The organism is Brevibacillus sp. TJ4 (assembly GCF_044627595.2).
In the GTDB taxonomy this organism is placed as follows: Bacteria; Bacillota; Bacilli; order Brevibacillales; family Brevibacillaceae; genus Brevibacillus.
The window spans coordinates 4,112,501-4,167,553 of sequence record NZ_CP185865.1; the positions used below are offsets into that span (position 1 = coordinate 4,112,501).

General features: G+C 51.8%; 71 protein-coding genes and 1 other annotated feature (2 of these 72 only partly in view). Of the genes, 3 read left to right on the top strand and 68 right to left on the bottom strand.

Features of this window, described 5'->3' with window-relative positions:
* On the bottom strand, window positions 1-83 hold the start of the coding sequence (locus ACAF76_RS20175) for a KinB-signaling pathway activation protein (protein WP_400164625.1). It extends 505 nt beyond the left edge of the window; the window shows 83 of its 588 coding nt (coding positions 1-83); its start codon is at window positions 81-83; its stop codon lies beyond the left edge, outside the window.
* A gap of 120 nt (window positions 84-203) precedes the next feature.
* Between ACAF76_RS20175 and gerD the strand changes: the two genes are divergently transcribed.
* Window positions 204-857 carry a spore germination lipoprotein GerD gene (gerD, locus tag ACAF76_RS20180; protein ID WP_400164626.1) on the top strand — a complete coding sequence of 218 codons (654 nt, stop codon included), beginning with the start codon at window positions 204-206 and terminating at the stop codon, window positions 855-857.
* A gap of 56 nt (window positions 858-913) precedes the next feature.
* Here the strand turns inward: gerD and ACAF76_RS20185 are convergent, their stop codons facing one another.
* The 38 genes from ACAF76_RS20185 to rpsJ form a co-directional block, all read right to left on the bottom strand.
* Complete coding sequence (locus ACAF76_RS20185; RefSeq protein WP_400164627.1) at window positions 914-2,014, bottom strand: P-loop NTPase; 1,101 nt, start codon at window positions 2,012-2,014, stop codon at window positions 914-916.
* A gap of 100 nt (window positions 2,015-2,114) precedes the next feature.
* Window positions 2,115-2,831, bottom strand: a complete 717-nt coding sequence (gene cwlD, locus ACAF76_RS20190; protein WP_400164628.1) for an N-acetylmuramoyl-L-alanine amidase CwlD — start codon at window positions 2,829-2,831, stop codon at window positions 2,115-2,117.
* Window positions 2,832-2,956: 125 nt separating this feature from the next.
* Window positions 2,957-3,349 carry a 30S ribosomal protein S9 gene (gene rpsI / locus ACAF76_RS20195; protein ID WP_400164629.1) on the bottom strand — a complete coding sequence of 131 codons (393 nt, stop codon included), beginning with the start codon at window positions 3,347-3,349 and terminating at the stop codon, window positions 2,957-2,959.
* A gap of 20 nt (window positions 3,350-3,369) precedes the next feature.
* Complete coding sequence (gene rplM, locus ACAF76_RS20200) at window positions 3,370-3,807, bottom strand: 50S ribosomal protein L13 (protein ID WP_400164630.1); 438 nt, start codon at window positions 3,805-3,807, stop codon at window positions 3,370-3,372.
* A gap of 245 nt (window positions 3,808-4,052) precedes the next feature.
* Entirely contained in the window at window positions 4,053-4,799 is a 747-nt protein-coding gene (gene truA, locus ACAF76_RS20205) for a tRNA pseudouridine(38-40) synthase TruA (protein WP_400164631.1), read from the bottom strand.
* The gene (locus ACAF76_RS20210) at window positions 4,784-5,581 is read right to left on the bottom strand and encodes an energy-coupling factor transporter transmembrane component T family protein (protein WP_400164632.1); all 798 of its coding nucleotides are present in this window, start codon (window positions 5,579-5,581) and stop codon (window positions 4,784-4,786) included. The genes truA and ACAF76_RS20210 overlap by 16 nt, the downstream gene beginning before the upstream one ends.
* A 2-nt stretch (window positions 5,582-5,583) precedes the next feature.
* Window positions 5,584-6,456, bottom strand: coding sequence for an energy-coupling factor transporter ATPase (locus ACAF76_RS20215; protein WP_400164633.1), 873 nt, complete (start codon window positions 6,454-6,456; stop codon window positions 5,584-5,586).
* The gene (locus tag ACAF76_RS20220) at window positions 6,432-7,283 is read right to left on the bottom strand and encodes an energy-coupling factor transporter ATPase (protein WP_400164634.1); all 852 of its coding nucleotides are present in this window, start codon (window positions 7,281-7,283) and stop codon (window positions 6,432-6,434) included. Before ACAF76_RS20220 ends, ACAF76_RS20215 begins: the two co-directional genes overlap by 25 nt.
* 136 nt (window positions 7,284-7,419) lie before the next feature.
* On the bottom strand, window positions 7,420-7,782 hold the full coding sequence (rplQ, locus tag ACAF76_RS20225; RefSeq protein WP_400164635.1) for a 50S ribosomal protein L17: 363 nt from the start codon (window positions 7,780-7,782) through the stop codon (window positions 7,420-7,422).
* Window positions 7,783-7,899: 117 nt separating this feature from the next.
* Window positions 7,900-8,844: a DNA-directed RNA polymerase subunit alpha gene (locus ACAF76_RS20230; RefSeq protein WP_400164636.1), complete on the bottom strand. Its 945-nt coding sequence runs from the start codon at window positions 8,842-8,844 to the stop codon at window positions 7,900-7,902.
* Between the two features lie 157 nt (window positions 8,845-9,001).
* A complete protein-coding gene (gene rpsK / locus ACAF76_RS20235; RefSeq protein WP_400164637.1) occupies window positions 9,002-9,403 on the bottom strand; it encodes a 30S ribosomal protein S11 in 402 nt (133 codons plus the stop codon).
* Window positions 9,404-9,419: 16 nt separating this feature from the next.
* The gene (gene rpsM, locus ACAF76_RS20240) at window positions 9,420-9,788 is read right to left on the bottom strand and encodes a 30S ribosomal protein S13 (RefSeq protein ID WP_400164638.1); all 369 of its coding nucleotides are present in this window, start codon (window positions 9,786-9,788) and stop codon (window positions 9,420-9,422) included.
* A 21-nt stretch (window positions 9,789-9,809) separates the two neighbouring features.
* Entirely contained in the window at window positions 9,810-9,923 is a 114-nt protein-coding gene (gene rpmJ, locus ACAF76_RS20245) for a 50S ribosomal protein L36 (RefSeq protein ID WP_003333770.1), read from the bottom strand.
* A 36-nt stretch (window positions 9,924-9,959) separates the two neighbouring features.
* Complete coding sequence (gene infA, locus ACAF76_RS20250; RefSeq protein WP_023558720.1) at window positions 9,960-10,178, bottom strand: translation initiation factor IF-1; 219 nt, start codon at window positions 10,176-10,178, stop codon at window positions 9,960-9,962.
* Between the two features lie 118 nt (window positions 10,179-10,296).
* Complete coding sequence (gene map / locus ACAF76_RS20255; RefSeq protein ID WP_400164639.1) at window positions 10,297-11,043, bottom strand: type I methionyl aminopeptidase; 747 nt, start codon at window positions 11,041-11,043, stop codon at window positions 10,297-10,299.
* A 6-nt stretch (window positions 11,044-11,049) separates the two neighbouring features.
* Window positions 11,050-11,694, bottom strand: a complete 645-nt coding sequence (locus ACAF76_RS20260; RefSeq protein WP_400164640.1) for an adenylate kinase — start codon at window positions 11,692-11,694, stop codon at window positions 11,050-11,052.
* A gap of 61 nt (window positions 11,695-11,755) precedes the next feature.
* Entirely contained in the window at window positions 11,756-13,051 is a 1,296-nt protein-coding gene (gene secY / locus ACAF76_RS20265; protein WP_400164641.1) for a preprotein translocase subunit SecY, read from the bottom strand.
* Entirely contained in the window at window positions 13,051-13,491 is a 441-nt protein-coding gene (rplO, locus tag ACAF76_RS20270; protein ID WP_400164642.1) for a 50S ribosomal protein L15, read from the bottom strand. The genes secY and rplO overlap by 1 nt, the downstream gene beginning before the upstream one ends.
* A gap of 29 nt (window positions 13,492-13,520) precedes the next feature.
* Window positions 13,521-13,706 (bottom strand): 50S ribosomal protein L30, encoded by a 186-nt coding sequence (gene rpmD, locus ACAF76_RS20275; RefSeq protein ID WP_400164643.1) that lies wholly within the window; start codon window positions 13,704-13,706, stop codon window positions 13,521-13,523.
* Window positions 13,707-13,722: 16 nt separating this feature from the next.
* Entirely contained in the window at window positions 13,723-14,220 is a 498-nt protein-coding gene (gene rpsE, locus ACAF76_RS20280) for a 30S ribosomal protein S5 (RefSeq protein WP_400164644.1), read from the bottom strand.
* A gap of 18 nt (window positions 14,221-14,238) precedes the next feature.
* Window positions 14,239-14,601, bottom strand: a complete 363-nt coding sequence (rplR, locus tag ACAF76_RS20285) for a 50S ribosomal protein L18 (RefSeq protein WP_400164645.1) — start codon at window positions 14,599-14,601, stop codon at window positions 14,239-14,241.
* A gap of 33 nt (window positions 14,602-14,634) precedes the next feature.
* Window positions 14,635-15,171: a 50S ribosomal protein L6 gene (gene rplF, locus ACAF76_RS20290; protein ID WP_400164646.1), complete on the bottom strand. Its 537-nt coding sequence runs from the start codon at window positions 15,169-15,171 to the stop codon at window positions 14,635-14,637.
* A gap of 30 nt (window positions 15,172-15,201) precedes the next feature.
* The gene (gene rpsH / locus ACAF76_RS20295; protein WP_400164647.1) at window positions 15,202-15,600 is read right to left on the bottom strand and encodes a 30S ribosomal protein S8; all 399 of its coding nucleotides are present in this window, start codon (window positions 15,598-15,600) and stop codon (window positions 15,202-15,204) included.
* Between the two features lie 27 nt (window positions 15,601-15,627).
* The gene (locus ACAF76_RS20300; protein WP_122906764.1) at window positions 15,628-15,813 is read right to left on the bottom strand and encodes a type Z 30S ribosomal protein S14; all 186 of its coding nucleotides are present in this window, start codon (window positions 15,811-15,813) and stop codon (window positions 15,628-15,630) included.
* A gap of 24 nt (window positions 15,814-15,837) precedes the next feature.
* A complete protein-coding gene (gene rplE, locus ACAF76_RS20305; RefSeq protein ID WP_400164648.1) occupies window positions 15,838-16,380 on the bottom strand; it encodes a 50S ribosomal protein L5 in 543 nt (180 codons plus the stop codon).
* A 27-nt stretch (window positions 16,381-16,407) separates the two neighbouring features.
* Window positions 16,408-16,722 carry a 50S ribosomal protein L24 gene (rplX, locus tag ACAF76_RS20310; protein ID WP_400164649.1) on the bottom strand — a complete coding sequence of 105 codons (315 nt, stop codon included), beginning with the start codon at window positions 16,720-16,722 and terminating at the stop codon, window positions 16,408-16,410.
* A gap of 51 nt (window positions 16,723-16,773) precedes the next feature.
* Window positions 16,774-17,142: a 50S ribosomal protein L14 gene (gene rplN / locus ACAF76_RS20315; protein ID WP_023558732.1), complete on the bottom strand. Its 369-nt coding sequence runs from the start codon at window positions 17,140-17,142 to the stop codon at window positions 16,774-16,776.
* Window positions 17,143-17,183: 41 nt separating this feature from the next.
* Complete coding sequence (gene rpsQ, locus ACAF76_RS20320; RefSeq protein ID WP_400164650.1) at window positions 17,184-17,450, bottom strand: 30S ribosomal protein S17; 267 nt, start codon at window positions 17,448-17,450, stop codon at window positions 17,184-17,186.
* A 21-nt stretch (window positions 17,451-17,471) separates the two neighbouring features.
* Entirely contained in the window at window positions 17,472-17,669 is a 198-nt protein-coding gene (rpmC, locus tag ACAF76_RS20325; RefSeq protein WP_400164651.1) for a 50S ribosomal protein L29, read from the bottom strand.
* Complete coding sequence (gene rplP / locus ACAF76_RS20330) at window positions 17,659-18,093, bottom strand: 50S ribosomal protein L16 (RefSeq protein ID WP_400164652.1); 435 nt, start codon at window positions 18,091-18,093, stop codon at window positions 17,659-17,661. The genes rpmC and rplP overlap by 11 nt, the downstream gene beginning before the upstream one ends.
* A gap of 2 nt (window positions 18,094-18,095) precedes the next feature.
* Complete coding sequence (gene rpsC, locus ACAF76_RS20335) at window positions 18,096-18,758, bottom strand: 30S ribosomal protein S3 (protein WP_400164653.1); 663 nt, start codon at window positions 18,756-18,758, stop codon at window positions 18,096-18,098.
* A gap of 13 nt (window positions 18,759-18,771) precedes the next feature.
* The gene (gene rplV / locus ACAF76_RS20340) at window positions 18,772-19,104 is read right to left on the bottom strand and encodes a 50S ribosomal protein L22 (protein ID WP_400164654.1); all 333 of its coding nucleotides are present in this window, start codon (window positions 19,102-19,104) and stop codon (window positions 18,772-18,774) included.
* Window positions 19,105-19,133: 29 nt separating this feature from the next.
* On the bottom strand, window positions 19,134-19,415 hold the full coding sequence (gene rpsS / locus ACAF76_RS20345; protein ID WP_023558736.1) for a 30S ribosomal protein S19: 282 nt from the start codon (window positions 19,413-19,415) through the stop codon (window positions 19,134-19,136).
* Window positions 19,416-19,464: 49 nt separating this feature from the next.
* Complete coding sequence (gene rplB / locus ACAF76_RS20350) at window positions 19,465-20,295, bottom strand: 50S ribosomal protein L2 (RefSeq protein ID WP_400164655.1); 831 nt, start codon at window positions 20,293-20,295, stop codon at window positions 19,465-19,467.
* 32 nt (window positions 20,296-20,327) lie between these two features.
* The gene (gene rplW / locus ACAF76_RS20355) at window positions 20,328-20,618 is read right to left on the bottom strand and encodes a 50S ribosomal protein L23 (protein WP_400164656.1); all 291 of its coding nucleotides are present in this window, start codon (window positions 20,616-20,618) and stop codon (window positions 20,328-20,330) included.
* Window positions 20,618-21,241 carry a 50S ribosomal protein L4 gene (gene rplD, locus ACAF76_RS20360; protein ID WP_400164657.1) on the bottom strand — a complete coding sequence of 208 codons (624 nt, stop codon included), beginning with the start codon at window positions 21,239-21,241 and terminating at the stop codon, window positions 20,618-20,620. Before rplD ends, rplW begins: the two co-directional genes overlap by 1 nt.
* A 20-nt stretch (window positions 21,242-21,261) precedes the next feature.
* A complete protein-coding gene (gene rplC, locus ACAF76_RS20365; RefSeq protein ID WP_400164658.1) occupies window positions 21,262-21,891 on the bottom strand; it encodes a 50S ribosomal protein L3 in 630 nt (209 codons plus the stop codon).
* Between the two features lie 146 nt (window positions 21,892-22,037).
* Window positions 22,038-22,346: a 30S ribosomal protein S10 gene (gene rpsJ / locus ACAF76_RS20370; RefSeq protein ID WP_005828858.1), complete on the bottom strand. Its 309-nt coding sequence runs from the start codon at window positions 22,344-22,346 to the stop codon at window positions 22,038-22,040.
* A 355-nt stretch (window positions 22,347-22,701) separates the two neighbouring features.
* Between rpsJ and ACAF76_RS20375 the strand changes: the two genes are divergently transcribed.
* Together ACAF76_RS20375 and ACAF76_RS20380 are read left to right on the top strand one after the other, a co-directional pair.
* Window positions 22,702-23,106, top strand: coding sequence for a globin (locus ACAF76_RS20375; protein WP_400164659.1), 405 nt, complete (start codon window positions 22,702-22,704; stop codon window positions 23,104-23,106).
* Window positions 23,107-23,140: 34 nt separating this feature from the next.
* Entirely contained in the window at window positions 23,141-23,509 is a 369-nt protein-coding gene (locus tag ACAF76_RS20380) for a DUF3899 domain-containing protein (protein WP_400164660.1), read from the top strand.
* A 12-nt stretch (window positions 23,510-23,521) separates the two neighbouring features.
* On the opposite strand, the gene ACAF76_RS20385 is transcribed toward ACAF76_RS20380, so the two are convergent.
* The 29 genes from ACAF76_RS20385 to cysS all read right to left on the bottom strand — a co-directional run.
* Window positions 23,522-24,469, bottom strand: coding sequence for an ABC transporter ATP-binding protein (locus ACAF76_RS20385; RefSeq protein ID WP_400164661.1), 948 nt, complete (start codon window positions 24,467-24,469; stop codon window positions 23,522-23,524).
* Complete coding sequence (locus tag ACAF76_RS20390) at window positions 24,466-25,485, bottom strand: ABC transporter ATP-binding protein (protein WP_400164663.1); 1,020 nt, start codon at window positions 25,483-25,485, stop codon at window positions 24,466-24,468. Before ACAF76_RS20390 ends, ACAF76_RS20385 begins: the two co-directional genes overlap by 4 nt.
* Before the next feature lie 30 nt (window positions 25,486-25,515).
* Window positions 25,516-26,454 (bottom strand): ABC transporter permease, encoded by a 939-nt coding sequence (locus ACAF76_RS20395; RefSeq protein WP_400164693.1) that lies wholly within the window; start codon window positions 26,452-26,454, stop codon window positions 25,516-25,518.
* Between the two features lie 9 nt (window positions 26,455-26,463).
* Entirely contained in the window at window positions 26,464-27,396 is a 933-nt protein-coding gene (locus tag ACAF76_RS20400) for an ABC transporter permease (protein ID WP_400164664.1), read from the bottom strand.
* 13 nt (window positions 27,397-27,409) lie between these two features.
* Window positions 27,410-28,843: a dipeptidase PepV gene (gene pepV, locus ACAF76_RS20405; RefSeq protein WP_400164665.1), complete on the bottom strand. Its 1,434-nt coding sequence runs from the start codon at window positions 28,841-28,843 to the stop codon at window positions 27,410-27,412.
* A gap of 49 nt (window positions 28,844-28,892) precedes the next feature.
* The gene (locus tag ACAF76_RS20410) at window positions 28,893-30,953 is read right to left on the bottom strand and encodes a sigma 54-interacting transcriptional regulator (RefSeq protein WP_400164666.1); all 2,061 of its coding nucleotides are present in this window, start codon (window positions 30,951-30,953) and stop codon (window positions 28,893-28,895) included.
* A gap of 80 nt (window positions 30,954-31,033) precedes the next feature.
* Entirely contained in the window at window positions 31,034-32,698 is a 1,665-nt protein-coding gene (locus ACAF76_RS20415; RefSeq protein WP_400164667.1) for a peptide ABC transporter substrate-binding protein, read from the bottom strand.
* 151 nt (window positions 32,699-32,849) lie between these two features.
* Entirely contained in the window at window positions 32,850-33,881 is a 1,032-nt protein-coding gene (locus ACAF76_RS20420) for an asparaginase (RefSeq protein ID WP_400164668.1), read from the bottom strand.
* 299 nt (window positions 33,882-34,180) lie between these two features.
* A complete protein-coding gene (locus ACAF76_RS20425) occupies window positions 34,181-35,110 on the bottom strand; it encodes a DMT family transporter (RefSeq protein ID WP_400164669.1) in 930 nt (309 codons plus the stop codon).
* Window positions 35,111-35,261: 151 nt separating this feature from the next.
* Window positions 35,262-36,452 (bottom strand): elongation factor Tu, encoded by a 1,191-nt coding sequence (gene tuf / locus ACAF76_RS20430; protein ID WP_400164670.1) that lies wholly within the window; start codon window positions 36,450-36,452, stop codon window positions 35,262-35,264.
* Between the two features lie 123 nt (window positions 36,453-36,575).
* Window positions 36,576-38,654, bottom strand: coding sequence for an elongation factor G (fusA, locus tag ACAF76_RS20435; protein WP_400164671.1), 2,079 nt, complete (start codon window positions 38,652-38,654; stop codon window positions 36,576-36,578).
* A gap of 69 nt (window positions 38,655-38,723) precedes the next feature.
* Window positions 38,724-39,194, bottom strand: coding sequence for a 30S ribosomal protein S7 (rpsG, locus tag ACAF76_RS20440; RefSeq protein WP_400164672.1), 471 nt, complete (start codon window positions 39,192-39,194; stop codon window positions 38,724-38,726).
* 54 nt (window positions 39,195-39,248) lie between these two features.
* Entirely contained in the window at window positions 39,249-39,686 is a 438-nt protein-coding gene (rpsL, locus tag ACAF76_RS20445) for a 30S ribosomal protein S12 (RefSeq protein ID WP_400164673.1), read from the bottom strand.
* 120 nt (window positions 39,687-39,806) lie between these two features.
* Complete coding sequence (locus ACAF76_RS20450) at window positions 39,807-40,061, bottom strand: 50S ribosomal protein L7ae-like protein (RefSeq protein ID WP_400164674.1); 255 nt, start codon at window positions 40,059-40,061, stop codon at window positions 39,807-39,809.
* Between the two features lie 139 nt (window positions 40,062-40,200).
* Entirely contained in the window at window positions 40,201-43,824 is a 3,624-nt protein-coding gene (gene rpoC, locus ACAF76_RS20455) for a DNA-directed RNA polymerase subunit beta' (RefSeq protein ID WP_400164675.1), read from the bottom strand.
* Between the two features lie 29 nt (window positions 43,825-43,853).
* Window positions 43,854-47,393: a DNA-directed RNA polymerase subunit beta gene (rpoB, locus tag ACAF76_RS20460; RefSeq protein ID WP_400164676.1), complete on the bottom strand. Its 3,540-nt coding sequence runs from the start codon at window positions 47,391-47,393 to the stop codon at window positions 43,854-43,856.
* Between the two features lie 324 nt (window positions 47,394-47,717).
* Window positions 47,718-48,314, bottom strand: coding sequence for a class I SAM-dependent methyltransferase (locus tag ACAF76_RS20465; RefSeq protein WP_400164677.1), 597 nt, complete (start codon window positions 48,312-48,314; stop codon window positions 47,718-47,720).
* A 124-nt stretch (window positions 48,315-48,438) separates the two neighbouring features.
* Complete coding sequence (gene rplL, locus ACAF76_RS20470; RefSeq protein ID WP_400164678.1) at window positions 48,439-48,804, bottom strand: 50S ribosomal protein L7/L12; 366 nt, start codon at window positions 48,802-48,804, stop codon at window positions 48,439-48,441.
* 56 nt (window positions 48,805-48,860) lie between these two features.
* Complete coding sequence (rplJ, locus tag ACAF76_RS20475; RefSeq protein ID WP_400164679.1) at window positions 48,861-49,376, bottom strand: 50S ribosomal protein L10; 516 nt, start codon at window positions 49,374-49,376, stop codon at window positions 48,861-48,863.
* Window positions 49,377-49,400: 24 nt separating this feature from the next.
* Window positions 49,401-49,563: a sequence feature (ribosomal protein L10 leader region), on the bottom strand.
* 42 nt (window positions 49,564-49,605) lie between these two features.
* The gene (gene rplA / locus ACAF76_RS20480) at window positions 49,606-50,289 is read right to left on the bottom strand and encodes a 50S ribosomal protein L1 (protein WP_400164680.1); all 684 of its coding nucleotides are present in this window, start codon (window positions 50,287-50,289) and stop codon (window positions 49,606-49,608) included.
* 87 nt (window positions 50,290-50,376) lie between these two features.
* Window positions 50,377-50,802: a 50S ribosomal protein L11 gene (gene rplK / locus ACAF76_RS20485; protein WP_023558754.1), complete on the bottom strand. Its 426-nt coding sequence runs from the start codon at window positions 50,800-50,802 to the stop codon at window positions 50,377-50,379.
* A 182-nt stretch (window positions 50,803-50,984) separates the two neighbouring features.
* Entirely contained in the window at window positions 50,985-51,521 is a 537-nt protein-coding gene (gene nusG / locus ACAF76_RS20490; RefSeq protein ID WP_400164694.1) for a transcription termination/antitermination protein NusG, read from the bottom strand.
* 45 nt (window positions 51,522-51,566) lie between these two features.
* The gene (gene secE, locus ACAF76_RS20495) at window positions 51,567-51,782 is read right to left on the bottom strand and encodes a preprotein translocase subunit SecE (protein WP_400164681.1); all 216 of its coding nucleotides are present in this window, start codon (window positions 51,780-51,782) and stop codon (window positions 51,567-51,569) included.
* Between the two features lie 31 nt (window positions 51,783-51,813).
* Window positions 51,814-51,963 carry a 50S ribosomal protein L33 gene (gene rpmG / locus ACAF76_RS20500; protein ID WP_003392018.1) on the bottom strand — a complete coding sequence of 50 codons (150 nt, stop codon included), beginning with the start codon at window positions 51,961-51,963 and terminating at the stop codon, window positions 51,814-51,816.
* 280 nt (window positions 51,964-52,243) lie between these two features.
* Window positions 52,244-52,894, bottom strand: a complete 651-nt coding sequence (gene sigH, locus ACAF76_RS20505) for an RNA polymerase sporulation sigma factor SigH (RefSeq protein WP_400164682.1) — start codon at window positions 52,892-52,894, stop codon at window positions 52,244-52,246.
* Window positions 52,895-52,975: 81 nt separating this feature from the next.
* Entirely contained in the window at window positions 52,976-53,500 is a 525-nt protein-coding gene (locus tag ACAF76_RS20510; protein WP_400164683.1) for an NYN domain-containing protein, read from the bottom strand.
* A 1-nt stretch (window position 53,501) separates the two neighbouring features.
* Window positions 53,502-54,257, bottom strand: a complete 756-nt coding sequence (gene rlmB, locus ACAF76_RS20515; RefSeq protein WP_400164684.1) for a 23S rRNA (guanosine(2251)-2'-O)-methyltransferase RlmB — start codon at window positions 54,255-54,257, stop codon at window positions 53,502-53,504.
* Window positions 54,254-54,664, bottom strand: a complete 411-nt coding sequence (locus ACAF76_RS20520; protein ID WP_400164685.1) for a Mini-ribonuclease 3 — start codon at window positions 54,662-54,664, stop codon at window positions 54,254-54,256. Before ACAF76_RS20520 ends, rlmB begins: the two co-directional genes overlap by 4 nt.
* Window positions 54,665-54,679: 15 nt before the next feature.
* Window positions 54,680-55,053, bottom strand: the 3' end of a protein-coding gene (gene cysS / locus ACAF76_RS20525; protein WP_400164686.1) for a cysteine--tRNA ligase. It continues 1,033 nt past the right edge of the window; 374 of the gene's 1,407 nt are visible here — the last part of the coding sequence; its start codon lies off the right edge, out of view — the gene reads right to left on this strand; the stop codon is at window positions 54,680-54,682.

Here is a 55,053-nt window from a genome sequence, read left to right on the forward strand (position 1 = left end):
AACACCAAGCCAACCAGGATTCCACCCAATCCCCCCAGCAGCAAGGTCGTGAGAAAAAGCCAGCCATATTTACGTAAAGTCACCTAGGATTCCCTCCTGTCCAAAAATGATTGTACCAATGGATGAAAGAAAATACTAGCGTAAGAACAAAACAAAATGAGCAGGTTAGAGATAGCAAGGTAATTGAGGGAGGTGTCCGAGCCATGAAAAGAAAGGCAATTTCCGCATGTGTTACCCTGCTGGCTTGCCTGGTTCTGGCCAGTTGTGGAACTGGAGGCCAAACACAAAGTTCTCAAATTGATTATAAAAGCATGAAAGATATGGTGCTGGACATCATGCAGACGGACGAAGCCAAGCAAGCGGTGGAAAAAATGATGCAGGATGAATCGTTCCAGCAACACATCATGCTGGACAAGGAAACCGTTCATACCACACTGATTCAAAGCATGACCAACCCGAACAGCACCCACATCAAGGAAGCGTTCCAAGACCCGAAATTCGCCAGCACCTTGGCGAAGTCGCTGCAAAAAGAACAGAAGACCCTGATGAAGGATTTGATGAAGGACCCCGAGTTTCAAAAACAACTGGTCGGCGTCCTCAAAGACCCCGAATTTGAACGAAATATGCTGGAGCTGATGAAAAGCCAGGCGTACCGGCGACAAACGATGCAGGTTATGAAGGAGTCGCTGCAAAGTCCGTTTTTCCAGGAAGAGATGGTCAAGCTGATGACCAAGGCTAGTGAAGAGATGGCCAAGCCCAAAACACTGCAATCGCAAGGCGGCGGCGGTGGTGGCGGCGAGAGTAGTGAAGGCGGAGAAGGCGGCGGCGGTATGGGCGGCGGCGGTGGCGGAAGCTAACCAGACGCCATGCAAAAGGTGAGGCTGATGTCAGCCCCACCTTTTTTGTTTCTCCGTTATGCGGTCGGCGTTTCGCACTTCTTTGCCACTTGCTTGGCCATATCCATGTAGATTTGGCCGATCTGGCTTTCCTGCTTGTAGATCGAAGGGGTGTAATCCGCTTCCGACGGGTGATTTTCCGGTTGTCCGAGCGGGATTTGCGCCAACAGTTCGCTGGCCAGAATTTCTGCCAGCTTGGCTCCGCCGCCACGTCCAAACACGTATTCCTTCGAACCGTCTTTCGCTTCGTACCAAGCCATGTTTTCCACGACACCGAGAATCTCATGTCCGGTGCGCTTCGCCATCGCACCTGCCCGGGCAGCGACGAAGGAAGCCGTCGGATGCGGTGTCGTAACGATAATTTCTTTGCTCTGCGGGATCATCGTGTGCACGTCAAGTGCCATGTCACCCGTGCCTGGAGGCAAGTCCAGCAGCAAGAAGTCCAGCTCCTCGCCCCAGTGAACTTCCGTAAAGAAGTTGCGCAACATTTTGCCCAGCATTGGTCCTCTCCAGATGACCGGAGAGTTGTCCTCTACAAAAAAGCCCATCGACATGACTTTTACTTTGTGACGCTCCACAGGCAAAATCGTCTGTCCGATTACGGTAGGACGCTGATCGATATTCATCATGTCGGGTACACTAAATCCGTAGATGTCGGCGTCGATGATTCCTACACTGTAGCCCAGACGAGCCAGGGAAACAGCCAGGTTGACCGTAACCGTCGATTTTCCGACGCCGCCTTTTCCGGACGTAATGGCGATAAAGCTGGTGTGGGAATCCTCACCCAAAATCGGATTCAGCGGTGCTGCTTGTCCCGGTGCGGCATTTTGCGCCTGGCCTCCACGCAACTGCGCACTCAGCGCGGCACGCTCCTCGTCTGTCATCGCTCCAAACTGCAGACGCACTTCTTCCGCACCCAGCTCGCGAAGAGCGGCGATGACATCATCCTCGATTTTGGCCTTCAGCGGACAGCCGGAAATCGTCAACACTACGGTCAGGCTGACAGTCGTTCCTTCGATGTGAATGTCGCGGATCATGTTCAGCTCGACCAGGCTGCGGTTGATCTCCGGATCTTTCACATCGCGCAGTGCTGCTAGTACGTTTTCTTTGGTTAACATGATGGTCCCCCTATCTATTCGTTCAGTGACGTTCACTCATCAGTATATTCGAGAAAAGCATCCCGAAACATTATAGCATAATCAAACGACGATGACCTGTTTACGGTGCAGTTGGAACCTTTTCACCAGCGTAGTGGCGCAGGATGCCCTGGTAAATGGCATTCGCCATCGCCTTCTGGTACTCGACGCTCTGGAGCCTCTCTGCTTCCTCAGGGTTGCTCACAAAGCCCACCTCGACGAGTACAGCCGGGCTGGTCACTTCCCGAATCAAAAACACGCTTTCTGTCTTGCCGGGAACACGGTCCGTATGGCCGATCACCCGTTTGATCTCATCCTGGATCAGGTAGGCCATTTCCTCGCTTTTTTTGAAGGCCGGCGCATAAAAGGTTTGCGCACCCGACCAGCGTGGAGATGGAATGGAATTTACGTGAATGCTGACCAGAAAATCCGGTTCGTTTTCATTGATGAGCTTCACCCGGTTGCGGATGTCCTCCGACTTGCGCTTGCGATTCTGGTCTGCCTCCGGGGAAGCCAAATCTGTATCTGTTTCCCTCGTCATCAAGACAAAGGCACCCGACTGCTGCAGAAAATCACGCAAGTACAAGCTGATAGCCAAAGTCACCTCTTTTTCCACCACGTCCCCGTCCGCTGACGTCGCACCGCCGTCCTTGCCGCCATGACCGGGATCGATCGCGATGACCGTTCCGGCGAGCGGCAGCGACCAGGCCGTCCAAGACGAACGATCCGGCGCTTCATACGTGAACAATACCATGAGCAAGGCAAAAGCCAGTATCCAGCCAATTGCTTTTCGTGTCACTCTCACCCGTCCCCTTTGTCCCATTCTCGTTCCATCATATGGACAAAGGTGGACAAATATGCCGATTTGGACAAAGCAAAAACCCCTTGCCTGTGTACAGACAAGGGGTTGTAAGCAACAGCCGATTAGCGCTTGGAGAACTGAGGCGCGCGACGAGCTGCTTTGAGACCGTATTTTTTACGCTCTTTCATACGAGGGTCACGCGTCAGGAAGCCAGCGCGTTTCAGAGCGCCGCGCAGTTCCGGATCTGCTTTCAGCAGAGCGCGTGCTACGCCGTGACGGATCGCACCAGCTTGACCAGTGGTTCCGCCTCCGTTTACGTTTACCAATACATCGTAGCGACCCAGTGTTTCAGTCAAAACGAGTGGTTGTTTTACGATCAGTTTCAGTGTTTCCAATCCAAAGTAAGTGTCCATGTCACGCTTGTTGATCATAATGCGACCTTCACCTGGAACCAGGCGAACGCGTGCTACGGAGTGCTTACGACGACCTGTACCGTAGTATTGTACTTGTGCCACGTATATTTCCTCCCTTTACCTTACCCGCGAATTTGCCAAACTTCTGGTTTTTGTGCAGCGTGTGGGTGCTCAGCACCTGCGTATACTTTCAGCTTGGTGAAGATTTGACGACCCAAGCTGTTTTTCGGCAGCATGCCTTTTACAGCCAGTTCAAACATACGCTCTGGTCTTTTGTTCAACATGTCACCAGCAGTTGTCTTTTTCAAACCACCTGGATACAGGGAGTGCGTGTAGTAGATTTTGTCTTGCAGCTTGTTACCGGACAATTTGATCTTGTCAGCGTTGATCACAACTACGAAATCGCCAGTGTCAACGTGAGGAGTGAATTCCGGTTTCAGTTTGCCGCGCAGGATCGAAGCTACTTCGCTAGCCAGACGGCCCAGCGTTTGGCCTTCCGCGTCAACGATGTACCATTTACGCTCCACTTCGAGCGGTTTTGCCATATATGTGGTACGCATGTTTGTCCCTCCTAATATCTTGCCTTGCACTCAAAATAATTGATTTCCATCCTTTGAAAAGAAGGGAATTGCTGCTGTAACGGGTGAGCAACTCCTCCAAGTGTTCCATAAACATTCGAACAAATGATTTTAAATCCCGGGGCTAGAGTGGGGCTAGCGGGGTTAAAATACCAAGAAATATCGTACTACATTTTCAGGGCGAGAGTCAAGGGTTCACAGCAGAGGAAACCTTGGAAATTTCGCCGCTAGTAGACGACCTCCCACATCGTCAAGCCTTTTGCCGGAGCAGTCTTCCCCGCCCGCTCGCGATCCCGCATAAGCAGGATCGTCCGCAGCTCATCCGGGTGGCGCTTGCCTTGCCCGACTTCCACCAGCGTCCCGACGATAATGCGTACCATGTTGTACAAAAAGCCGTTGCCGCGGCATGTCACCCATACCTCGTCACCGAGGCGCTCCACTTTGACTTCGTACACAGTCCGGACCTTGTCCTCGACAAACGTCTTCGCCGAACAAAAGGAGGTAAAATCATGCTCTCCCTCCAGATGACGCGCCGCTCGCTGCATCGCCTCCACATCGAGCGGAAAGCGGATGTGATCGGCATAGCGGTGGCGAAACACGTTGGCGACCGGGCTGTTGTCGATGCAATAGCGGTATTCCTTGCATTTCACGTCAAAGCGCGCGTGAAACGAAGCGTCTACCTCTTCTACCGAGCGGATGACGATCGCGTCCGGCAACTGGTTGTTCAAGACAAAGCTCCACTTCTCCAGCGGGATATTGCTCGCTGTATCGAAGTGAATCACCTGCCCGCGCGCATGCACTCCGGCATCGGTCCGTCCCGAGCCGTACACCTGGATCGACTCTCCGGTAATACGTGCGAGCGCCGCTTCGAGCTCTCCCTGGATCGTGGTCTGCTCCGGCTGTACCTGAAAGCCGCTGTAATCGGTCCCGTCATAGGCTACAACGCATTTCAACCGCCTCACGCACGCCACCATCCTATCGCCAGTATCAGAAAAACCGCCACACCCGCGATACAGCCGTCCCGCCAGGAGAACCGCAGCTTGTTCAAGCGCGTACGCCCGACGCCACCGCGGTAGCCGCGCGCCTCCATCGCCAACGCCAGGTCCTCTGCACGCCGAAACGCACTGACGAACAGCGGGATGGCTATGGGAAGCAGGCTTTTCGCTCTGCGGATCAGGCTGCCGCTCGTAAAATTGGCTCCCCGCGCAGTCTGCGCCTTGATGATCTTGTCCGTCTCTTCCATCAGCGTCGGGATAAAGCGGATGGCGATCGACATCATCAGGGCAATCTCATGCACTGGTACGCCGATTTTTCCGAATGGCTTCAGCAATCTCTCCAAACCTTCCGTCAAGTCGATCGGGGAAGTCGTCAAGGTCAGCAGCGAGCTGATCAGGATGAGCAAACCAAGCCGCATCGAAATGAAGATCGCCTGCCGGACACCCTCTTCCTCGACGGAAAACCAGCCGTACTGGAAGTAGACGGCGCCCCCCTTGGTAATCAGGATGTGCAGCACGACCGTCAACAGAATCAACAGCCAGACCGGCTTGAGGCTCTTCAGGATGTAGGATAGCGAAAGCCGTGACAGCAGGATCGTATACAGCGTAAAAAGAACGAGAATGGCGTATGTGATCGTATTGTTGGCCAGAAACACCAGTGTTGCAAACAGGACGATGAACAGCAGTTTGCTCCGTGGGTCTGCACGGTGAAGAAACGAATGTCCCGGCACGTATTGGCCGATGGCAATATTCTGCAGCATGCCTAGCACTCCTTTGGCACGGACAGCCGTTTCAGCAAATGAGCGATCAGCTCCTCTTCCCGATACACCGAGGTCGGCAATCTATCCTTGTCCGTCAGCAATTGATTCAAGCGAGAGATAAACGACACAGTCTGCGGCACATCCAGCGACAACTCCCGCAGCTTGTCCGCCTCTGCAAACACGTCCGCAGGCGTTCCTTGCAGCACGACCTGCCCTCCTGCCATGACCAGCAGCAGATCGGCATAACGCGCCGCTTCTTCCATGCTGTGCGTGACCAGCAATGTAGTCAGCCGCTGCTCCTGATGGATGCGGTAAATCCCGTCCAGGATCGCTTTGCGCCCTGCCGGATCGAGACCGGCCGTAGGCTCGTCGAGCACCAGCACCTTGGGCTGCATCGCCAGCACCCCGGCGATGGCGACACGGCGCATCTGCCCGCCGCTCAGCTGGAAAGGAGCCCGGTCCTTGACTGCGTTATAGTCGAGACCGACGATCTCCAACGCTTCACGCGCACGCGCCTCCGCCATCTCCTGCGGCAGTTCAAAGTTCAGCGGTCCAAAGCAGACGTCTTTTGCCACCGTCTCTTCGAACAGTTGGTGTTCGGGATACTGGAAGACGAGCCCGATGTCTTTTCGCCGCTCATGCGGAAACCGCTGGGAAGGGGTAATCACGACATCGCCGATCGTAATGCTGCCTGACGTTGGCATAAGCAAGCCGTTTAGCAATTGAACCAACGTAGACTTACCGGACCCGGTCTGGCCAATGATGCCCACAAACGAGCCTGCGGGAATCTCAAGGGAGACATTCTCCAATGCGAGCCGTTCAAATGGCGTTCCCTTGCCGTACGTATAACTTACCTGGTCGAAAGTAATCTGCATAGGTGCTCCACCAGCTCCTCTTGATGCAGGTAAAAAGGCAGATCATACCCGTTTGCCGCAAGCGCATGGCGTACCCGTACAACGAAAGGCACGTCCAGACCTACACGCTGAAGCCGCTCTACCTGATTGAAGACTTCACTCGGTGTCCCGTCCATCAGCACGTTTCCGCCATCCATGACGATGACGCGATCCGAATCGATCGCCTCTTCCGGAAAATGCGTAATGTTGATGATCGTGATCCCTTCTTCGCGATTCAGCCGATGGGCAAGCTGCATGACTTCCTGTCTGCCCTGCGGGTCAAGCATCGCCGTCGCTTCGTCCAAAATAATAACAGACGGGCGCATCGCCATGATGCCGGCGATCGCGACACGCTGCTTTTGTCCCCCAGACAAGCGATGCGGTTGCGCCAGCAGGTACTCCTCCATGCCCACAGCAGCAAGCACATCGTCGATGCGCGTGCGCATCTCTGCTGGCTCTACACCCATATTTTCGAGGCCGAATGCGACGTCGTCCTCGACAGTGGCCCCGACAATCTGGTTGTCCGGATTTTGGAAGACCATCCCGACATGGCGGCGGATTTCCCACAGCATTTCCTGATCCCGCGTATCCATGCCGCTGACCCAAATCTTGCCGCCTTCGGGAAGCAAAAGTGCATTCAACAGCTTGGCCAAGGTTGACTTGCCCGATCCATTATGGCCAAGTATCGAGACAAACGCCCCTTTGCTGATCCGCAAATCGACTCCCTTGAGCACTTCGACCTGCTGTCCCTCTTCTTCCTGGTAGGAAAAATAGACATCCTGTGCCGTCACGACTTCCGTCTGACCCATGAGCCATTCACATCCTCCCTGGTCTTCACAGGTGATACCCGCTAGAGCAGCAGGCAAAACGTAATGAAAAAAGGGTGAATCAGAGTCCAGCCTATGACCAGATCTGCCTCCACCCTTTTCCTCAACCTACCGTTTCTTATTGTACAAATTCGATGTACGCCATCGGTGCAGCATCTCCACGACGAGGGCCGGCTTTCAGGATACGAGTGTATCCGCCGTTACGCTCCTTGAAACGAGGTGCGATTTCATCGAACAGTTTTTGAACAGCATCGCGGCCTTCTTCGTTTGCTACTTCTTTGCGAACGAAAGCAGCTACTTGACGACGAGCATGCAGATCGCCACGCTTCGCCAGAGTAATCATTTGCTCAGCGATTGGACGCAGTTCCTTTGCTTTCATCTCGGTAGTTTCGATGCGCTCGTGAATGATCAGGTCAGTTACGAGATCGCGGAACAACGCTTTGCGCGCTGCGCTGCGACGACCCAATTTACGGTATGCCATGTTCCTTACCTCCCTTTTCACGCCGGCTTACATGCGCTGCTTCTTGCTGCGGATAAGCCAGATTTCTCAATCCCGTTGGAGGACAGAACGAAGCGTATCCTCAGGGTATCGCTCTCCCTAGTCGTCGCTTCTCAGGGACAAGCCCAATTCAGCCAACTTTTCTTGAACTTCTTCGAGGGATTTGCGACCCAGATTGCGCACTTTCATCATGTCCTCTTCGGTTTTCTGCGTCAGCTCTTGCACGGTATTGATACCAGCACGCTTCAGGCAGTTGTAGGAGCGAACAGAAAGATCCAGCTCTTCGATGGTCATCTCCAGCACTTTCTCTTTCTTGTCCTCTTCTTTTTCAACCATGATTTCCGCATCCTTCGCCTCATCGGTCAGACCGACGAACAGGTTCAGATGCTCCGTCATAATTTTGGCGCCCAGACTAACGGCTTCTTCCGGACTAATGCTGCCGTTGGCCCATACTTCAAGTGTCAGCTTATCGTAGTTGGTCATTTGACCGACACGCGTATTCTCCACTTGATAGTTTACACGTTTGATTGGCGTGTAGATGGAATCGATCGGGATTACGCCGATTGGCAGGTCCTCCGACTTGTTGCCATCTGCTTGAACATATCCACGACCACGTCCTGCTGTCATACGAATGTGTAGTCGACCGCCAGCCGCCAACGTCGCAATATGAAGATCAGGGTTCAAGATCTCCACATCGCTGTCAGCACGGATATCTCCCGCCTTGACGATACCTTCGCCTTCCGCATCGATCTCGATGATTTTTTCCTCATCGGAGTGAATCTTCAGCGCAAGGCCTTTGATATTCAGGATGATCTCGGTCACATCTTCAACGACGCCTTCAACCGTAGAAAATTCGTGCAGAACCCCGTCGATTTGCACGGTGCGCACGGCTGCTCCTGGCAAAGAAGAGAGGAGGATTCTTCTCAACGAGTTGCCAAGAGTCGTGCCGTAACCGCGCTCCAGAGGTTCAACAACAAATTTGCCATACGAATTGTCGTCGCTTACTTCCACAACCTCGATTTTTGGTTTTTCTATTTCTATCATTAAACAAACCCTCCTTCAAAACGTCGAAATTCTTGGGTGGGCCGCAGAACGAGCCCACTCAGGAATTTCCCCGGCGGTTTACCGTTTGCGTGCATGACAAGCAATAAATCAGAATTTACCATTCTAGTATGGACATGTTCTGAACGTTATAAACCAGTTACACGCGACGACGTTTTGGCGGACGGCAACCGTTGTGCGGAATCGGTGTCACGTCTTTAATCATGTTGACTTCCAAACCTGCCGCTTGCAGGGAACGGATCGCAGCTTCACGACCAGCACCTGGTCCTTTTACGGATACTTCAAGGGAACGCATGCCGTGTTCCATTGCTACGCGAGCAGCCGCTTCAGCAGCCATTTGCGCTGCATATGGAGTGCTTTTGCGGGAGCCTTTGAATCCGAGGGAACCAGCGCTGGACCAAGAGATTGCGTTACCATGCGGGTCAGTGATCGTAACGATTGTGTTGTTGAACGTAGAACGGATATGCGCTACGCCAACTTCAACATTTTTACGGTCACGACGACGGGTACGAGTAGCTGTCGCCTGTTTTCTTTTCGCCATGTCAGATTACCCTCCTTTACTTCTTCTTGTTCGCTACAGTACGGCGTGGACCTTTGCGCGTACGAGCATTTGTTTTCGAACGTTGGCCGCGAACTGGCAAGCCACGGCGATGGCGGATGCCACGGAAGCAGCCGATTTCCATCAAACGCTTGATGTTCAAGGAGATTTCACGACGGAGATCACCTTCCACCTTCACGTTTTTGTCGATGAACTCACGGAGTTTGGCTACTTCGTCTTCAGTCAGATCGCGAACGCGAGTGTTCACGTCTACGCCAGTGGCAGCAAGAATTTTTTGGGACGTGGGGCGGCCGATACCAAAAATGTAGGTAAGAGCAATTTCCACGCGTTTCTCGCGGGGCAAGTCAACGCCTGCAATACGTGCCATGTGTAAAAAGCACCTCCTTGTTTACCCTTGTTTTTGCTTATGCTTAGGATTTTCACAAATAACCATTACGTTGCCTTTACGACGGATGACCTTGCACTTTTCGCAGATCGGTTTCACCGAAGGTCTCACTTTCATGGTTCTTGCCTCCCTTTTCTAGGGGTTTCAACTACCTTATTTATAGCGGTACGTAATACGTCCGCGGGTCAAGTCATACGGCGACAGTTCAACAGTAACCTTATCCCCAGGCAGGATACGAATGAAGTGCATGCGGATCTTACCCGAGACATGAGCGAGAATCTTGTGTCCATTCTCTAATTCTACCCGAAACATTGCGTTCGGCAAAGGCTCTATTACAGTGCCCTCTACCTCAATAACATCGTCTTTTGCCATAGTAAACTCTCCTTTCTTCTGCTCTTCAGTCAGACCATGAGTTTTGCGAAATGCTCACACAACGAACTTATCGTCGACACGTTGGACGACAATTCCGATCCAAATCAGAACCCCCGTCTTACGCCCGTGTAAAAATCTCATAGCCATCTTCCGTAATCGCGATGGTGTGTTCAAAATGAGCACATGTTTTCCGATCCACTGTTACTACCGTCCAATTGTCCTCCAATGTGCGGACATAACGTTCGCCGGCATTTACCATTGGCTCAACTGCCAACACCATGCCTGGTTTCAACCGTGGACCTCGATTCGGAGGACCGTAGTTGGGAACCTGCGGATCCTCGTGCAAGTTTTGCCCAATCCCATGCCCCACATACTCGCGAACGAGTGAGAAGCCGGCAGCTTCTGCATGGACCTGAATCGCATGTGAGATGTCGGACAATCTGCCGCCCGGCTTCGCTTGCTCAAGACCTTTGAACAGCGATTCCTCCGTCACCCGCAGCAATTTCTGATTTTCTGCAGAAATCGTGCCCACCGGATACGTCCAAGCGGAGTCGCCATGGAAACCTTGAAACTTGGCACCGATGTCGATACTGATAATGTCCCCGTCTTGCAAGATCCGATTTCCTGGGATTCCGTGTACGAGTTCTTCATTGACTGAAGTACAGATACTACCTGGAAAGCCACCGTAGCCTTTAAACGAGGGAACTGCTCCCATGCTCCTGATAAAGGTCTCGGCTAATTCATCCAGTTGCTTTGTCGTGACGCCAGGCTTGATTGCCTTGGCCAGCTCTTGATGGGTGAGTGCAACGATCCGACCAGCTTCGCGCATAACCTCAAGTTCTGCTTTCGACTTTAGGATAATCATTCGCAATTACCCTCGCAACAAGGACTTGATCTCCGCAAACACAACCTGGATATCTTGTTCTCCGTTGATATTTCGCAGGAGTCCCTGACCGGAATAATAGTCGATGAGCGGTTGAGCTTGCGCGATGTTGACATCCAGTCGTTGAGTTACTACCTCAATTTTGTCGTCATCGCGTTGATACAGCTTGCCGCCATCCTTGTCACACACGCCTGCCTCTTTTGGAGGGTTGAAGACGGTGTGGTAGCTTGCACCGCATACAGAGCAGATCCAACGGCCCGTCAATCGCTCAATGAGAACCTCGCGGCGAACATTGATATTGACCACGTGGTCGACCTTGCGTCCCAGCTCATCCAGTGTCGCTGTCAACGCCTCTGCTTGCGGTACAGTGCGCGGGAATCCATCCAACAGAAACCCTTTTTTGCAATCGTCCATGGACAGACGCTCCCGCACAATGCCGATGGTAACCTCGTCAGGAACGAGCAAGCCTTGATCCATGTAGCTCTTGGCTTGCAGTCCGAGCGGCGTTTCGTTCTTTACCGCAGCCCGGAACATGTCGCCTGTCGAAATGTGCGGGATGTCAAATTCCTTCACGATTTGTTCTGCCTGTGTGCCTTTACCGGCTCCCGGCAGCCCCATCAAAATGATATTCACGTCCATTCCCTCCATCCCCTAAAGAAAAGCAGCCAACCACTTTTCTGTAAAAAACCAAGGTTTATTTGAAGAACCCTTGATAATGGCGCTTGATCAACTGGCTTTCGATCTGTTTCATCGTATCGAGGGATACCCCGACAACGATCAGCAGCGACGTACCACCGATCACGATCGATTGCGGCAGGTCTGCCAGCGTGCTGAAGAAAAACGGCAAAATCGAGATCGCCATCAGGAACAAGGCGCCAGCCAATGTCAGGCGGTTCAACGTACGTGAAATATACACCTCAGTGTTTTTACCGGGTCGGATACCAGGAATGTAACCGCCATTTTTCTTCATATTCTCCGCCATTTGTACAGGGTTAATCTGTACAAAGGTGTAGAAATACGTGAAGCCGATAATCAAAATAGCGTAAAGCGTCATTCCAAGAGGTGCGTTCACCTGGAAGTTGTTGTAAATCCAGTTGGCAAATCCTTCACCCGTTGGATCCACCCAGAACTGGGCGATCGTCGACGGGAACATGACCAACGAGATAGCGAAGATAACAGGAATTACACCAGCAGAGTTGACTTTCAGCGGAATGTGAGTGGATTGACCACCGAACATTTTGCGACCGACAACGCGCTTCGCGTATTGGACCGGAATCTTGCGCACACCTTGTTGCATAAAGATAACCCCGACAACAATGGCGAGGATCACCAAGAGGATCAGCACGATCTTAAGAATACTGAAGAAGATGTTTTGCGTCGGATCCGCAAACTGGCTGGTGTACAAAGTCGTAATGGCAGTTGGAATACCAGCGACGATACCGGCCACGATCAGAATCGAGATCCCGTTTCCGATCCCCTTCTCCGTAATCTGTTCCCCCATCCACATCATAAAGGCCGTACCGGCTGTCAGCGTCAGGGCGATCAGTGCATAGCTGCCGACCGAGGTGTCATTCAACAACCCTGGAGCCATGTTGTTAAAACCGATCGTCATCCCGACGGACTGGATCAAGCCAAGACCGATTGTCGCGTAACGCGTCACTGTTGCGATCTTGCGTCGACCCACTTCACCTTCGCGTGCCCATTGCGTAAGCTTGGGCACGACGTCCATGGAAAGGAGCTGCATGATAATCGATGCTGTAATGTAAGGCATGATGCCCATCGCAAAAATCGAGAAGTTTGCCAGCGCGCCACCCGAGAAGGTGTTCAGCAGACCGAGCAAGTTGTTCGTGTTTTGCTGGAACAGCTCGACGTTTACGTTTGGAACCGGAACGAACGTCCCGATCCGAAACACTACCAGCATCATCAGCGTAAACAGGATTTTGCGGCGCAAATCGCCGACACGAAAAATGTTAGTCAAGGTTGCTAACATTAGATCACCTCGGTTGTTCCACCGACTTGAGCGATCTTCTCAGCAGCAGCACCGGAGAACTTGTGAGCTTTTACTGTCAGCTTCACAGTCAATTCACCGTTTGCAAGTACTTTTACGCCATCGCGCAGCGCACTGATTACACCCGTTTCCTTCAGAAGCTCAGGTGTTACAACCGTACCCTCTTCAAAGCGGTTCAGTGCATCAAGGCTGACAATCGCATACTCTTTGCGATTGATGTTGTTGAAGCCGCGTTTTGGCAAACGACGGAACAACGGGTTTTGACCACCCTCGAAACCGAGGCGAACGCCTCCACCGGAACGAGCGTTTTGACCTTTGTGACCTTTACCAGCCGTTTTACCAGTACCGCTACCGATACCGCGACCAACGCGCTTGCGAGTGTGACGAGATCCTTCTGCAGGTTGCAGTTCGTGCAATTTCATACGTTGCACCTCCTAACTGATTGAAATGTTTATGCTTCTACTTCTTTCACTTCAACCAAGTGCTTCACTTTGAAAACCATGCCGCGGATTGCAGGAGTGTCCTCTTTTACCACGGTAGAGTTGATTTTGCGAAGACCCAGTGCTTTAACCGTGCCTTGCTGATCAGCCGTGCGGCCAATCAGGCTGCGTTTGAGGGTGATTTGCAATTTTGCCATGTTCATTCCCTCCTTATTAACCCAACAGCTCGTCAACGGTCTTACCGCGCAATTTCGCGACATCTTCCGCTGTTTTCAGTCGTCCGAGACCTTCCAGCGTAGCGTTGACCATGTTGATAGGATTGTTGGAACCAAGAGACTTGCTCAATACGTCGCCCACGCCAGCCAGTTCGAGTACCGCACGAACTGGACCACCAGCGATTACACCAGTACCAGCGGATGCAGGCTTGATGAGCACTTTACCGGAACCGAATTGGCAGAGGACTTCGTGTGGTACAGTCGTTCCTCTCAGCGGTACGCGGATCAATTTTTTCTTTGCGTCGTCAATCGCTTTGCGAATGGCGTCTGGAACTTCCTGAGCTTTCCCCATACCGGCACCTACGTGTCCGTTACGGTCACCCACAACAACCAGGGCGCTGAAGCTCATGCGGCGTCCACCTTTAACCGTTTTCGCAACGCGGTTAACAGCGACTACTTTTTCTTCGAGCTCTAATTTGCTAGGGTCGATACGCATTCCTTACCCTCCTTGTTGTTAGAATTGCAGTCCAGCTTCGCGAGCTGCTTCTGCCAGTGCTTTAATACGTCCATGATAAATGTAACCACTACGGTCGAAAATGACCTCAGCCAATCCTTTTTCTTGTGCACGCTTAGCGATCAGTGTGCCAACAGCCGTAGCAGCTTCTACGTTAGCCCCGTTTTTCAGGCCAAGCTCTTTATCCAAAGACGATGCAGACGCCAAAGTTACGCCTGTAGCATCATCGATCAATTGAGCGTAAATGTGTTTCGAAGAACGGAATACGTTCAGACGCGGACGAACGGCAGTTCCAACCACCCGTTTGCGAATGCGCAGATGACGTTTTTTCCGAGCTTTGTTTTTATCAGCTTTGGTAAACATGAAGCGGCCTCCTTTCTCATGAAACTACGAAGCTTACTTACCTTTTTTACCTTCTTTGCGACGAACCACTTCATCGCTGTAACGAATCCCTTTGCCTTTGTATGGCTCAGGTTTGCGCAGGGAGCGAATCTCAGCAGCGATTTGTCCAACGCGCTCTTTGTTAATGCCTTTTACCACCAGCGTGGTTTGGTTCGGCACTTCGATTTCGATGCCTTCTTCCGGTGTTACTTCGATCGGATGGGAGTAACCGAGAGACAAGGTTACGCTTTTTCCGTTTTTCACGGCACGGTATCCGACACCGACCAGTTCCAGCGTACGGTCAAAGCCTTCAGATACGCCTTTCACCATGTTGGCTACGAGCGCACGAGTTGTACCGTGCAGGGAGCGGTGAAGTTTGTTGTCGCTTGGACGCTCTACAGTGACTTCGTTTTCCGCGATGTTGATTTTGATATCTTCATGGAAGTTACGAACGAGTTGACCCTTAGGGCCCTTTACCGTCAGCTCAGTACCGTTCAGAGTGAGGGTAACGCCTGCAGGGACCACGATCGGTTTTTTACCGACACGAGACATGTGGTGCACCTCCTGTGCTTTTCAATAGAATTACCAAACGTATGCAAGTACTTCTCCACCGACATGTGCCTGACGAGCTTGCTTGTCAGTCATAACACCAGCCGATGTAGAGATGATCGCGCAACCGAGGCCGCCCAAAACCTTAGGAACTTCAGTGTTTTTGGTGTATACACGCAGTCCAGGTTTGGAAATGCGCTTGAGGCCAGTGATAACACGCTCGTTGTTTGGACCATATTTGAGGAATACGCGGATAATCCCTTGCTTGTTGTCTTCGACAAACTCAGCATCGCGGATAAAGCCTTCTTCTTTCAGAATGCGCGCGATTTCCTTCTTGATGGTAGACGCCGGAATCTCCACTTTCTCGTGGCGAACCATGTTGGCGTTGCGAATGCGTGTCAACATATCTGCAATTGGATCAGTCATTACCATGAGAGAAAACCTCCTTCCCGTTTCAAATTACCAGCTTGCTTTTTTCACGCCTGGAATTTGACCTTTATAAGCAAGTTCACGGAAGCAAATACGGCAGAGTTTGAATTTGCGCAATACGGAGTGAGGACGTCCGCAACGCTCGCAACGAGTGTATGCGCGAACAGCAAACTTGGGCTTACGCTGTTGCTTGATGATCATTGATTTCTTTGCCACATTCTTCCCTCCTTACGAGTGGGTTTATTTACGGAATGGCATACCCAGTTGAGTCAGAAGCTCGCGTGCTTCTTCATCCGTTTTAGCGGAAGTGACAATAACGATATCCATACCACGTACTTTATCAATTTTATCGTACTCGATCTCTGGGAAAATCAGTTGTTCCTTCAGACCGAGCGTGTAGTTACCGCGACCGTCAAAGGCTTTGGAAGAAATACCACGGAAGTCACGAACGCGTGGCAGAGATACGTTCATCAGTTTGTCGAGGAAGTGGTACATACGCTCACCGCGCAGTGTCACTTTCGCACCGATTGGCATACCTTCACGCAGTTTGAAACCAGCGATCGAATTCTTCGCGCGTGTTACTACCGGTTTTTGACCAGCGATGATTTGCAGGTCTTCAACAGCAGAGTCCAATGCTTTCGCGTTGCCTACTGCTTCGCCAACACCCATGTTGATGACGACTTTTTCTACTTTCGGCACTTGCATGATGGAAGTGTAGTTGAACTTGCTCATCAGGCTAGGCACGATTTCACTTGTATACTTTTCTTTCAATCTTGCTGCCATCTAAAAACGTCCTCCTTTCCGACCTGACTACTTGTCGATTACTTCGCCAGATTTTTTTGCGTACCGAACTTTTTTGCCGTTCTCCAGTACTTTGTATCCGATACGTGTTGCTTTTCCGCTCTTCGGATCGATCAAAGATACGTTGGAAACGTGAATCGGTGCTTCTTGGGTAACAATGCCGCCTTGCGGATTGGTTTGAGACGGACGGCTATGCTTTTTCACGAGGTTGATACCCTCAACAAGAACGCGCTCCTTCTTCGGATAAGCGGCGAGAACGCGACCTTTTTTTCCTTTATCTTTGCCCGCATTTACGATAACAGTGTCGCCTTTTTTAACGTGCATCGCTTGGTGCACCTCCTATCGAACAAACTTCCTGGCTAATAAAACGATCAATTAGATAACCTCTGGAGCCAGAGAGATGATCTTCATAAAATCCTTGTCGCGAAGTTCGCGAGCCACAGGTCCAAAGATACGAGTACCACGTGGGGATTGATCTTCTTTGATGACAACTGCTGCGTTTTCGTCAAAACGAATGTAGGAACCATCAGGACGACGAACGCCACTTACGGTGCGAACTACAACCGCTTTAACTACTTGCCCTTTCTTGACAACGCCGCCGGGTGTAGCGGATTTGACAGAGCACACAATAACATCACCGATGTTCGCCGTTTTGCGACCGGAACCACCCAGGACCTTGATGCACATGAGTTCCTTTGCACCGGAGTTGTCAGCAACAGCCAATCTCGTCTGAGTTTGGATCATTACCTGTTCCTCCTTCCGGATTTACTATCCGAAAATCTGACTTATACGATTACTGCCTCTTGTACAATGCGCACCAAACGGAAACGCTTGTCTTTGGACAGCGGACGAGTTTCCATGATTTCCACGATGTCTCCCACTTTTGCCGTGTTGTTCTCATCGTGAGCCTTGAACTTTTTCGAGTACTTCACGCGTTTGCCGTACAGTGGGTGAGTCTTGTATGTTTCAACCAACACCACAATGGTTTTATCCATTTTATCGGAAACAACGCGACCAGACATAGTTCGACGCAGATTGCGTTCTACGGTCATCGTTCAAACCTCCTTCCTTTATTAGCCGATTCCCAGTTCTCTCTGGCGCAGGACAGTTTTCGCACGAGCGATGTCCTTACGCACTTGTTTGATACGAGATGTGGTTTCGAGTTGACCCGTAGCCAACTGGAAACGAAGGTTGAACAGCTCTTCTTTCAAAGAAGCGACATTTTGTTCGATCTCAGCAGTGGTCAAATTACGGTACTCATTAGCCTTCATGTGCGTCACCACCCACTTCTTCACGCTTCACGAACTTGCACTTGATCGGCAGTTTGTGCATAGCAAGGCGCATAGCTTCGCGAGCGACTTCTTCAGGTACGCCGGCAAGTTCAAACATAATCTTGCCTGGCTTCACTACAGCAACCCACTTCTCAGGAGAACCTTTACCGGAACCCATCCGTACTTCAAGTGGTTTTTGTGTTACTGGTTTGTCAGGGAAAATTTTGATCCATACTTTACCGCCACGACGGATGTAACGAGTCATCGCAATACGAGCAGCTTCGATTTGACGGTTGGTTACCCAAGCTGGTTCCAGGGCTTGCAATCCGTATTCACCGAAAGCGACTGTAGTACCGCCTTTTGCGTTACCTCTCATTTTACCACGGTGTTGTTTGCGGTGTTTCACGCGTTTTGGCGTCAACATGATTACTTGCCTCCTTCCTCAGTAGCGACGTTCTTTCTCGCCGGAAGGACTTCTCCACGATAGATCCATACTTTCACACCGATGCGACCATAAGTGGTATGCGCTTCAGCAGTACCATAGTCGATATCAGCACGGAGTGTATGAAGCGGAACAGTACCTTCGCTGTAACCTTCAGAACGCGCGATGTCAGCACCACCAAGACGTCCGCTAACCAGCGTTTTGATACCCTTCGCACCTGCACGCAGTGTACGGGAGATCGATTGCTTTTGCGCACGACGGAAAGAAATGCGGTTTTCCAGTTGGCGTGCAATATTTTCAGCTACCAGTGTTGCATCCAGGTCAGGACGCTTCACTTCGTTGATATTGATGTGAACGCGTTTGCCAGTCAGCTCAGTCAAGGATTTGCGCAGAATTTCGACCTCTGCTCCACCTTTCCCAATTACCATACCAGGCTTAGCGGTGTGAATCGTTACGTTCACGCGATTCGCTGCGCGTTCGATTTCGATAGTGGATACAGCAGCATCTTTCAGACGCCCTTTTACAAACTTGCGGATTCTCAGGTCTTCATGCAACAGTGCAGCGAAGTCCTTGTCTGCGTACCATTTGGACTCCCAGTCGCGGATGACACCGATCCGAAGACCTACCGGGCTTACCTTTTGACCCACACGTAATCCCTCCTTATTTCTCGTTTAGTACCACTGTGATGTGGCTTGTGCGTTTATGGATGCGGCTAGCGCGTCCTTGAGCCCGAGGACGGAAACGCTTCAGCGTTGGACCTTGGTCTACGAAGATTTTGCTAACTACGAGATTGTTCGGATCCATCTCATAGTTGTGTTCCGCGTTCGCAATAGCCGATTTCAACAGCTTTTCTACAACCGGAGAAGCTGCTTTAGGCGTGTGTTTCAAGATCGCCAGCGCCTCACCTACTTGCTTGCCTCTGATCAAGTCTACGACCAGGCGGACTTTACGAGACGCGATGCGAATATTCCGAGCAACTGCTTTTGCTTCCATCTTTGTACCTCCTCTCTGTCAAGAGAAAATTAGCGCTTCTTGGACTTCTTGTCGTTGTCGACGTGACCCTTGAAGGTACGAGTTGGTGCGAATTCACCCAATTTGTGACCTACCATGTCTTCCGTTACATAGACTGGTACGTGTTTGCGGCCATCGTAAACTGCAAACGTGTGTCCTACGAAATCAGGGAAGATAGTAGAGCGACGAGACCAGGTTTTGATCACGCGTTTCTCGTTCTTTTCATTCTGCTCGACAACTTTTTTCATCAAGTGGTCATCCACGAAAGGACCCTTTTTCAAGCTACGTCCCATTAGTGAACCTCCCTTCGCCAAAGGCGTTCGGTTATTGTATCAGCCTACCTTACTTCTTGCGGCGGCGGATGATGTACTGATCGGATTTATTCTTTTTCTTGCGAGTCTTGAGACCCAATGCAGGTTTACCCCAAGGAGTAACTGGTGCTTTACGACCGATCGGAGCGCGACCTTCACCACCACCGTGTGGGTGATCGTTCGGGTTCATTACGCTACCACGTACAGTCGGGCGAACACCCAACCAGCGGGAACGTCCAGCTTTACCGACGTTGATCAGTTCGTGATCCAGGTTACCTACTTGACCGATGGTTGCACGGCATACGTTATGGATGCGGCGTGTTTCACCAGAGGACAGGCGTACGATAACGAACTCGCCGTCGCGACCGAGCAACTGAGCAGATGCTCCGGCAGCGCGAACCAGTTGGCCACCTTTACCTGGTTTCAATTCGATGTTGTGGATAGTAGTACCCACTGGGATGTTTTCCAATGGCAGCGCGTTACCGATCTTGATGTCGGCGTCTGCACCGGAAACAATCTCATCGCCCACTTTCAGGTTGTGTGGAGCGAGGATATAACGCTTTTCACCGTCAGCGTAGTTGATCAAAGCAATGTTAGCAGAACGGTTTGGATCGTATTCGATCGTCGCTACGCGACCTACGATGCCGTCCTTGTTGCGTTTGAAGTCAATGATGCGGTATTTGCGCTTATGCCCGCCACCTTGATGACGCACTGTAATTTTCCCTTGGTTGTTGCGGCCAGCTTTTTTGTTCAGCGGCGCCAACAGGGATTTTTCAGGAGTCGAGGTGGTGATCTCCTCAAAAGTAGAAACCGTCATATGGCGACGAGAAGGAGAAGTCGGTTTAAACTTTTTAATACCCATGTTAATACCCTCCTTTTCGGTAATCGTCGCAGTTATACGCCTTCGTAGAACGTCAGGTCTTTGCTGTCTTCAGTCAGCTTTACGATAGCTTTTTTCCACTCAGAAGTATAACCGGAGTATTTTCCATAGCGTTTTGGTTTGGCTGGTACACGGCTTGTGTTTACAGCAGCTACTTTCACGCCGAAAACTTTCTCGATAGCTTGCTTGATTTCTGTCTTGTTGGCTTTCAGAGGTACTTCGAAAACGTACTTCTTCTCAGCCATCATATCAGTGGTGCGCTCCGTAATGATAGGGCGCTTGATGACATCATGAAGGCTCTTCATTAGGCGAGCACCTCCTCTACTTTTGCAACCGCATCTTTCGTTACGATTACTTTATCGTGAGCAACCAGGTCCAAAACATTAATGCCAGCAGCATCAACAAATTTTGCGCCTGGGATGTTGCGGGAAGAAAGAGCAACATTTTGATCGAACTCGGAAGTGACGATCAGCACTTTGCGATCTACTTTCAAGCTGCTCAAAACAGCTGTCATTTCTTTTGTTTTTGGTGCTGCCAGATTCAGCGCATCCAAAACCAGCAATTCGTTGTTTTGTACTTTTGTGGACAGAGCGGATTTCAGTGCCAGACGGCGAACTTTACGGTTCAGTTTGTAACCGTATTTGCGCGGAGTTGGACCGAATACTACGCCGCCACCTTTCCATTGCGGAGAGCGAATGGAACCTTGGCGTGCACGACCTGTACCTTTTTGGCGCCATGGCTTGCGGCCGCCACCACGTACTTCAGAACGGTTCTTTACATCGTGAGTACCTTGGCGTTGGGATGCTTGTTGCATCACGATCGCATCGTACAGAACTGCGTTGTTAGGCTCGATGCCAAACACGCTGTCTGCCAGTTCGATTTCGCCAACTTGAGAACCGGTTTGGTTATAAAGAGCTACTTTCGGCATGTCAGTTCCTCCTTTCCTTACTAGTTCTTCTTGACTGCCGTAGAAACCAGTACGCAACTGTTCTTAGGTCCAGGTACGGAACCTTTTACGAGAATCAGGTTGCGGTCTGCAATCACTTTTACTACTTCCAAGTTTTGGATGGTTACGTTGTCGCCACCCATTTGACCTGGCAATGTTTGACCTTTGAAAACGCGGTTAGGAGCGATCGCACCCAGGGAACCAGGACCGCGATGGTAACGCGAACCGTGAGCCATAGGACCGCGGGATTGGTTGTGACGCTTGATCGCACCTTGGAAACCTTTTCCTTTGGTGACGCCTGCTACGTCAACAATATCTCCCTCGGCAAAAATGTCTGCTTTCAACTCTTGACCTACCTCGAACTCAGCGAGGTTTACTCCGCGAATTTCACGAATGAAGCGCTTAGGAGCAGTGTTCGCTTTCGCTGCATGTCCTTTTTCCGGTTTGTTCGCACGCTGTTCCTTCTTGTCTTCGAAGCCGATTTGGATCGCCTCGTAACCGTCATTCTCCAGGTCTTTCTTTTGGAGAACTACGTTAGGACCAGCCTCGATGACCGTTACAGCAATTGCTGTTCCGTTTGGACCAAAAACTTGAGTCATTCCAAGTTTTTTCCCTAAGATTCCTTTGGTCATTTATGCCACCTCCTGTACATATTTCAACAAAACATTATGTTGTATCAAGTCCCTACCGATGCGCAGGGGCGCTATTTTTAGGGGTTTGTTGCTTGGTGTAACACGCTTGCTAAGACAACGGCTACGCGTGTATCGCTTTTGGGACCTTACAGTTTGATCTCGATGTCAACACCGGAAGGCAGGTCCAGACGCATCAGTGCATCCACTGTTTGCGGTGTTGGGTTCAAGATGTCGATCAAACGTTTGTGAGTACGCATCTCGAACTGCTCGCGAGAATCTTTGTATTTATGAACCGCACGCAGGATTGTGTACACTGCTTTTTCCGTAGGAAGCGGAATCGGACCGGATACGTTAGCACCGGAACGCTTTGCGGTATCTACAATTTTCTCTGCAGATTGATCGAGGATTTTGTGATCATACGCCTTCAAACGAATACGAATCTTTTGCTTTGCCATTTGAGTCCCTCCTTTTTCGCCCATTTTTGAAACAGACATTTCTCCGTGGAAATATCCTGCCACCCCGGTCATGGCAAAGGGGCCGGGTGTGTCAGCAACCTCCCACATCATCGCAAGTCCATGACCAACATTCAATATTGTACTAAAATGCACTGGGCAACGCAAGTTATTTCTTGTGTTTCCACACATTTTTGTACATGCAAGCCCGATAAAAGGCTCACTCCGACTATCTTACAGACTTCCTGTGGGAAAGGCAACCGGGATTGCCTGCCAGTTCTCCGCTCTCGCTTACGCTTTCGCTGCACAAGCTGTTATTATATAATGAAGAAACTCGCAAACAAGGAGGTTTTCATCCGTGTCTGAAACAGCACGTACACCTTATGACATGATTGGCGGGGCTGAAACATTGTCGCATCTTGTCGATACATTTTATGATCTGGTGAAACAGCATCCCGATCTCAGCCCGCTTTTTCCCGATGACCTGGGCGAAGTAAAAGAACGCCAGTACCAGTTTCTGACCCAGTTTCTCGGAGGCCCTCCGCTGTATACCGAACGCCACGGTCATCCGATGCTGCGCGCTCGCCACATGCGCTTTCCGATCGGTCCCAGACAGGCGGAAGCATGGCTCGCCTGCATGCAGCAGGCAATGGACATCACCGGCATGGAGGGGGAGATTCGCCAGCAGATTTTTGATCGCCTGCGGCTGACTGCCCATCACATGGTCAATCAATGGGACTCGCACGACCAGCCCACACAGTAGCAGAACAGATACATGCAACACAGGGAGGAACCGTATGCCGATTTTCAAAAAGACATTGCTCTACACATTGCCGCTCGCGATTTTGGCTGCGACAGTGGCGGCCCTCACCCTGCAACACGGCCACATGCTTTCCCTGATTAACCAGTCGTTTCTGGCTAGTCTGGTACTTCTGATGGTCTCTGTCGCCTTCATCGTTGTACGATCCGGCTTCTTCACCGTGTTTGGCATTGGCTTCTCCCGGATCAAACGCTTTTTCTTCCGCAAACCGCGCGTCATGGAAAGCGATATGTACAGACAGGAAAAGAGCAATCCGTACTACCGCACCTCCTACGTTTTGCTGGGAGCCGGCAGTTCCGTCTTGCTCTTTTCCTTGACGTTAACGATATTCTATTCGTTCACCTGAGTTGGCTGCCATCTAATAAAGATGGCACGCTACCCAGTGATCAGGCTTGGCTTCCTTCCATACAGGCGCGCTTTCGGCACATTCCGGCATCGCCTTCGGACACCGCGTGCGAAACACACAGCCGCTCGGTGCATTTGCAGGACTGGGCAAATCTCCGGAGAGGATGATTCGTTCGCGTTTGATCGTCGGATCGGGAATCGGAATAGCCGAGAGAAGTGCCTCTGTATACGGATGCAGCGGCGACTCATACAGCTCGAAACTTTCCGCCAGCTCGACCATTTTCCCCAGATACATCACCGCGATGCGGTTGGAGATATGCTTGACCATCGACAGATCATGGGCGATAAACAAGTACGTAAGCCCTTGATCGCGCTGCAGATCCTCCAGCAGGTTGACTACCTGTGCCTGGATCGACACGTCCAAGGCCGAGATCGGCTCATCGGCAATGATGAACTTCGGCTCGACTGCCAGCGCTCGGGCGATCCCGATCCGCTGCCGCTGTCCCCCGGAAAATTCATGGGGAAAGCGACTGGCATGCCCTTTGTTCAGACCGACAAGCTCAAGCAACTCTTCTACCCGCTCTTTTCGGTTTTTGCGGTTCAAACCGTGGATGTCCAGGCCTTCGGCGATAATATCGGCTACCGTCATCCGCGGATTCAGGCTTGCCATCGGGTCCTGGAAAATCATCTGGACATTGCGGTTGAACTGCGCCACTTCTTTTCCTTTCAGCGCGTGGATGTCCTTGCCGTCCACGAGCACTTCCCCGCCCGTTTTTTCATACAGTCGGATGATCGTGCGCCCAAGCGTCGATTTGCCGCATCCGCTCTCTCCGACCAGACCGAGGGTTTCCCCGCGCCGGATCGAAAACGACACCCCATCGACCGCTTTCAACTGAACGCCATTTCCGATCGAAAAATACTTTTTCAAATCCTTTACTTCTACCAAAATATCATTCGTCATGCGTCCTGCCTCCCTGCTGCGATCAATGCGTCAATTTTCGGTGCCCGCGGATCGTGCAGCCAGCACGCTGCCTTATGGTTACTGCCAAAATCGTTTTCCGGCGGCATTTGCTGCTGGCAGATTTCCATGGCGTAGTCACAGCGAGCCGCAAATGGACAACCGGTCGGCGGCTGGAACAAATCCGGTGGTGTCCCGTCGATCGGGACCAGACGCTCTTTTGTTTGACCGTCGATGCGCGGCAGCGACCGCATCAATCCCCACGTGTACGGATGCTTGGGTGCGGCAAAAATGTCCTCGACTGTGCCTGTCTCCACCACAATGCCTGCGTACATCACGACGGCGCGGTGAGCGACCTCGGCGACGACCCCCAGATCGTGGGTAATCATAATGACGGCAAGCTGATTTTCCGCTTGCAGCTTTTTCAGCAAGTCCAAAATTTGCGCCTGAATCGTAACATCCAGGGCGGTCGTCGGCTCATCGGCGATGACCAGCTTCGGATTGCAGGCCAGCGCGATGGCGATGACCACCCGTTGCCGCATACCGCCGCTGAACTCATGCGGATATTGATCGACACGCTTTTCCGCATCGGGAATCCCGACCATTTGCAAAAGCTCGATGGCACGTTTGCGGGCTTCCTCCTTCGATACCTTTTGCGTCCGGACGAATCCCTCGACGATCTGAGCCCCTACGCGCATCGTCGGGTTGAGTGCTGTCATCGGGTCTTGGAAAATCATCGCGATTTCCGTTCCCCGCTTTGCCAGCATCTCTTTTTTCGGCAAGGCAGTCAGCTCGACTCCCTCATAATACACTTGTCCGCCAGCAATTCTTCCCGGAGGCGACGGAATCAGGCCCATGATCGCCTGGGCGGTCACGCTTTTTCCGCAGCCGCTCTCGCCGACGACCGCGACTGTTTCCCCTTTGTCAACGTGAAACGACACGCCTCTGACGGCCTTTACTTCACCGCCGTATGTCTTGAAGTTTACTTGCAAGTCTTTGATTTCCAACAAATGCTCCATGGCCGTACATCCTCCTTCTCCCGGCGTTTCTTAATCGCGCACACGCGGGTCCAAAGCATCCTGCAACCCGTCGCCGAATACGTTAAATGCAAACATCGTCAAAGAGATCATCAGCGCCGGGAAGAACAGACGCCACCAGTCTCCGGTCAGGATCACACCCAGCGCGTCATTGGTCATCGTTCCCCAACTGGCAATCGGCGCCTGAACACCCAGCCCCAAAAAGCTGAGGAACGATTCGGCAAAGATCGCAGACGGAATCGTAAACGTCAGATTGACGATGATGACGCCGAGCGTATTGGGAATCAGATGTTTGAGCAAAATGCGGGAAAACTTCGCGCCCAACACCTGTGCAGCCATGATAAACTCCTGGTTTTTCAACTGCAGGATTTGTCCGCGCACCAGACGCGCCATGCCCGTCCAGCCGGTTGCCGACAAGGCGATGATAATAGTGGTCAGACCCGGTTCCATGACGACCATCAGCAAAATTACCACGAGCAGGTACGGCAGACCGTACAGAATTTCAATGATGCGCATGATAATGCTGTCGATTCGGTCGCCCTTTTTCCCGCGTCCAGCCCAGTATCCGGCAATTCCGCCGACCGTCACCCCGATCAGCAGGTCGATCAAGGCGGCGACAATCCCGATCGTCAAGGAAATACGCGCACCATACCAGGTTCGCGCAAACATGTCGCGCCCCAAATCATCGGTGCCAAACCAGTGTTCGCCGGACATCGGCTGATTGCGTTCGAGCAGACTTTGATCCGAATAACTGTACGACACCATATGCGGGCCGATAATCGCCATGGCAATCAGGATGACGATCAGCGCAAGGCCAAACATCGCCAGTTTGTTTTTCACCAGCTTGTACATGACTTGCCGGATATTGCTTATGCTCGGACGTTGGATGCTATCGCTCGCTGCTGTATTCTTGGCAAGCGGGCGAAAGAGAGGATCGATATTGTGTTGCATCTCCACCAGCTACTCCTCCTTGCTGTTCAGCCTGATCCGCGGATCAATCAAAGTGTACGCCAGGTCAATCAAGAAAATCGTCACAATCAGGATGACGCTGTAAAAGATCGTCGTGCCCAAAATTACCGGGTAATCGCGGTTGAAGATACCGTCGACAAAGTATTTTCCGATCCCCGGAATGGCAAAGATTTTTTCCACTACAAAGGTCCCTGTGATCAGCGAGGCAATCAGTGGGCCCAAAAACGTGACGACCGGCAAGATCGCATTGCGGATGCCGTGCTTGAGCACGACCAGGTAAGTAGGCAAGCCTTTTGCCTCCGCTGTGCGAATGTAGTTCTGGTTCATCACTTCAATCATGCTCGACCGCGTGTAGCGCGTGATGATCGCCAGCGGGGTAAACGCCAGGGCAAGCGACGGCAAGACCGTGTGCATCCACGTTCCCCAGGTAGCGACCGGGAATATCTTTAGATTGATTGCGAAATTCTGAATCAAGAGCGGCGACATGATAAAGCTCGGGATCGCAATTCCCAGCACTGCCATCCCCATGGCGACATAATCCAGCCAACGGTTGCGGTTGAGAGCAGCGATGATGCCAAACAGGATACCCAGACTGACAGCGATCACAATCGCCTGCAAGCCAAGCGTCGCCGAGGCGGAGAAGCCGTCTGAGATCATGCTGTTCACCGTACGGGTTTCCGACTTGATCGACGGGCCCAGGTCAAACATCAGCAAGTTTTTCAGATAGAGCACGTACTGGACCGGCAACGGCTGATCCAAATGGTACTTTGCCATCAGATTGGCTCTGATTTGCTCGGGCAAGCGATCCGATTCCGAAGCAAACGGGTCGCCGGGAATGGAATGCATCAGGAAAAAGGTTAAACTTACGATAATCCAAAGGGTGAGAAGCATCATTAAAAAGCGCTTTGCCAAGTAACGCGACACCACTGACTCCTCCTTATTTGGCCAATTCGCTTATGGCGTGCGCGTATATTGCCATCGCCGCCAACAGATCGCCAATTTCGGCATATTCATCTTTTTGATGGGCTGTCCCTTCTCTTCCGGGAAATAGAGCTCCGTACGCCACCCCAGCGGGCATCATTTTCGCGTAGGTGGCTCCTCCGGTGGAGAGAAGTGACGCTTTTTGTCCGGTATGTTCTTCATATACCTTGGTCAGAGTGCTGACCGTCGGGTGATCCGCAGGCACGTAATGTGCTTTCGAAGTACGCATATTGGTCGTGATCCATCCGAACCCGGCCAACTGCCGTTCTACAATATCGCGTCTTTCCTCCATCGAAATCGTAGCTGGATAGCGGATGTTGAGCTTCACTTCCGCTCCCTCGGCCCGATCGTAGCGGAGAATACCCGGATTCACGGTGAGCTTGCCCGTCACCTCGTCTTCACAGGCGACGCCAAGTTTCTCCCCGTAGTAGTCCTGATGCAGCACCTCTCCGAGAAAGTGCAGGAATGCCTGGTCCCGCGCGACAAACGGGCGTTCGAGCAAAAAGCTGGCCAGCGTCGTTCCGGCATTGATGCCAAGATTCGGCTGCATGCCGTGAACCGAGACGCCTTTTACAAACAAGCGGACCTGCTGCGGTGCCGGAAAGCTCACCTCGCCCGTCACGTTCTGGCTTCGCAGGAACTGTTCGAATTCTGCGGCGAGCTTCTCACAGTCCACTCCATCCGGAACGGTGATCCATGCTGTCGCTTTTTCCGGCACACTGTTTCCCTGGTCGCCAGAGACGAACTTCGACAGGACCCAGCTGTTCGCTGTTTCCGCTTCAGCAGAAGCAAAGCGCTGCTCGTCCAGCGTGATGGTCGGATTGATCTGCCCCTTCTCGGCGTGGATCAAAGGAAATTCGGCATCCGGCGAAAAGCCTGTTTCCGGCATTCGCTCCAGCTCGTTGTATCGCTTCATGCACAGCCAGCCGCTCTCCTCATCTGTTCCGATGATAAACCTGACCCGCTTGGACAAGTGTACGCCGGAGTCTTTGACCATTTTCAACGCGTAGTACGCTGCCAGCGCCGGCCCTTTGTCATCGATGGCACCACGGGCATACACGCGTCCATCGCGAATATCTGGCGAGAACGGAGGGGTCGTCCAATCGTCTCCCACCGTGACGACGTCAACGTGGACGAGTACACCAATCACCTCTTCTCCTTCTCCGTACTCGATATAGCCGGCGTACCCTTCGAGGTCCTTGGTGCGAAAGCCATCCCGCCTGCCAAGCTCGAGCATAAAGTCCAAAGCCTCGGCCACACCTTCGCCGAACGGCTTCCCTTCGCGGGCGGTCTGCATATCTTCTATGCTGTTGATAGCCAAAAAGCGCTTCAACGTCTCCACATACTCCGCTTCATACTGCTTCGCCTGTTCTTTCCATACCAAATGCAACTGGTTCCCCCCCCTTTTGTCCTATTCCAACGTGCCATGCAGCCTGCTATTACACAAAGCTGAGAAAAGCCTGGCCTTTCCTGGTAATGGTACTGCCCTTCCGTCCCCTGCCGCTCTGAATCAAACCGGCTTCCTCCAGCATCTTGAGACGATAGCGGAGCTTCTGATCTGTCATCGGAATGTTGTCGGCTAGCAGTTGCGCCAGGATGAACGGTCTTCCCCCATGCTCCATGGAGCTGCCAAACAGACGCAAAATCGCGATCATGTCTGTCAAAAACCCTTTTTCCTCGAACAGGTCAACCAATCTGCGCAAATCGTGTTCGATCGGTTCTTCCAGCGTATATTCGCTTGAATTCCGCTGCATAAAGGGAAGGTGATGCGGAAATACCTTGTCCTCTACGATATGAGCGAGGTACTCCACGATGTTTTCCAGCTCGCGGATATTTCCGGGCCAGTGGTACGTTTCCATCGCACGCATGGCTTCACTGCTGAACTGAAAAGGCGGGCGCCGCAGCCTGCGACAGTTGTTTTGGATAAACTGTTCAGCCAGTACAGGGATATCTTCTATCCGTTGCCGCAAGGGTGGCAGGTAAATCGGCAGGATGTTCAGGCGGTAGTAGAGATCGGCGCGAAACGTGCCCTCCTGTACCATCTGCTGCAAATCCTGATTGGTAGCTGCGATGACCCGAATATCAATGGGGATGACATTGCTGCCGCCGACCCGCATGATCTGCCTTTCCTGCAGCACGCGCAGCAGACGGTTTTGGATGGCAGCGTGGGCATCGCCGATTTCATCGAGAAAGATCGTTCCTTTGTGAGCGCGTTCAAACCAGCCGATATGGCCGCCTTTGCGCGCACCGGTAAACGCTCCCTCTTCGTAGCCAAACAGCTCGCTTTCCAGCAGTGTCTCTGAGATGGCTGCGAAATTCACCCCGACAAACGGCTCCCGCGCTCGCGGAGAGGCATTGTGGATCGCCTGGGCGATCAGCTCCTTGCCTGTACCTGTCTCACCCAAGAGCAGCACGGTCGAATTGCTCCACGCCACCTTTTGGGCAATCTGGATCACCTTTTGGAAACGATCGCTGACTACGCAAATGTCCTCGAAACGATATTTGGCTACCAGCCCTTTGCTGTGCACGCGCAACCGATAGTCATGCTCCAGCCTTTCAATCTCTGCCGTTTTCCGGAACAACACCAGATAACCGAACACCTTGCCTTCCACCATAATCTCTGTCTTGCGGAAAAAGTAGGTCTTGTTGCGCCATTCTACAATCTGTTCCTTGTCGTCCTTGCTTTCCGCGATGATGGCGTAAAAATCATTGGGCAAACAGGCATGTGCGTATTTGCCGATTGGACTCAGGGCGCGAAGGTGGAGGGTATCCATTGCCTTCTCATTGATGATCTGGATCATGTCGTCCTGATCGACTGCGATCACCGCGTCTTCAATCCGGTCGATGATTGCTTCTACATTTTTGTGGAGCAGGTTTGTTCGCTGAATCTCATTGTTCAGTTCTTTCGTTATAAAGACGAGGGATTGCATGGCGCGAGCGGTCAAAACCCTGACATTTCCGCTTTTGAACTGAAAATGCGCATAGATTTCCAGCCAGGTAGCCAGATCAAAGACCCGCGATCCAATATCCACGATTTTGCGAATTTCAGGAGGAACAAAGTGGGCTTCTCCCGGGGTAACGGCAATTTCAATATCATCCGGGTAGGAAGCACCGGGGTAATAGGGGTACAAATCAAGATCCATTCCCGATTCCTTCAGCAGTTCAACCGTCTCTTCGGCCGTCTCTTTCAAGTCGCTGACCAGCAGGACCTTAGTCCCTTTGGGAATCTCCAACATTTCACGAATGTTCGTATACTGCACCATCCGATTTGCCACGATCACAGGCGTACCTGGTGGCAAATACGGTTCCACCATCGATACAATTGCCGTGCTCGACAACACAACCAAACAATCAGCGGGAAACGGATGCAAAGGCAGTTGGCTAACCAATCGCGCCTCTACATGAAAGTCATCCGACACACCAAGTTCGTGACATTGCTCGACGAGAGCCATTAACGTATGGCTCAGATAGGCTACAAAGATGATTGTTTTCTTCTCCATCGAACATCGCCCCGCTTCCAAAAAAATACAAGTGAAGATAAGGGGAATGTGCTCCCCTTATCTTCGACCTATACACCTCATTATTTCGTAATTTCAGCCCATTTGAAATCAATCGTTCCAACAGCGTGGCGAACGATGCCTTTTACATATGGCTGTTCCATGTATACGACCGTATTGAAGTAGATCGGTACGATCGGCATGTCTTCCATAAAGATGTCCTCTGCTTGGTGCATCAGCTTGAAGCGCTCTGTTTCGTCCACTGTGTTGCGAATTTGTTCTACGAGCGCGTCGTACTCGCTGTTGCTGTAGTTGACGCGGTTTCCTGGGTGGTCAGTCGTGTACAGTTCCAGGAAGTTGAGCGGGTCTGCATAGTCAGCAGGAATTGTGGAACGGGAGAACTGCAACTGACGAGCGCGTTGTTCCGCCAAGAATACGTTCCATTCCTTGTTTTCCAGCTTCACGTCTACGCCCAGATTTTTCTTCCACATTTCTTGCAGTGCTTGTGCAATCGCTTTGTGAGCATCACTGGTGTTGTACGTCAGAGTGACTTCCGGCAGGGTGCTCCAGCCTTCTTCTTCCATTCCTTTTTGCAGCAGTGCTTTTGCCTGTTCTACATCGTTGTCCTTGATATAGGTGCCACCTACTTCGCGGAAGTCTCTTCCGTCTGGTTCTACCATACCATAAGGCACGTGTGCGAGCGCTGGTTTTTGTTCGCCTTGCGCGACGTTGTCGATCAGGAGCTGACGGTCAATCGCCAGTGCAAATGCTTTGCGCACGTTTGCGTTGTTGAATGGAGGCATATTGACGTTCATGCGATAGTAGTAAATTGCAGCCTGGTCCGTTACTTTCGCTTCACCGGATTCGATCACTTTTTGCTTCAGATCGTTCGGTACAGTTTCGATGTCGTCAAGCTGACCAGTAGTAAACATTTGGTATTGCGTATTCTCGTCGATTACCATGACCCATTCGATACCTGCGAGTTTTACGCTATCTTTATCCCAGTAGCCTTCGTTTTTCTCCATTTTGATCGTTTGGTCGTGGACCCATTCTGTCATTTTGAACGGTCCGTTGGCAACCAGTGTAGAAGCATCTGCAGCAAAGTTCGGATTGCTTTCTACAACAGCCTTGTTAACCGGGAAGAAAGTAGGCTGGGTAATAATATTCAGAAAATAGGCTGCCGGTGCTTTCAGCGTAATTTCCAGCGTCTTGTCATCGATAGCTTTTACTTTCACGTCTTCGACGCTGCCATTTCCGGCATTGTACTCTTCCGCACCTTCAATGTAGAAAGCGAGGAAAGCGGACGGGAATGCGTTATTCGGGTCAACAATGCGTTTGAACGCATATTCGAAATCATGGGCCGTTACCGGATCACCATTTGACCAATTGCTATCGCGCAGGTAGAACGTGTACGTTTTTCCATCCGGAGTCACTTCCCATTTCTCGGCCATTGCAGGCTGCGGGACGTGATCCTTGTCCAGGCGGACCAAGCCTTCCATCATTGCATTCAGCACTTCGTTGGACGTACTGTCAAAACCTTTTGGCGGGTCCAAGGAAGGTGGTTCTGTCTTCAGGTTCAACCGCAGGAACGCGGACAAATCTGGTTGACCAGCCTCTTGCTGGTTGTTCGGTTCGCCTTGCGCAGTTTCTCCACCAGTGGAACCTCCCTGGCTGCTGCAGCCTGCGAGAACGGTTGCCGCCAGCAGTACCGAGGTACCCATTACTTTGAGCAGCTTACTCAATTTCATCAACTGTCTCCCCCTTATACCTGTATCGTTTTATTAAGAAAGGCTTTTTGATCAGCCCTTTCTCCAGTCGTGACGCAGGGTTTCCTCTGCTCCTATCCATTCTTTCAGAGTACCCCGCTGCACGCAGTCTCTCTCAGACTTGCTTCTCTCTCTAGTTTCCGGCTTCAAGCTGCGTATTCGTCTTTTGCAAGGTGAATTCTGCTGCAATGTGCCCGACGACATTTCCACTCATATTGCGGATTTGCGGTTTTGTATATTCGGCGAGTACTTCCAGTGGTCCATCCACTCCGATACCCAATTGACGCAGCACTTCATTGACAACGGTATTCACTGCTCGTGGTCCGCCATCCTCAATCTTGACGGCGATACCCAGACCTGTTTCGCGGTCGCCTACGCAGTATACCGACTCCGCACCAGCCTTGCCGATAATTCTGCCTTGAAACGCGTTCATCAGGTCGGTACAGTAGCGCTTGTTGCCCGCGACCATCTCTGGAAAGGCAACCATCGCGTCCGTGATCCGCTTGACTGCTTCCTGGCGCTCCGGCTTCTCGAAGCTCTCCGGTCTTGCCATGCGGGCAAAGCCCCACGCGTAATTGGCCAACGGCAGACAGTGAACGGGAACCCCACAACCGTCGACGCCCAGCTCGATTTTTTCCTTCGGATAGCGTGTCACTTCTGCCACAGCATCCAAAATCCGCTGCTGAACCGGATGTTCAGGCAAGTGGTAGGTCGAGACATCCTCTCCCATGTGCACAGCGGTCAAAATCATACCCGCATGTTTACCGGAGCAGTTGCTGAAAACCGGTGTCAGCTCTTTGCCGTTGCGAATCAACTGCTTGTAGCTTTCTTCATCGCGCGGCACATGCGTCCCGCATTGCAGCACTTGTTCGGCTTGTCCTGCTCTCGTCAGCATTTCCATCGCACGGGTGCGATGGCGCGGTTCACCGTTGTGGGATGCACAGCAGAGGGATAAATCCGCCGCGTCTATCGCAAATCGATCCGCCGCCCCGGTTTCTACCACCGGAATCGCCTGGATCGGCTTCATGGAGGAGCGGGCATAAGTTGGTCGGAATGGATCTCCGTACGCGTACAGCAATTTACCCGTGTAATCGACTACCGCAATATGTCCCAGATGCGAGCTCTCCATTACATTGTTCCGGTATACTTTAGCTACCAGATTCATGACATGTCTCCTTTGCTTTGCCTAGTCTACTTCTATTGCTGATCACGGGACAGATAATATGCAAGCAGCGTGCCAATTTTGAAAATAGGTAAAATAAGCAGACAAAACGACTGGCAGCATTGACGTAATCGACATTTCCCTGAACCTGGAAGGGGCAAAACGGAGACAAATTGGTTGACCCAATTTTGCATTTTGTTTCTCGTAATTGGTCAAATAGGGTAAATTGGTGATTGCACGAAAGACAAAAGAAAAAAGGGCACGGAAGAGTGCCCTTTTGCTCCTGCATCTGGCGCGCGCCATTACATCACCTTGGCATGTTTGTGCGGTCTTCTCGCTTCTCTTCGTTGTGGTATGCTTTTTGATCCGAGATAGACACCGGTCACGATCATGCCCAATGCCACGATATGAATCCATTGCAGCGGTTCATGCAAAAACAGAGCTGCAAACAGCAGACTGGCCAATGGCATCCCATTGAGAAAAACTGTCGTTCTGCTGGCGCCGAGCTGGCGAATCCCGTAATTCCATCCCAGCGTACCGAGCGCGGATGACAACACCGCCGAAACACAGATGACAAACCATTGGAATCCCGCGACCGTAATCTCCTGGTACGCCGAGACCGGGTAGGTGAACGCTGTAGCCGCCCATAAAAACAGCGCACCAAATTGCTGTGCCAACGCGGTCACCAGCAATACCGGAACATTGCGCATCACCAGCTTGCGAATGAGCAATCCCCCGGCGACGTACATCAGCATGGAGAAAAACATGATGGCGTCACCCATGCCGTTGAGGTGGACGCCTCCGTGCTGCGAGAGCACGACAAGCAGTACCCCGGAAAAACCGATGCCAATCCCGATCGCCTTGCGCCAGAACATCGGCTCTCCCAAGAAAAGCATCGCCAGCAACGCAGTCACCAGCGGATTCAAGGCCAGTATCAGCGATCCATTGCCAGCTGTCGTGTACTGGACGCCGATCGCCAGCGTGACCTGATGCATCGCGATCGAGCTTGCGCCTATACTGGCAATCAGCAGCCAATCGACCTTCGTTAGACGCAATTTCTTGCGGTATACGAAGATAATCGGCATCAGGCACAAGGCTGCGATGCTCATGCGCAGCGAAGAAACAAAAAGCGGGGGCAGCGTCGTCAAATACTTCACCATGACAACATTTAAACCCCACAATGAGACTACAACAGCCAACATGATATAGAGAAGTTTTTCATTAGCTTTCATATCCGGCTATCCCCTAATCAAAACGAATGCTGGTATTGTAGTACATTCCTTTTGCAAAGAAACGATAAGGTTTTACATGGCTGTAATCAAAATAATCGATTGACATAAAAAACCCGACAACGTATGCTGTCGGGTTTCTCACTACAGGTTATTAGCCTTCGATAGAAGCAACTACGCCTGCACCTACTGTACGGCCACCTTCGCGGATCGCGAAACGAGTACCTTGTTCCATCGCTACTGGAGCGATCAGTTCAACGGTGAACTCAGTGTTGTCGCCAGGCATTACCATTTCAACGCCTTCTGGCAGTTGGATGATACCTGTTACGTCAGTAGTACGGAAGTAGAATTGTGGACGGTAGTTAGCGAAGAAAGGAGTGTGACGTCCACCCTCTTCTTTGGACAGAACGTAAACTTCTGCTTTAAATTTGGTGTGTGGTTTTACGGAACCTGGTTTAGCCAAGCATTGTCCGCGCTCGATGTCTTTACGCTCAACACCACGGAGCAGGGCACCGATGTTGTCACCAGCTTCAGCTTGATCCAGCAACTTACGGAACATCTCAACACCCGTTACAGTTGTGGAGCGAGTTTCTTCAGCCAGACCAATGATTTCTACTTGGTCACCAACTTTAACGATACCGCGCTCTACACGACCAGTAGCAACGGTACCACGACCAGTGATCGTGAACACGTCCTCTACAGGCATCAGGAACGGCTTGTCAGTTGCACGCTCAGGAGTTGGGATGTATGTGTCAACAGCGTCCATCAGTTCTTGGATTTTTTGAGCCCATTCACCAGTTGGGTTGTCCAGAGCTTCTTTAGCGGAACCTTTGATTACTGGGATATCGTCACCTGGGAATTCGTATTGGGACAGCAGGTCACGGATTTCCATTTCAACCAGTTCCAGCAACTCTTCATCGTCTACCATGTCGCATTTGTTCATGAATACAACGATGTAAGGTACGCCTACTTGGCGGGAGAGCAGGATGTGTTCGCGAGTTTGTGGCATTGGGCCATCTGCTGCGGATACAACCAGGATCGCTCCGTCCATTTGAGCAGCACCGGTAATCATGTTTTTCACGTAGTCCGCGTGTCCAGGGCAGTCAACGTGAGCATAGTGACGGTTTTCAGTCTCATACTCAACGTGCGCAGTGTTGATGGTGATACCGCGCTCTTTTTCTTCTGGAGCAGCGTCAATCGAAGCATAGTTCATAGCTTTTGCTTTACCTTGTTGAGCCAATACAGTAGTGATGGCTGCAGTCAGGGTAGTTTTGCCGTGGTCAACGTGACCGATGGTACCGATGTTAACGTGTGGTTTATTACGCTCAAATTTTTCTTTTGCCATGAGAGCTGAAGCCTCCTTAAATGATAAGGGTTTTTATAATTGTGAAGAAAGGTTTACCCTACCTCTGGTGTCCCTTCAATATTGTAAACCTTTCTCGATGCCAAATAAAGTCGTACCTGAAAATTATTCGCCTTTGGATTTTTTGATGATCTCTTCGGCGATGTTTCTTGGTACTTCTTCATAGTGGTCGATTACCATGGAGTAAACGCCACGGCCTTGTGTACGGGAACGAAGAACGGTGGAGTATCCGAACATCTCGGACAGTGGAACCATCGCACGGATCACTTGTGCATTTGCACGAGCTTCCATACCTTCGATGCGTCCACGACGGGAGTTCAGGTCACCCATAACATCGCCCATGTACTCTTCCGGCATTGTTACTTCTACTTTCATAATTGGCTCAAGCAGTACAGCGCCGCATTTTTTCGCAGCTTCTTTCAGAGCGAGAGAACCTGCTACTTTAAACGCCATCTCGGAGGAGTCGACGTCATGGTAGCTACCGTCTACGAGAGTAGCTTTGATGTCTACCAGCGGGAAGCCGGCAATTACACCATTCTTCATCGCTTCTTCGATACCTGCTTGAACAGCCGGGATGTATTCACGAGGTACTACACCACCGACGATTTTGTTCTCGAATTGGAAGCCCTGTCCTGGCTCGAGCGGAGAGAATTCCACCCAAACGTGACCGTATTGACCACGACCACCGGACTGGCGAACGAATTTACCTTCCACTTTCGCTGCGTTACGGAATGTTTCACGGTAAGCAACTTGTGGTGCACCTACGTTCGACTCGACTTTAAATTCGCGTTTCAGACGGTCAACGATGATCTCCAGGTGAAGCTCACCCATACCGGAGATGATGGTTTGACCAGTCTCTTCATCTGTGCGCGTTCTGAACGTCGGATCCTCTTCAGCCAGCTTGGACAATCCGATACCCATCTTGTCTTGGTCTGCCTTGGATTTTGGTTCGATCGCTACAGAGATAACTGGCTCTGGGAATTCCATGGACTCCAGAATAACCGGAGCTTTCTCATCACACAGAGTATCGCCAGTTGTTGTATCTTTCAAACCTACAGCCGCCGCAATGTCACCGGAGTAAACCGTTTGGATCTCTTCGCGGTGGTTTGCGTGCATTTGCAGGATACGACCTACGCGTTCGCGTTTGCCTTTAGTAGAGTTCAGCACGTACGAACCGGAGTTCAGTACACCGGAGTAAACGCGGAAGAACGTGAGACGACCAACGTATGGGTCAGACATGATCTTGAACGCCAGAGCGGAGAACGGACCATTGTCGTCAGCAGGACGCTCTACTTCTTCATCCGTATCAGGCAGAGTACCTTTGATCGGCGGAATGTCTACTGGAGACGGCAGGTACAGAACGACGTTGTCCAGCATAGGCTGAACACCTTTGTTGCGGTAAGAAGAACCGCACATTACAGGCGTCAGTTTGCACTCGATTGTACCTTTGCGCAGAGCTTTGCGGATTTCGTCGTTGGTCAGCTCTTCGCCTTCCAAGTACTTCATCATCAGCTCTTCGTCTTGTTCTGCAGCAGCTTCAACCAGTGCGAGGCGAAGCTCTTCACACTTGTCTTTCAGGTCTGCAGGAATTTCCGTAGCGTCAGAAGTTTTGCCCAGGTCATCGGTGTAGACGATTGCCTTCATTTCGATCAGGTCAACCATACCTTTGAACTGGTCTTCCGCACCGATTGGATATTGGATAGCAACCGGATTCGCACCCAGACGAGTCTTGATCTGCTCCAGGCACATGTCGAAGTTGGCACCAATGATATCCATTTTGTTGATGTAGCACATACGCGGTACGCCGTAGCGGTCAGCCTGGCGCCATACGGTTTCGGTTTGCGGCTCAACGCCACCTTTTGCGTCAAAAACGGTTACGGCACCGTCCAAAACGCGCAGGGAGCGCTCAACTTCTACAGTGAAGTCTACGTGTCCTGGCGTATCGATGATGTTGATTCGATGGCCATTCCACTGAGCGGTCGTAGCAGCCGAAGTGATGGTAATACCGCGCTCTTGCTCTTGTTCCATCCAGTCCATGGTTGCCGCACCTTCGTGCACCTCACCAATCTTGTGAACGCGACCGGTGTAGAACAGAATACGCTCAGTCGTAGTCGTCTTACCAGCATCGATGTGAGCCATGATACCGATATTACGCGTATTCGGCAATGAGAATTCGCGAGCCATTAGGTATGCTCCTTCCATACTCGAGTGTAAAAAATAAGGGGCGTCCAAAACGGACACCCGTGTTGGATCCTACCAACGATAGTGAGCAAACGCTTTGTTCGCTTCAGCCATCTTGTGCGTATCTTCACGTTTCTTCACAGCCGCACCGGTGTTGTTCGCAGCATCCATAATCTCGTTAGCCAGACGTTGTTCCATGGTTTTCTCACCGCGGGAACGGGAGTAGTTAACCAACCAACGCAGACCCAGAGTGGTACGGCGCTCCGGTTTTACTTCGATCGGTACTTGGTAGTTGGCACCACCTACACGGCGAGCCTTTACTTCCAGTACTGGCATTACGTTTTTCAGAGCTTCTTCAAATACTTCCATCGGATTGCGACCTGTGCGCTCCTGAATGATGTTAAATGCGTTGTAGAGGATGTTCTGGGCTACACCGCGCTTACCATCCAACATCAAACGGTTAATCAGACGAGTAACCAGCTTGCTGTTGTAAATAGGATCAGGCAGCACGTCACGACGGGCTACAGGACCTTTACGAGGCATCGTATTCCCTCCTTCTTTCCAATATGAAATTACGCCGCATCAAGGGCGAATTGCTTATTTCTTGGCAGCAGCAGCTTGACCTGGTTTCGGACGCTTGGTACCGTATTTGGAACGACCTTGTTTACGGTTGTTCACACCAGCAGTGTCAAGCGCACCGCGAACGATATGGTAACGTACCCCTGGCAAGTCTTTTACACGACCGCCGCGCACCAGCACGACGCTATGCTCTTGCAGGTTGTGGCCAATACCACCGATGTAAGCTGTTACCTCGATTCCGTTTGTCAAACGCACACGAGCGTATTTACGCAACGCGGAGTTTGGTTTTTTCGGAGTCATGGTACCTACACGAGTGCAAACACCACGTTTTTGAGGAGAGCTTTGGTTGGTTTGGCTTTTCTTGAAGCTGTTGTATCCCTTTTGCAGAGCAGGGGATTTCGACTTCACTACCTTATCCTCGCGACCTTTACGCACCAATTGGTTGATTGTAGGCATGATGTTACCTCCCTTCTTAATACCCAATCTCAAGACCACAGATCCAGGTGAGTCATTTTTTGGTCAAATAGAAAGTTCTTGTCCTGCTACACACCGCATGCAACACTGACAAAAACATCGTTAACCACTTTTTTTAATCGCGGCTGTCGCCGCTCCCACTTCGATTCCACACACCTTGCCTAAGCGACGCATGGAATCCACATGGATGACTGGCACACCCTTCTCTTTGCAAAGGAGCTCGACTTTCTGGGTCAGTCGCCGATCGGCATCATCCGCGATGTAGACCGCTTCCACCTGATTGTGTTCCACGGCTTTCATCGTCTGTTTGATTCCGATGGTCAACTCCTTGGCCCTCTCTACTTTTTCATAAGACATGAGAATCATATCCTCCAAAGTACAGATGTCAGGCACACTTGAATATAATAGCAGGTAGGCTATTAGATGTCAACGCCTGTATTTTTGATAATTTTAGGTGATAAAACGCCCGCCATTGCGACGGGCGTTTTACCGCTCATTACTCTACTGAAACTGCTTCCTGCTCCTCGCTTTGCGCGGCTTCTGCTTCCAAATCCGCCACGCTTGCGACCTTGATGTTGCGGTAACGGGACATACCGGTACCTGCTGGAACCAGCTTCCCGATAATGACGTTTTCCTTCAATCCGAGCAGGCGGTCTACCTTGCCTTTGATCGCTGCATCTGTCAGGACGCGGGTCGTTTCCTGGAAGGATGCGGCGGACAGGAAGGAGTCTGTCTCCAGGGACGCTTTCGTAATCCCGAGGAGAACCGGACGGCCGACAGCCGGGCTCTTGCCTTCCAGGAGAACCTTCGCGTTCGCTTGCTCAAACTCAGGAACTTCCACGTACGAACCAGGCAGCAGATCGGTATCTCCACTGTCAATGACGCGCAGCTTGCGAAGCATCTGACGAATCATAACCTCGACGTGCTTGTCGTTAATTTCTACACCCTGCATCCGGTACACTTTTTGTACCTCTTGCAAAATGTAGTTGGAGACGCCGCGCATACCGCGGACTTTCAGCATTTCTTTCGGGTCTACGGAACCTTCCGTAAGCTCGTCACCAGCACTCAGCTTGGTACCGACAGATACCTTGATACGAGCGCCATACGGAGCGGCGTATACTTTGTTTTCCGCCTCGCCTTGCACTTCGATTTCGCGGCGGTCCTTGCCTTCGCGAATATCGATGACTTCCCCGTCGATCTCGGAGATGACCGCTTGCCCTTTCGGATTGCGCGCTTCAAACAGCTCCTGAATACGCGGCAAACCTTGGGTGATGTCGTCTCCGGCAACCCCACCGGTATGGAAGGTACGCATCGTCAACTGGGTACCAGGCTCCCCGATGGACTGTGCAGCGATGATACCGACCGCTTCGCCCACTTCCACTTCCGCTCCTGTCGCCAGGTTGCGTCCGTAGCAGAGCTTGCAGACACCATGCGGGGTGCGGCAAGCGAGAACATTGCGGATGTACACCTCGGTGATGCCCACTTTTTCGATGTACTCAGCCACTTCTTCGCTGATTTCCTCATTGCGGCCCACGATGACTTCATTGGTCTCAGGGTGGCGCAACGTCTCAAAGCAGGTACGGCCTACGAGGCGATCCGACAGCTTCTCGATCTCTTCTTTTCCATCCTTGATTGCGGTGACGCGGATACCCTTGTCGGTGCCGCAATCCTTTTCGCGGACGATCACGTCTTGAGCCACGTCTACGAGACGGCGGGTCAAATAACCCGAGTCCGCTGTACGCAGGGCTGTATCGGCGAGACCTTTCCGCGCACCGTGCGTGGAGATAAAGTACTCCAATACGGTCAGACCTTCACGGAAGTTCGATTTAATCGGCAACTCGATGATTCGGCCGGACGGGTTCGCCATCAGACCGCGCATACCAGCCAACTGTGTGATCTGGGACACGTTACCACGGGCACCGGAGTTCGCCATCATAAAGATCGCGTTGAATTTATCCATCGACTTCATCAGAACGTCAGTTACTTCATCCTTGGCTTTGGACCAGATGGAGATGACGCGGTCGTAGCGCTCGTCCTCGGTAATCAAACCGCGACGGAACTGCTTCATAACCGTTTCGACCTTCTGATCTGCTTCGTCGAGGATTTCCTGCTTCTTGCCTGGCACGGCGATGTCCGCTACGGCGATGGTAATACCCGCCTTCGTGGAATAGGTGAAGCCCAGCTCCTTGATCTTGTCGAGGATCATGGACGTCTGCATCGTACCGAAGCGACGGAAGCACTCGGAAATGATCGTTCCCAGGAAGCCTTTTTTCACTGCTCCTGCATCCGGCAGGTTCGCGATGAATTCCTTCACATTGACGCCTTTTTCAAAGATGAAGTACTGATCGGGAACGATGTTTTGCAGGTTGTTCTTGGTCGGCTCATTGATAAACGGCAGCTCCGGCGGGAAGATCTCGTTGAAGATCACTTTCCCGACTGTGGTGACGAGCAGCGCGTTTTGTTGTCTGTCCGTAAAGCTCGTTTTGTTCAGGCTCTTGGCCGGCAGTGCAATCCGCGTATGCAGGGTGACGTATCCTTGCTGGTATGCAGCGATCGCATCGTGAGGATCGCGGTATACCGTACCCTCGCCCTTGTCGCCTTCGCGCTCGAGTGTCAGGTAGTAAGAACCGAGCACCATGTCCTGCGAAGGAGTAACGACAGGTTTGCCGTCTTTCGGGTTCAGGATATTCTGCGCGGCCAGCATGAGGATGCGTGCTTCCGCTTGTGCCTCTGCGGAAAGCGGAACGTGAACCGCCATCTGGTCACCGTCAAAGTCCGCATTGTACGCGGTACAAACGAGCGGGTGAAGGCGAATCGCGCGACCTTCCACGAGCACAGGTTCAAACGCCTGGATACCCAGACGGTGCAAGGTGGGGGCGCGGTTCAGCAGCACCGGATGCTCGCGGATCACGTCTTCGAGAACATCCCACACCTCTGGCTGTACACGCTCTACCTTGCGCTTGGCGCTCTTGATGTTGTGTGCCAGTCCTTTGGAGACCAGCTCTTTCATCACGAACGGCTTGAACAGCTCCAACGCCATTTCTTTCGGCAGACCGCACTGATACATTTTCAGGTTTGGTCCGACGACGATAACGGAACGTCCGGAGTAGTCGACGCGTTTACCCAGCAGGTTTTGACGGAAACGTCCCTGTTTACCTTTCAGCATGTGGCTGAGGGATTTCAGCGGACGGTTACCCGGTCCTGTAACAGGGCGACCGCGGCGGCCGTTGTCGATCAGGGCGTCTACTGCTTCTTGCAGCATCCGCTTTTCATTTTGCACGATGATATCTGGCGCGCCCAGCTCAAGCAGGCGTTTCAGACGGTTGTTCCGGTTGATTACGCGACGGTACAGGTCATTCAAGTCGGAAGTGGCAAAACGTCCGCCATCCAGTTGAACCATCGGACGCAGCTCCGGCGGGATGACCGGCAGTACATCCAGCACCATCCAGTCCGGGTGGTTGCCGGAGTTGCGGAACGCCTCCAGCACTTCCAGGCGCTTGATCGCACGGTTGCGGCGCTGGCCTTGTGCTGTTTTCAGGTCTTCCTTCAGCGTGTCCACTTCTTTTTCCAGATCGATCTCGGCCAGCAGGCGCTTGATCGCCTCGGCTCCCATCATCGCCTGGAACGAATGGCCGTATTTCTCGCGGTAGTTGCGGTACTCCTTTTCAGAAAGGAGCTGTTTTTTATCGAGAGGCGTGTCGCCCGGATCCGTCACGACGTAAGAAGCAAAGTAGATGACTTCTTCGAGGGAACGGGGGGACATGTCGAGCACCAAGCCCATGCGGCTTGGAATCCCTTTGAAATACCAGATGTGAGAGACTGGGGCAGCCAGTTCGATGTGCCCCATCCGCTCACGGCGTACTTTGGCGCGGGTCACTTCCACGCCGCAACGATCGCACACGACACCTTTGTAGCGAACGCGCTTGTACTTTCCGCAATGGCACTCCCAGTCCTTGGTCGGTCCAAAAATGCGTTCGCAGAACAAGCCGTCTTTCTCCGGTTTCAGTGTACGGTAGTTGATCGTCTCCGGCTTTTTCACTTCCCCGAAAGACCACGAACGAATCTTGTCGGGCGAAGCCAAGCCGATCTTCATATACTCAAAGTTGTTCACGTCTATCACAGGGCGTTACCTCCCTTAGTACCGGAATCTTACTCAGCTTCCGAGCTTCCACCTTCAAGAACGAGGTTCAGCTTCTCGCCGTTGCCTTCATCCTCGTCTTCCATTTCCCGCATTTCAATCTCCTGCTCGTCACCGGACAGGATCTTCACGTCCATACCCAAGCTTTGCAGTTCCTTGATCAATACCTTGAACGACTCAGGAACGCCTGGCTCCGGTACGTTTTCTCCCTTGACGATCGCTTCGTACGTTTTCACGCGACCTACGACGTCATCCGACTTGACGGTGAGGATTTCCTGCAAGGTGTAGGCTGCACCGTAAGCTTCCAAAGCCCAAACCTCCATCTCCCCGAAACGCTGTCCGCCGAATTGCGCTTTTCCGCCCAAAGGCTGCTGCGTAACGAGAGAGTATGGTCCCGTCGAACGGGCATGGATTTTATCGTCAACCAAGTGAGCCAGTTTCAGCATGTACACGCATCCGACCGTCACGCGACGATCAAATGGTTCACCTGTACGGCCATCGTACAAAATGGTTTTTCCGTCGCGGTCCAGACCTGCTTCTTCCAGCGTTTCGAATACTTCCTGCTGGCGTGCGCCGTCGAATACCGGTGTCGCGACGTGGATGCCGAGCAGCTTGGCTGCCATACCCAAATGCGTCTCCAATACCTGACCGATGTTCATCCGGGACGGAACGCCCAACGGATTGAGGACGATCTCAACCGGCGAACCGTCTGGCAAGAACGGCATGTCTTCCTCTGGCATGATCCGCGCGATAACCCCTTTGTTACCGTGGCGGCCGGCCATTTTGTCACCCACGGAGATTTTCCGTTTTTGGGCGATGTAGACGCGTACCAGTTGGTTGACGCCAGGAGGCAGCTCGTCGCCGTTCTCCCGCGTAAATACTTTCACGTCTACGACGATACCGGAACCACCGTGCGGCACGCGCAGGGATGTGTCGCGGACTTCACGCGCCTTTTCCCCGAAAATCGCGTGGAGCAGGCGTTCTTCTGCTGTCAGTTCGGTAACCCCTTTTGGCGTTACTTTCCCGACGAGGATGTCGCCGTCCTGGATTTCCGCACCGACGCGGACGATACCGCGCTCATCGAGGTTTTTCAGAGCGTCTTCCCCGACGTTCGGAATGTCGCGGGTGATCTCTTCCGGCCCCAGCTTCGTATCGCGCGCTTCGGACTCGTACTCTTCAATATGAATCGAGGTGTAGACGTCGTCTTTCACCAGTTTTTCACTCAGCAAAATCGCATCTTCGTAGTTGTATCCTTCGTAGGTCATAAACGCGACAATGACGTTGCGACCGAGTGCCAGTTCCCCTTTTTCCGTAGACGGACCATCACCGATGATGTCGCCTTTTTCAATCCAGTCGCCGCGTTTGACGATCGGGCGCTGGTTGATGCAGGTACCTTGGTTGGAACGGATAAACTTGTGCAATTTGTATCTGTCGAGGTCGCCAGCCACTTTCTTGCCGTCGATCTCTGTGTAGCGGCGCACGAGGATTTCGCGCGCTGTAACGCGCTCGACCTGACCCGGATGCTTGGCTACAATCGCTACACCGGAATCCTGTGCGGCCTTGTGCTCCATGCCTGTACCGACAAACGGCGCTTGCGGCACCAGCAGCGGAACAGCCTGGCGTTGCATGTTCGATCCCATCAGGGCGCGGTTGGCGTCGTCGTTTTCCAGGAACGGAATCAGAGCGGTCGCCACGGACACAACCTGTTTCGGGGATACGTCCATGAAGTCAACCTTGTCGCGCGGCACGCTCAGGATGTCGCCTTTGCGGCGGCAGATAACCATTTCGTTGACGAAACGGCCGTCGTCGTCGAGCGGCTGGTTCGCCTGGGCGACGTTAAACACATCTTCCTCATCCGCCGTCAAATAGACGATGTCGGACAAGACGCGGCCTGTTTCCGGATCGATCTTGCGGCGCGGCGTCTCGATAAAGCCGTAGTCGTTGATCCGGGCAAAGGTAGACAACGAGTTGATCAAACCGATGTTCGGACCCTCCGGCGTCTCGATCGGACACATGCGGCCGTAGTGGGAATGGTGAACGTCCCGCACTTCGAAACCGGCGCGCTCACGGGTCAAACCGCCAGGACCGAGCGCAGACAGACGACGTTTGTGCGTCAGCTCAGCCAACGGGTTGGTCTGATCCATGAACTGCGAGAGCTGGGAGCTTCCGAAGAACTCCTTCAGCGACGCAATCACCGGACGAATGTTGATCAGCGCCTGTGGCGTAATCTGGTTTTGGTCCTGAATGGACATGCGCTCGCGTACGACGCGCTCCATCCGGGACAGCCCGATGCGGAACTGGTTTTGCAGCAGTTCGCCGACAGAACGCAGACGACGGTTGCCCAAGTGGTCGATGTCGTCAGTCGTTCCTACTCCATGCAACAGGTTGATGAAGTAGTTGATCGCAGCCACGATGTCGGACGGCGTGATGTGCTTGATGCTCTTTTCCACATTGCCGTTGCCGATGATTTTGATGACTTTCCCATCTTCAATGGGAGAAAAAATATTAATCGATTGCAGGCGAATCGCTTCTTCTTCGAGAACTCCACCATGTGTGCGCACATCGTGGAAGCCAATGCTGTCTTCCAGTGCGTTCACGATGCGATCCAGCACGCGGCGGTCGATCATTTGACCGGCTTCTGCCAGGATCTCACCCGTGCTCGTATCGATCAGCGTTTCAGCGAGACGCTGATTGTAGAGACGGTTTTTCAGGTGAAGCTTTTTGTTCATTTTATAACGACCCACAGAGGCCAAATCATAGCGTTTCGGGTCAAAGAAACGTGAAATCAGCAAACTTTTGGCGTTTTCTACTGTTGGAGGCTCACCTGGACGGAGACGCTCGTAAATCTCGATCAGCGCTTTTTCCGTCGAGTCAGTGTTGTCCTTTTCCAGCGTGTTCTTGATGTACTCATCTTCACCGAGCAGATTGAGAATCTCGATGTCAGAGCCGAATCCAAGCGCACGCAAAAGAACCGTCACCGGGATTTTACGCGTACGGTCGATGCGGACATAAATCACGTCTTTCGCATCTGTCTCCAGCTCCAACCACGCGCCCCGGTTCGGGATCACAGTAGCCGTAAACGTCTGCTTACCGTTTTTGTCCACTTTGGTGTTGTAATATACACTTGGAGAACGAACAAGCTGGCTGACAATAACGCGCTCAGCCCCGTTAATAATGAAGGTTCCCGTTTCTGTCATGAGCGGGAAATCCCCCATGAAGACTTCTTGTTCCTTCACTTCTCCCGTCTCTTTGTTCAATAAACGTACCTTCACACGCAGAGGCGCCGCATAGGTGACGTCACGTTCTTTCGACTCGTCAACGTCGTACTTGGGCTCACCCAAACTGTAGTCGATAAACTCCAGTACGAGATTCCCGGTAAAGTCCTGGATTGGCGAAATGTCTTGAAACATCTCCCGCAGCCCCTCATCGAGGAACCATTGGTAGGACTTTTGCTGGATCTCGATCAGATTTGGAAGGCCCAGCACTTCGTTAATACGTGAATACGTACGACGCTGGCGGTGTCGGCCACTTTGAATCACTTTACCTGCCAACTTATTCACCCCTCAGGTTGTGTTTTCACACAGAGAAACTTGGCATTCGGCACCGGATGCTCAATCGATGGCGAATACCTTCTGCTTTTTCGTTTGACGAAAATGAAAAATGGGTTAACCAATGCTGCCATTTTTAACCCAGAGAAACTCTATTTTATAAGAATTCCCAGGCACCTACTCGCATATTCCTCTTTTTGGCACAAAAAGAAAAAATGCTTGACAGAACGGGAATTACTAAAAAATAGACATTTATCCCATATTGACATTTTATAATGCTACCACATCGGAATATGCGCGTCAAGGAAAAATAAACTTGTCAAGAGTCTATTTCACCGCTCGGAAGATAGAGTACCCTTTTTCCCGATCAACCTCTTCTACTTCCCGGTATACCTCTTGCAGCTTCTTCCACGCAGAGGGCGCACCTTGCTTCTTCTGAATAACCACCCACATTTCGCCCCCGTCCCGGAGCAGCTCATGCCCTTCGGTGAAAATGCGGTGGACGATCTCTTTGCCCGCGCGAATCGGAGGGTTGGTCAGAATGACATCAAAGCGTTCCTCTTGCACCCCGCTGTACACGTCGCTGACCCGGACCTCGACATTGCCAATGCCGTTTAGCTGTGCGTTGCGACGCGCCAGGTCAACAGCGCGTTCGTTGACGTCGATCATCGTCACGTGGCCATCCGCTGCCAGCTTGGCTGCCGTCAAACCGATAGGACCGTAGCCGCAGCCTACATCCAACACCCGCGCATCACGCGCCAATCTCATATTTTCGATGAGCAGCAGACTTCCGAAGTCAACCCGACTGCGGGAAAAGACGCCCGCATCTGTGAGAAAGCGCAATTCATGCCCACGCAGTACAAACGAGATTTCCTGCTCGTCATGGGCAGCGCCCGGCTTATTGGTGTAGTAATGATCCGTCACGTGTGTGAACCACCTTTCCTCATCGGTTGTGCTGGATTGCACGGCAACTGGCCAGTCGCAGACAATTGCGTATAGAAAAACCCCCTGCAAGAGCAAGGGGATTTTCCTATATAGAAAGCTAAACTTACTTCACTTCTACAGTTGCGCCAGCTTCTTCCAGTTTTGCTTTGATGGAATCTGCTTCGTCTTTGGAAACGCCCTCTTTGAGTGTTTTTGGAGCGTTGTCTACCAGGTCTTTTGCTTCTTTCAGACCCAGGCCAGTCAGCTCGCGAACAACTTTGATGACGTTGATTTTGGAAGCTCCGCCGCTTACCAGGTTTACAGTGAACTCAGTTTGCTCAGCAGCAGCTTCTCCACCGCCACCGCCAGCAACTACAGCTACAGGTGCAGCAGCAGTTACGCCGAATTCTTCTTCAATTGCTTTTACCAGATCGTTCAGTTCGAGAACGGACATGCCTTTAATGGCTTCCAAGATTTGCTCTTTGCTCATTTTGAAATCCTCCCATTCATGGAATTGTATTGGTCAAACTTTAGCCGATCAGACGATTACGCGCCTTGACCTTCTTTTTGCTCGGCAACTGCTTTGACTGCCAATGCGACGTTGCGCATAGGAGCTTGCAGTACGCTGAGGAGCATGGACAAGAGACCTTCGCGGGACGGCAGGGAAGCCAGTGCTTTGATTTGGTCAGCACCTACTACTTTCCCTTCGATCACGCCACCCTTGATTTCCAATGCTTCGTTCTTTTTCGCGAAATCAGCAAGGATTTTCGCTGGAGCGATCACATCTTCATTGGAGAACGCCAGTGCGTTCGGGCCAGTCAGATATTGATCCAGGTCAGACAAACCTTCTTTCGCGGTAGCCAGTCGAGTCAGGGAGTTTTTCAACACCTGGAACTCAACACCTGCTTCGCGCAGTTGTTTACGCAATTCGGTTACTTGTGCTACAGTCAGCCCGCGGTAGTCAGCGACTACTGTGGTTTGGCTTTCACGCAATCTGGTCGCAATCTCATTGATCGCTTGTACCTTTTCTTCACGAATTACGGTTGGACGAATTTCTGCCATTGTTTACACCTCCCGTGCTCAATCCTGAAAAAAGAAAAATGCCTTCGCAGACTCACGAAGGCATAATGCTCTATCAGCAAAGGAAATGTTCATTTCCTCTTCCGTACATTACACGCCTCGGAGGGATATTAAGCAAAACTTTCGCAAGCCTTGCACCTTCTGTCTACGGCATATTCTTTTCATCAACAGGACTTATCGTATCAACTTCCGCCAGGGAAGTCAAGTGCCATTATTTTACTGCAACGCGCACACCAGGTCCCATAGTGGAGCTGATGGATACGTTTTTCATGTACACGCCTTTTGCAGCAGCCGGTTTCGCACGGTTCAGTGCTTCCGTCAGCGCAGCAAGGTTTTCAGCCAGCTTGTCGGCGTCAAAGGAGACTTTTCCGATTGGAGCGTGGATGTTACCTGCTTTGTCTACGCGGTACTCGATTTTACCAGCTTTGATCTCGTTTACGGCTTTGGTTACATCGAAAGTAACGGTTCCGGTTTTCGGGTTCGGCATGAGGCCTTTTGGACCGAGTACGCGACCCAGTTTCCCTACTTCACCCATCATGTCCGGAGTTGCGACGACTACGTCGAACTCGAACCAGCCACCTTGGATTTTTGCGATCATGTCTGCATCGCCTACATAGTCAGCGCCTGCAGCTTCCGCTTCCTTCGCCTTGTCGCCTTTTGCGAACACGAGAACGCGTTGCACTTTACCAGTACCGTGCGGCAGTACAACTGCGCCACGGATTTGCTGGTCAGCACGTTTCGGATCTACACCCAGACGGAATGCAGCCTCAACGGTTTCGTCAAACTTCGCAGTTGCCGCTTTTTTGACAAGCTCCACTGCTTCTGCGACTTCGTATACTTTGTTTTTATCAATCAGCTTTACAGCCTCTTGATACTTCTTGCCCTTTTTTGCCATTTTTAAAATCTCCCTTCAATGTGGTCGTAGCGGTTAATCCTCCCACAGTCAGGGGGCACAGTTTCTGCGCCCCCCTGCCCAAGACAATTAGTCTTCGATCACGATACCCATGGAACGAGCAGTTCCTTCAACCATGCGCATAGCCGCTTCTACGGATGCAGCATTCAGGTCAGGACGCTTCAGTTCCGCGATCTCACGAACCTTGTCGCGTTTCAGCGTAGCAACTTTTGTTTTGTTTGGTACGCCGGAACCGGACTCGATGCCAGCAGCTTTTTTCAACAGAACAGCCGCTGGAGGAGTTTTGGTGATAAAGGTGAACGAGCGGTCTTCAAATACGGTGATTTCCACCGGAATAATCATACCTGCTTCGCTCTCAGTACGAGCGTTGAATTCTTTACAGAATCCCATGATGTTCACACCAGCTTGACCGAGTGCCGGACCAACTGGAGGTGCAGGATTCGCTTTACCTGCCGGGATTTGCAATTTAATTACGCGGATAACCTTTTTAGCCACGTAAGACACCTCCTTGCTTCACATGTGGTATTACGGGGGAATGCCCCCTCCCACTTGGGTGAAAGTCGATTTGAAAGACTTCCGATCTATAGTGAGAGTGCAAGAAACCCCAAATTAATAATGTGGGATTATCAAAACAACATGAAATGTATCATATAGCACTGTACTTTTCAAGTTGAATCCTAATCCAATTTCTGAACTTGAACAAAATCCAGCTCTACTGGTGTTTCACGCCCAAAGATGTCGACCAAAACGCGCAGCTTCTGCCTGTCCGGGTGGATTTCGATAATCTCTCCCGTGCGATTGGAAAACGGTCCATCTGTGACGCGCACCATATCGCGCAGAGCAAAATCGACCTTGATTTTGGGAATCTCGATCCCCATTTGTTTGAGAATCGTATCGGCCTCTTCAGGACGCAGCGCTGTCGGTTTGGAACCGGCGCCCGTGGATCCGACAAAGCCGGTAACCCCAGGAGTGTTGCGCACGACATACCAAGAGTCGTCCGTCATCACCATTTCAACAAGGACATATCCGGGAAACACTTTTTTCGTGACGGTGCGTTTTTTACCATCCTTGGTCTCCACTTCTTCCTCTGTGGGAACGAGAACGCGGAAGATCTTGTCTTCCATGCCCATCGACTCGACGCGCTTCTCCAGATTGGTTTTCACCTTGTTTTCGTACCCTGAGTACGTATGAACGACATACCATGCTTTTTCCATATCCAACAGGACGTTAACCGTCCGTCCCTCCTAAGACTTGCAAAATTACGTTCCTAAAATCAAATCGATCAAGCGCGAGATACCCAAATCAACGATATAGAAAAATACCGCCAGCAACACAACCGTCACGATGACGACGATCGTATACGACGTCAACTCTTTGCGGTTAGGCCAGCGAACCTTTTTCAATTCGGACACTACGTCGCCAAAGAAAGCACCTGTACGGCGGAAACTAGATCCAATGCGTGCTAAGAAACCCATCTTGCCACCCCCAGACTTCTAGCTCGAAACATTACTTCGTCTCGCGATGAAGGGTCTGCTTCTTGTCACGGGAGCAGTATTTTTTCAGTTCGACGCGTTCAGTCGTAGTGCGCTTGTTCTTCGTGGAGATATAGTTGCGTTCGCCGCATTCCGTGCACGCCAACGTGATGTTTACTCGCATTTATTGCCACCTCCATCTCATTTCAAACCTGCTATTGTTGAAAGGAAACCCGATGATCAATAGTACGGGAAAACCGCTACTTTTTCCTGACCATTTCACCTGAAATAACCATAGAAAAAGAGAGACAAGATTCTATGGCTACCTAAACAAATTTATCACACTGAAAAACTCATGTCAACAAAATGCCTTGACAACAGCAAAACATATTGTTCCATTGAAAACAGGGCCGATTCTGGCAGAAAAACAGGAGAAAAGTCATGTAAAAAAGAGATTCAACCTGTTACAGATGAATCTCTCTGCCTTCCAAGTACCGTTCCAGTTTTCGTTTGACGCGCTGCAAGGCGTTGTCGATCGACTTGACATGACGCTTCAGTTCGACGGCGATTTGCTGATACGAACGACCGTCCAGATACAGCATCAGCACCTGTCGCTCCAGATCGCTCAAAATCTCGCTCATCTTGCCTTCGATGTCATCGAACTCTTCCCGGTTGATAAACAGTTCTTCCGGATCGGTGACCTTGGTTCCGCAGATGACGTCGAGCAGGGTGCGGTCGGAGTCCTCGTCGTAGATGGGCTTGTCCAAGGACACGTACGAGTTGAGTGGTATATGCTTCTGCCGGGTGGCAGTCTTGATTGCCGTAATGATCTGGCGGGTGATGCACAACTCGGCAAACGCCTTGAAGGATGTGAGTTTATCCCCACGGAAGTCGCGAATTGATTTGTATAATCCGATCATGCCCTCCTGCACGATATCCTCACGGTCGGCTCCGATGAGAAAATACGACCGTGCTTTGGCCCGCACGAAGTTCTTGTACTTGTTGATCAAGTACTCCAGTGCCTCGGGTTCATTTTCGCGAACCAGGTTCACGACCTCTTCATCGGTCAGCAGTTCGTATTGGGCATGTTTCAACTCCTTGAGGTCAACGCTCACAATGATCCCTCCGGCCACCGGTTTCTCCATAGATAGCGATATTATACATGATGCCGTAAAAAAGCGTCAACCGAATCCAACTTATTCCCTTCTCCATTTTTCGAATATTTTCGCTATTTCATCACTTAGCGGAATCCGCTTGGAGAAACGCTCGTCACGCGTTTTCTCCACCTGCTGCTTGATTTCCCTGCCTGCACTTTCCATGTCATGCAGCAACTCCCGCGCGGATTTCCGCAGGGCTCCCTGTCCGAAAATCACCCGTTGCGAAGTGTAGTCGGAGGTAGCCACATAAATTTGTCGATTTTTCTCGTGATATTCCCAAACGAGCTGCTCAATTTTTTCGTCAGCCGTCTCTTTTTTCTTCGTAAAAAATACTTCTACCTGATATTCCTCTTGCTGTCGTCCGGCCCCCGGGACGTTGTAGGCGTCAAACACGACGATCACCTTCATTCCCGTGAAGCTCTGGTATTCAGCCATTTTGGCGATTAGCTGGTCGCGTGCTTCATCCATTCGATCCTGGTCCTTCAACGCTCGCAGGTCAGGCCAGGCACCGATGATATTGTAGCCGTCCACAATCAGCAGTTGCTTGGCTTTCCTTTTGGCCATGCTATTTCACCCGCGACGGAAGCGGAGAACGGGAGCGGTATACTTCATACATCAGCAGGGCTGCGGCGACAGATGCATTGAGCGAGGTGACGTTGCCCGCCATCGGCAAGCTGTACAGGAAGTCGCAGTTCTCCCTCACCAGGCGGCTGATCCCTTTGCCCTCGCTGCCGATGACGACTGCGAGCGGCATGGAGAAGTCACCCTGGCGAAAATCTTGTTTGGCGCTGGCATCAGTCCCGGCAATCCAGACTCCGCGCTCTTTCAGCTCCTCCATCGTCCGCACCAGGTTGGTAACCCGGGCGACGGGCACGTAGTTGATCGCGCCGGCAGACGCTTTCGCTACGGTCGCTGTCAGGCTGACCGAGCGGCGCTTGGGTATGACCACCCCGTGTACGCCGACAGCATCAGCCGTACGCAGGATGGAGCCGAGGTTGTGCGGGTCCTCCAGTTCGTCCAGCAGCAACAGAAACGCCGGCTCGTTCTTCTCCTCGGCACGCTTCAGGATGTCTTCTACCTCCACGTAGTCGTACGCAGCGACAGAGGCGATGACGCCCTGGTGCTTGTCCGTCGAGCTGAGCATGTCCAGCTTCTTGCGGTTGGCTGTCGTGACAATGACACCCTGCTCTTTGGCGAGGGAGAAAATCGGCCCCATCAGGTTTTTGTTGGTCCCCTCGGCGATCCAGATTTTATTGATCGTACGACCCGACCGCAGCGCTTCAATTACCGGGTTTTTCCCGACAATCCACTCTTCACTCATGTCTGCAATTCTCCTTCCACAATGGTAAATGCCCGTTGGACGATCTCGGCAATCCGATCTTCCCTTCCGTGCAGGTACAAATATCCGATCAGCGCTTCAAATGCAGTCGCATGGCGATAGTCGATAATGTTTGCGTTTTTTGCCGAAGAACCGGACTTGGCATTGCGTCCGCGTTTGACGACAGCGATTTCGTCTTCTGCCAGCTCCGGCAGCAAGGTCAGCAGAATGTTGGCCTGCGCCTTGGCTGACACGTAGCGATTGGCTGTTTTGTGGAGCTGGTTTGGTTTTACCAGCCCCTGGGCAATCAAATGGTAGCGAACGCAATGCGCATACGTGGCATCCCCGAGGAAGGCCAGCACAAGCGGATTGGTCAGATTCGGGTCCCTTTTCAGTTCTTCTTTTTGCATCGTTGTCTCGGCCCCTTATTTCCGGCGCCAGCGCACGCCCTGCGGTGTGTCTTCCAGCACGATTCCTTTTGCCGCGAGCAGGTCGCGGATTTCATCTGAGCGAGCAAAATTGCGCTCCTTGCGCGCCTGGGTGCGCTCTGCGATCAGCGCTTCAATCTCGCTGTCCAACAGCGCATCCTCCTGCTCCAGCTTCAATCCGAGCACGCCGGTCAATTCCCGGAACAGCTCCTGGTAGGCGGTGACTTCTGTGCGCCCGACGTTTTGATTGAGCATGTAGAGGTTGGCTTCCTTGACCACTTCAAACAGGACCGTAATCGCATTGGCCGTGTTCAGATCGTCATCCATTTCGGCTACAAAGCGCTCGCGCAGTTGGCTGATTACCTTGGCCT

What these genes read in the sequence shown, in the direction of transcription:
- rplM (WP_400164630.1), bottom strand. Translation starts at nt 3,807, where the DNA reads ATGCGTACCACATATATGGCAAAACCGCTCGAAGTGGAGCGTAAATGG.
- rplB (WP_400164655.1), bottom strand. Translation starts at nt 20,295, where the DNA reads ATGGGTATTAAAAAGTTTAAACCGACTTCTCCTTCTCGTCGCCATATG.
- rpsM (WP_400164638.1), bottom strand. Translation starts at nt 9,788, where the DNA reads ATGGCACGTATTGCAGGCGTTGACTTGCCCCGCGAGAAACGCGTGGAA.
- ACAF76_RS20395 (WP_400164693.1), bottom strand. Translation starts at nt 26,454, where the DNA reads ATGCAACACAATATCGATCCTCTCTTTCGCCCGCTTGCCAAGAATACA.
- ACAF76_RS20390 (WP_400164663.1), bottom strand. Translation starts at nt 25,485, where the DNA reads ATGGAGCATTTGTTGGAAATCAAAGACTTGCAAGTAAACTTCAAGACA.
- ACAF76_RS20410 (WP_400164666.1), bottom strand. Translation starts at nt 30,953, where the DNA reads ATGGAGAAGAAAACAATCATCTTTGTAGCCTATCTGAGCCATACGTTA.
- ACAF76_RS20230 (WP_400164636.1), bottom strand. Translation starts at nt 8,844, where the DNA reads ATGATAGAAATAGAAAAACCAAAAATCGAGGTTGTGGAAGTAAGCGAC.
- ACAF76_RS20510 (WP_400164683.1), bottom strand. Translation starts at nt 53,500, where the DNA reads ATGGCCAAAAGGAAAGCCAAGCAACTGCTGATTGTGGACGGCTACAAT.
- ACAF76_RS20220 (WP_400164634.1), bottom strand. Translation starts at nt 7,283, where the DNA reads ATGGGTCAGACGGAAGTCGTGACGGCACAGGATGTCTATTTTTCCTAC.
- ACAF76_RS20210 (WP_400164632.1), bottom strand. Translation starts at nt 5,581, where the DNA reads ATGCTGCAGAATATTGCCATCGGCCAATACGTGCCGGGACATTCGTTT.
- rplE (WP_400164648.1), bottom strand. Translation starts at nt 16,380, where the DNA reads ATGGCAGCAAGATTGAAAGAAAAGTATACAAGTGAAATCGTGCCTAGC.
- map (WP_400164639.1), bottom strand. Translation starts at nt 11,043, where the DNA reads ATGATTATCCTAAAGTCGAAAGCAGAACTTGAGGTTATGCGCGAAGCT.
- ACAF76_RS20520 (WP_400164685.1), bottom strand. Translation starts at nt 54,664, where the DNA reads ATGCAAAAAGAAGAACTGAAAAGGGACCCGAATCTGACCAATCCGCTT.
- rplP (WP_400164652.1), bottom strand. Translation starts at nt 18,093, where the DNA reads ATGTTGACGCCAAAACGCGTGAAACACCGCAAACAACACCGTGGTAAA.
- rlmB (WP_400164684.1), bottom strand. Translation starts at nt 54,257, where the DNA reads ATGAGTGAAGAGTGGATTGTCGGGAAAAACCCGGTAATTGAAGCGCTG.
- rpsH (WP_400164647.1), bottom strand. Translation starts at nt 15,600, where the DNA reads ATGGTAATGACTGATCCAATTGCAGATATGTTGACACGCATTCGCAAC.
- rplX (WP_400164649.1), bottom strand. Translation starts at nt 16,722, where the DNA reads ATGCACGTTAAAAAAGGCGACACTGTTATCGTAAATGCGGGCAAAGAT.
- secY (WP_400164641.1), bottom strand. Translation starts at nt 13,051, where the DNA reads ATGTTAGCAACCTTGACTAACATTTTTCGTGTCGGCGATTTGCGCCGC.
- ACAF76_RS20425 (WP_400164669.1), bottom strand. Translation starts at nt 35,110, where the DNA reads ATGAAAGCTAATGAAAAACTTCTCTATATCATGTTGGCTGTTGTAGTC.
- rpmC (WP_400164651.1), bottom strand. Translation starts at nt 17,669, where the DNA reads ATGAAGGCTAATGAGTACCGTAATTTGACCACTGCTGAGATCGAACAA.
- rpsQ (WP_400164650.1), bottom strand. Translation starts at nt 17,450, where the DNA reads ATGACCGTAGAACGCAATCTGCGTCGAACTATGTCTGGTCGCGTTGTT.
- rpmD (WP_400164643.1), bottom strand. Translation starts at nt 13,706, where the DNA reads ATGGCAAAATTGCAAATCACCCTCAAACGCAGCCTGATTGGCCGCACG.
- rpmJ (WP_003333770.1), bottom strand. Translation starts at nt 9,923, where the DNA reads ATGAAAGTGAGACCTTCGGTGAAACCGATCTGCGAAAAGTGCAAGGTC.
- ACAF76_RS20450 (WP_400164674.1), bottom strand. Translation starts at nt 40,061, where the DNA reads ATGTCTTATGAAAAAGTAGAGAGGGCCAAGGAGTTGACCATCGGAATC.
- rplO (WP_400164642.1), bottom strand. Translation starts at nt 13,491, where the DNA reads ATGAAATTGCACGAACTGCAACCTGCAGAAGGATCTCGTCACACTCGC.
- infA (WP_023558720.1), bottom strand. Translation starts at nt 10,178, where the DNA reads ATGGCAAAAGACGATGTTATTGAGGTAGAGGGCACTGTAATAGAGCCT.
- rpsL (WP_400164673.1), bottom strand. Translation starts at nt 39,686, where the DNA reads ATGCCTACAATCAACCAATTGGTGCGTAAAGGTCGCGAGGATAAGGTA.
- ACAF76_RS20420 (WP_400164668.1), bottom strand. Translation starts at nt 33,881, where the DNA reads ATGAATCTGGTAGCTAAAGTATACCGGAACAATGTAATGGAGAGCTCG.
- rplR (WP_400164645.1), bottom strand. Translation starts at nt 14,601, where the DNA reads ATGTTTACCAAAGCTGATAAAAACAAAGCTCGGAAAAAACGTCATCTG.
- ACAF76_RS20185 (WP_400164627.1), bottom strand. Translation starts at nt 2,014, where the DNA reads ATGTTAACCAAAGAAAACGTACTAGCAGCACTGCGCGATGTGAAAGAT.
- rplA (WP_400164680.1), bottom strand. Translation starts at nt 50,289, where the DNA reads ATGGCAAAAAAGGGCAAGAAGTATCAAGAGGCTGTAAAGCTGATTGAT.
- gerD (WP_400164626.1), top strand. Translation starts at nt 204, where the DNA reads ATGAAAAGAAAGGCAATTTCCGCATGTGTTACCCTGCTGGCTTGCCTG.
- rpsK (WP_400164637.1), bottom strand. Translation starts at nt 9,403, where the DNA reads ATGGCGAAAAGAAAACAGGCGACAGCTACTCGTACCCGTCGTCGTGAC.
- ACAF76_RS20215 (WP_400164633.1), bottom strand. Translation starts at nt 6,456, where the DNA reads ATGCAGATTACTTTCGACCAGGTAAGTTATACGTACGGCAAGGGAACG.
- fusA (WP_400164671.1), bottom strand. Translation starts at nt 38,654, where the DNA reads ATGGCTCGCGAATTCTCATTGCCGAATACGCGTAATATCGGTATCATG.
- rplN (WP_023558732.1), bottom strand. Translation starts at nt 17,142, where the DNA reads ATGATCCAAACTCAGACGAGATTGGCTGTTGCTGACAACTCCGGTGCA.
- rplD (WP_400164657.1), bottom strand. Translation starts at nt 21,241, where the DNA reads ATGCCGAAAGTAGCTCTTTATAACCAAACCGGTTCTCAAGTTGGCGAA.
- tuf (WP_400164670.1), bottom strand. Translation starts at nt 36,452, where the DNA reads ATGGCAAAAGAAAAATTTGAGCGTAATAAACCACACGTTAACATCGGT.
- ACAF76_RS20380 (WP_400164660.1), top strand. Translation starts at nt 23,141, where the DNA reads ATGCCGATTTTCAAAAAGACATTGCTCTACACATTGCCGCTCGCGATT.
- nusG (WP_400164694.1), bottom strand. Translation starts at nt 51,521, where the DNA reads ATGGAAAAAGCATGGTATGTCGTTCATACGTACTCAGGGTACGAAAAC.
- rpmG (WP_003392018.1), bottom strand. Translation starts at nt 51,963, where the DNA reads ATGCGAGTAAACATCACGTTGGCGTGCACGGAATGCGGCGAACGCAAC.
- secE (WP_400164681.1), bottom strand. Translation starts at nt 51,782, where the DNA reads ATGGGTTTCTTAGCACGCATTGGATCTAGTTTCCGCCGTACAGGTGCT.
- rpsG (WP_400164672.1), bottom strand. Translation starts at nt 39,194, where the DNA reads ATGCCTCGTAAAGGTCCTGTAGCCCGTCGTGACGTGCTGCCTGATCCT.
- rplJ (WP_400164679.1), bottom strand. Translation starts at nt 49,376, where the DNA reads ATGGCAGAAATTCGTCCAACCGTAATTCGTGAAGAAAAGGTACAAGCG.
- rplC (WP_400164658.1), bottom strand. Translation starts at nt 21,891, where the DNA reads ATGACCAAAGGAATCTTAGGGAAAAAACTTGGAATGACTCAAGTTTTT.
- truA (WP_400164631.1), bottom strand. Translation starts at nt 4,799, where the DNA reads ATGGTGGCGTGCGTGAGGCGGTTGAAATGCGTTGTAGCCTATGACGGG.
- ACAF76_RS20385 (WP_400164661.1), bottom strand. Translation starts at nt 24,469, where the DNA reads ATGACGAATGATATTTTGGTAGAAGTAAAGGATTTGAAAAAGTATTTT.
- rpsS (WP_023558736.1), bottom strand. Translation starts at nt 19,415, where the DNA reads ATGGGACGTAGCTTGAAAAAGGGTCCTTTCGTGGATGACCACTTGATG.
- rplW (WP_400164656.1), bottom strand. Translation starts at nt 20,618, where the DNA reads ATGAAGAGCCTTCATGATGTCATCAAGCGCCCTATCATTACGGAGCGC.
- rpsE (WP_400164644.1), bottom strand. Translation starts at nt 14,220, where the DNA reads ATGCGTATCGACCCTAGCAAATTAGAGCTCGAAGAAAAAGTAGTCGCT.
- rplL (WP_400164678.1), bottom strand. Translation starts at nt 48,804, where the DNA reads ATGAGCAAAGAGCAAATCTTGGAAGCCATTAAAGGCATGTCCGTTCTC.
- rplQ (WP_400164635.1), bottom strand. Translation starts at nt 7,782, where the DNA reads ATGGCATACCGTAAATTGGGTCGTCGCAGCGCAGCGCGCAAAGCGTTG.
- rplF (WP_400164646.1), bottom strand. Translation starts at nt 15,171, where the DNA reads ATGTCTCGTGTCGGTAAAAAACCGATCGTGGTCCCTGCAGGCGTTACC.
- rplV (WP_400164654.1), bottom strand. Translation starts at nt 19,104, where the DNA reads ATGGAAGCAAAAGCAGTTGCTCGGAATATTCGCATCGCGTCTCGTAAA.
- ACAF76_RS20415 (WP_400164667.1), bottom strand. Translation starts at nt 32,698, where the DNA reads ATGAAATTGAGTAAGCTGCTCAAAGTAATGGGTACCTCGGTACTGCTG.
- rpsJ (WP_005828858.1), bottom strand. Translation starts at nt 22,346, where the DNA reads ATGGCAAAGCAAAAGATTCGTATTCGTTTGAAGGCGTATGATCACAAA.